General features: G+C 48.2%; 48 protein-coding genes, 5 pseudogenes and 1 other annotated feature (1 of these 54 running past the window's edge). Of the genes and pseudogenes, 39 read left to right on the top strand and 14 right to left on the bottom strand.

Annotated elements, in window-relative coordinates; translation table 11 throughout:
- A partial coding sequence (locus tag KDM89_RS06830) for a transposase (RefSeq protein WP_212687208.1) occupies positions 1-256 on the bottom strand: 256 nt, incomplete at its 3' end.
- A gap of 77 nt (positions 257-333) precedes the next feature.
- Here KDM89_RS06830 and KDM89_RS06835 point away from each other — a divergent pair.
- From KDM89_RS06835 to KDM89_RS06945, 23 genes and pseudogenes are all read left to right on the top strand, one after another.
- Positions 334-1011 (top strand): annotated as a pseudogene (locus KDM89_RS06835) (IS5 family transposase); the annotation flags it as partial.
- A 670-nt stretch (positions 1012-1681) separates the two neighbouring features.
- Entirely contained in the window at positions 1682-2800 is a 1119-nt protein-coding gene (locus KDM89_RS06840; protein ID WP_212687209.1) for an HlyD family secretion protein, read from the top strand.
- A gap of 100 nt (positions 2801-2900) precedes the next feature.
- Complete coding sequence (locus KDM89_RS06845; protein WP_212687210.1) at positions 2901-3161, top strand: hypothetical protein; 261 nt, start codon at positions 2901-2903, stop codon at positions 3159-3161.
- Positions 3162-3353: 192 nt separating this feature from the next.
- Positions 3354-4541 carry a radical SAM protein gene (locus KDM89_RS06850; protein ID WP_212687211.1) on the top strand — a complete coding sequence of 396 codons (1188 nt, stop codon included), beginning with the start codon at positions 3354-3356 and terminating at the stop codon, positions 4539-4541.
- Positions 4538-6220, top strand: a complete 1683-nt coding sequence (locus tag KDM89_RS06855) for a gluzincin family metallopeptidase (RefSeq protein WP_212687212.1) — start codon at positions 4538-4540, stop codon at positions 6218-6220. Before KDM89_RS06850 ends, KDM89_RS06855 begins: the two co-directional genes overlap by 4 nt.
- Before the next feature lie 54 nt (positions 6221-6274).
- Positions 6275-8344, top strand: coding sequence for a peptidase domain-containing ABC transporter (locus KDM89_RS06860; RefSeq protein WP_212687213.1), 2070 nt, complete (start codon positions 6275-6277; stop codon positions 8342-8344).
- A gap of 1064 nt (positions 8345-9408) precedes the next feature.
- Positions 9409-9918 (top strand): integrase core domain-containing protein, encoded by a 510-nt coding sequence (locus KDM89_RS06865; RefSeq protein WP_212687214.1) that lies wholly within the window; start codon positions 9409-9411, stop codon positions 9916-9918.
- Positions 9919-10193: 275 nt separating this feature from the next.
- On the top strand, positions 10194-12344 hold the full coding sequence (locus tag KDM89_RS06870) for a multicopper oxidase family protein (RefSeq protein WP_212687215.1): 2151 nt from the start codon (positions 10194-10196) through the stop codon (positions 12342-12344).
- 252 nt (positions 12345-12596) lie between these two features.
- Entirely contained in the window at positions 12597-14573 is a 1977-nt protein-coding gene (locus KDM89_RS06875) for a tyrosinase family protein (protein WP_212687216.1), read from the top strand.
- A 12-nt stretch (positions 14574-14585) separates the two neighbouring features.
- On the top strand, positions 14586-15356 hold the full coding sequence (locus KDM89_RS06880; protein WP_212687217.1) for a copper chaperone: 771 nt from the start codon (positions 14586-14588) through the stop codon (positions 15354-15356).
- Between the two features lie 529 nt (positions 15357-15885).
- Complete coding sequence (locus KDM89_RS06885; protein ID WP_212687218.1) at positions 15886-16203, top strand: hypothetical protein; 318 nt, start codon at positions 15886-15888, stop codon at positions 16201-16203.
- Positions 16200-16685 (top strand): hypothetical protein, encoded by a 486-nt coding sequence (locus KDM89_RS06890; RefSeq protein ID WP_212687219.1) that lies wholly within the window; start codon positions 16200-16202, stop codon positions 16683-16685. The genes KDM89_RS06885 and KDM89_RS06890 overlap by 4 nt, the downstream gene beginning before the upstream one ends.
- Before the next feature lie 540 nt (positions 16686-17225).
- A complete protein-coding gene (locus KDM89_RS06895) occupies positions 17226-19535 on the top strand; it encodes an AAA family ATPase (RefSeq protein ID WP_212687220.1) in 2310 nt (769 codons plus the stop codon).
- Positions 19532-21502, top strand: a complete 1971-nt coding sequence (locus KDM89_RS06900; RefSeq protein ID WP_212687221.1) for a UvrD-helicase domain-containing protein — start codon at positions 19532-19534, stop codon at positions 21500-21502. The genes KDM89_RS06895 and KDM89_RS06900 overlap by 4 nt, the downstream gene beginning before the upstream one ends.
- A 403-nt stretch (positions 21503-21905) precedes the next feature.
- Positions 21906-22100: a hypothetical protein gene (locus KDM89_RS06905; protein WP_212687222.1), complete on the top strand. Its 195-nt coding sequence runs from the start codon at positions 21906-21908 to the stop codon at positions 22098-22100.
- Positions 22101-22102: 2 nt separating this feature from the next.
- Entirely contained in the window at positions 22103-22555 is a 453-nt protein-coding gene (locus tag KDM89_RS06910) for a type II toxin-antitoxin system YafO family toxin (protein WP_212687223.1), read from the top strand.
- A gap of 114 nt (positions 22556-22669) precedes the next feature.
- Positions 22670-22972 (top strand): annotated as a pseudogene (locus KDM89_RS06915) (integrase core domain-containing protein); the annotation flags it as partial.
- Positions 22973-23333: 361 nt separating this feature from the next.
- Complete coding sequence (locus KDM89_RS06920; protein WP_212687225.1) at positions 23334-24593, top strand: IS4 family transposase; 1260 nt, start codon at positions 23334-23336, stop codon at positions 24591-24593.
- Positions 24594-24713: 120 nt separating this feature from the next.
- On the top strand, positions 24714-25775 hold the full coding sequence (locus KDM89_RS06925; protein ID WP_212687226.1) for a CBASS cGAMP-activated phospholipase: 1062 nt from the start codon (positions 24714-24716) through the stop codon (positions 25773-25775).
- 3 nt (positions 25776-25778) lie between these two features.
- Positions 25779-27080 carry a CBASS cGAMP synthase gene (locus KDM89_RS06930; RefSeq protein WP_329604628.1) on the top strand — a complete coding sequence of 434 codons (1302 nt, stop codon included), beginning with the start codon at positions 25779-25781 and terminating at the stop codon, positions 27078-27080.
- Positions 27081-27098: 18 nt separating this feature from the next.
- A complete protein-coding gene (locus KDM89_RS06935) occupies positions 27099-28868 on the top strand; it encodes an E2/UBC family protein (RefSeq protein WP_212687227.1) in 1770 nt (589 codons plus the stop codon).
- Positions 28861-29322 carry a CBASS system CD-NTase/cGAS isopeptidase Cap3 gene (cap3, locus tag KDM89_RS06940; protein ID WP_212687228.1) on the top strand — a complete coding sequence of 154 codons (462 nt, stop codon included), beginning with the start codon at positions 28861-28863 and terminating at the stop codon, positions 29320-29322. Before KDM89_RS06935 ends, cap3 begins: the two co-directional genes overlap by 8 nt.
- Before the next feature lie 147 nt (positions 29323-29469).
- Positions 29470-29649 carry a hypothetical protein gene (locus KDM89_RS06945; RefSeq protein ID WP_212687229.1) on the top strand — a complete coding sequence of 60 codons (180 nt, stop codon included), beginning with the start codon at positions 29470-29472 and terminating at the stop codon, positions 29647-29649.
- A 24-nt stretch (positions 29650-29673) separates the two neighbouring features.
- On the opposite strand, the gene KDM89_RS06950 is transcribed toward KDM89_RS06945, so the two are convergent.
- The gene (locus KDM89_RS06950; protein ID WP_212687230.1) at positions 29674-29886 is read right to left on the bottom strand and encodes a hypothetical protein; all 213 of its coding nucleotides are present in this window, start codon (positions 29884-29886) and stop codon (positions 29674-29676) included.
- Between the two features lie 176 nt (positions 29887-30062).
- On the opposite strand from KDM89_RS06950, the pseudogene KDM89_RS06955 reads away from it, so the two are divergent.
- Positions 30063-30200 (top strand): annotated as a pseudogene (locus KDM89_RS06955) (transposase); the annotation flags it as partial.
- A gap of 159 nt (positions 30201-30359) precedes the next feature.
- Here the strand turns inward: KDM89_RS06955 and KDM89_RS06960 are convergent.
- The 3 genes from KDM89_RS06960 to KDM89_RS22955 all read right to left on the bottom strand — a co-directional run bounded on the left by KDM89_RS06960 (position 30360) and on the right by KDM89_RS22955 (position 33803).
- Positions 30360-31601, bottom strand: coding sequence for a hypothetical protein (locus KDM89_RS06960; RefSeq protein ID WP_212687231.1), 1242 nt, complete (start codon positions 31599-31601; stop codon positions 30360-30362).
- Positions 31602-32127: 526 nt separating this feature from the next.
- Positions 32128-33336 carry a tyrosine-type recombinase/integrase gene (locus KDM89_RS06965; RefSeq protein ID WP_212687232.1) on the bottom strand — a complete coding sequence of 403 codons (1209 nt, stop codon included), beginning with the start codon at positions 33334-33336 and terminating at the stop codon, positions 32128-32130.
- 299 nt (positions 33337-33635) lie between these two features.
- The gene (locus KDM89_RS22955) at positions 33636-33803 is read right to left on the bottom strand and encodes a prepilin-type N-terminal cleavage/methylation domain-containing protein (protein ID WP_212687233.1); all 168 of its coding nucleotides are present in this window, start codon (positions 33801-33803) and stop codon (positions 33636-33638) included.
- 222 nt (positions 33804-34025) lie between these two features.
- Here KDM89_RS22955 and KDM89_RS06975 point away from each other — a divergent pair, with 222 nt between their 5' ends.
- Positions 34026-34562 (top strand): HEAT repeat domain-containing protein, encoded by a 537-nt coding sequence (locus tag KDM89_RS06975; RefSeq protein WP_212687234.1) that lies wholly within the window; start codon positions 34026-34028, stop codon positions 34560-34562.
- Between the two features lie 89 nt (positions 34563-34651).
- Here KDM89_RS06975 and KDM89_RS22845 read toward each other — a convergent pair whose 3' ends face one another.
- Positions 34652-36076: a M16 family metallopeptidase gene (locus KDM89_RS22845; RefSeq protein ID WP_212687235.1), complete on the bottom strand. Its 1425-nt coding sequence runs from the start codon at positions 36074-36076 to the stop codon at positions 34652-34654.
- A 273-nt stretch (positions 36077-36349) separates the two neighbouring features.
- On the opposite strand from KDM89_RS22845, the pseudogene KDM89_RS06985 reads away from it, so the two are divergent.
- Positions 36350-36490 (top strand): annotated as a pseudogene (locus KDM89_RS06985) (IS3 family transposase); the annotation flags it as partial.
- A gap of 486 nt (positions 36491-36976) precedes the next feature.
- Here the strand turns inward: KDM89_RS06985 and KDM89_RS06990 are convergent.
- Complete coding sequence (locus KDM89_RS06990; protein WP_212687236.1) at positions 36977-37711, bottom strand: AAA family ATPase; 735 nt, start codon at positions 37709-37711, stop codon at positions 36977-36979.
- A gap of 112 nt (positions 37712-37823) precedes the next feature.
- Between KDM89_RS06990 and KDM89_RS22425 the strand changes: the two are divergent.
- The 3 genes and pseudogenes from KDM89_RS22425 to KDM89_RS07000 form a co-directional block, all read left to right on the top strand.
- Positions 37824-38172 (top strand): annotated as a pseudogene (locus tag KDM89_RS22425) (IS3 family transposase); the annotation flags it as partial.
- Positions 38098-38215, top strand: a sequence feature (AL1L pseudoknot). It overlaps the preceding pseudogene by 75 nt.
- Before the next feature lie 168 nt (positions 38216-38383).
- Positions 38384-39409, top strand: a complete 1026-nt coding sequence (gene adhP / locus KDM89_RS06995; RefSeq protein ID WP_212687237.1) for an alcohol dehydrogenase AdhP — start codon at positions 38384-38386, stop codon at positions 39407-39409.
- 170 nt (positions 39410-39579) lie between these two features.
- A complete protein-coding gene (locus KDM89_RS07000; RefSeq protein WP_212687238.1) occupies positions 39580-39918 on the top strand; it encodes a hypothetical protein in 339 nt (112 codons plus the stop codon).
- A gap of 114 nt (positions 39919-40032) precedes the next feature.
- On the opposite strand, the gene KDM89_RS07005 is transcribed toward KDM89_RS07000, so the two are convergent.
- The 4 genes from KDM89_RS07005 to KDM89_RS07020 form a co-directional block, all read right to left on the bottom strand.
- Complete coding sequence (locus KDM89_RS07005) at positions 40033-41538, bottom strand: DASS family sodium-coupled anion symporter (RefSeq protein ID WP_212687239.1); 1506 nt, start codon at positions 41536-41538, stop codon at positions 40033-40035.
- 442 nt (positions 41539-41980) lie between these two features.
- On the bottom strand, positions 41981-42670 hold the full coding sequence (locus KDM89_RS07010) for a 4'-phosphopantetheinyl transferase family protein (protein WP_212687240.1): 690 nt from the start codon (positions 42668-42670) through the stop codon (positions 41981-41983).
- Entirely contained in the window at positions 42667-44730 is a 2064-nt protein-coding gene (locus tag KDM89_RS07015; protein WP_212687241.1) for a hybrid sensor histidine kinase/response regulator, read from the bottom strand. The genes KDM89_RS07010 and KDM89_RS07015 overlap by 4 nt, the downstream gene beginning before the upstream one ends.
- Before the next feature lie 12 nt (positions 44731-44742).
- On the bottom strand, positions 44743-45594 hold the full coding sequence (locus KDM89_RS07020) for a phosphate/phosphite/phosphonate ABC transporter substrate-binding protein (RefSeq protein WP_212687242.1): 852 nt from the start codon (positions 45592-45594) through the stop codon (positions 44743-44745).
- A gap of 252 nt (positions 45595-45846) precedes the next feature.
- On the opposite strand from KDM89_RS07020, the gene KDM89_RS07025 reads away from it, so the two are divergent.
- The 5 genes from KDM89_RS07025 (at position 45847) to crcB (ending at position 48896) form a co-directional block, all read left to right on the top strand.
- A complete protein-coding gene (locus KDM89_RS07025; RefSeq protein ID WP_212687243.1) occupies positions 45847-46332 on the top strand; it encodes an outer membrane lipoprotein in 486 nt (161 codons plus the stop codon).
- A 226-nt stretch (positions 46333-46558) separates the two neighbouring features.
- A complete protein-coding gene (locus KDM89_RS07030; protein ID WP_230427724.1) occupies positions 46559-47773 on the top strand; it encodes a molybdopterin molybdotransferase MoeA in 1215 nt (404 codons plus the stop codon).
- A 1-nt stretch (position 47774) separates the two neighbouring features.
- On the top strand, positions 47775-48038 hold the full coding sequence (moaD, locus tag KDM89_RS07035) for a molybdopterin converting factor subunit 1 (RefSeq protein WP_212687244.1): 264 nt from the start codon (positions 47775-47777) through the stop codon (positions 48036-48038).
- Between the two features lies 1 nt (position 48039).
- On the top strand, positions 48040-48519 hold the full coding sequence (gene moaE / locus KDM89_RS07040; protein WP_212687245.1) for a molybdopterin synthase catalytic subunit MoaE: 480 nt from the start codon (positions 48040-48042) through the stop codon (positions 48517-48519).
- Positions 48516-48896, top strand: a complete 381-nt coding sequence (crcB, locus tag KDM89_RS07045) for a fluoride efflux transporter CrcB (RefSeq protein WP_189355281.1) — start codon at positions 48516-48518, stop codon at positions 48894-48896. The genes moaE and crcB overlap by 4 nt, the downstream gene beginning before the upstream one ends.
- Positions 48897-48899: 3 nt before the next feature.
- On the opposite strand, the gene KDM89_RS07050 is transcribed toward crcB, so the two are convergent.
- A complete protein-coding gene (locus KDM89_RS07050; protein ID WP_212687246.1) occupies positions 48900-49646 on the bottom strand; it encodes a hypothetical protein in 747 nt (248 codons plus the stop codon).
- Positions 49647-49756: 110 nt separating this feature from the next.
- On the opposite strand from KDM89_RS07050, the gene KDM89_RS07055 reads away from it, so the two are divergent.
- From KDM89_RS07055 to pip, 5 genes are all read left to right on the top strand, one after another.
- Positions 49757-51025, top strand: a complete 1269-nt coding sequence (locus KDM89_RS07055) for a DEAD/DEAH box helicase (protein ID WP_212687247.1) — start codon at positions 49757-49759, stop codon at positions 51023-51025.
- Between the two features lie 243 nt (positions 51026-51268).
- Entirely contained in the window at positions 51269-51676 is a 408-nt protein-coding gene (locus KDM89_RS07060) for a BlaI/MecI/CopY family transcriptional regulator (RefSeq protein ID WP_212687248.1), read from the top strand.
- Between the two features lie 8 nt (positions 51677-51684).
- On the top strand, positions 51685-53529 hold the full coding sequence (locus KDM89_RS07065; protein WP_212687249.1) for a M56 family metallopeptidase: 1845 nt from the start codon (positions 51685-51687) through the stop codon (positions 53527-53529).
- Positions 53530-53731: 202 nt separating this feature from the next.
- On the top strand, positions 53732-55888 hold the full coding sequence (locus tag KDM89_RS07070; RefSeq protein WP_212687250.1) for a TonB-dependent receptor plug domain-containing protein: 2157 nt from the start codon (positions 53732-53734) through the stop codon (positions 55886-55888).
- Between the two features lie 163 nt (positions 55889-56051).
- Entirely contained in the window at positions 56052-57011 is a 960-nt protein-coding gene (gene pip, locus KDM89_RS07075; protein ID WP_212687251.1) for a prolyl aminopeptidase, read from the top strand.
- Between the two features lie 77 nt (positions 57012-57088).
- On the opposite strand, the gene KDM89_RS07080 is transcribed toward pip, so the two are convergent.
- Together KDM89_RS07080 and KDM89_RS07085 are read right to left on the bottom strand one after the other, a co-directional pair.
- Positions 57089-57451 (bottom strand): DUF2834 domain-containing protein, encoded by a 363-nt coding sequence (locus KDM89_RS07080; protein ID WP_212687252.1) that lies wholly within the window; start codon positions 57449-57451, stop codon positions 57089-57091.
- 39 nt (positions 57452-57490) lie between these two features.
- Positions 57491-57671: the end of a cold-shock protein gene (locus KDM89_RS07085; RefSeq protein WP_212687253.1), read on the bottom strand. The gene runs 1706 nt beyond the window's last position; 181 of the gene's 1887 nt are visible here — the last part of the coding sequence; the start codon falls outside the window, past its right edge — the gene reads right to left on this strand; it ends in the stop codon at positions 57491-57493.

Consider the following 57671-nt stretch of genomic DNA (forward strand, 5'->3'; position numbering starts at 1 on the left):
AACCGATCACCTCTTTAAATGCATGATTCTCCAGTGACAGGTCAGCAACCATCATTTTGAGTTTGCGATTTTCCTCTTCGAGGTCTTTCAGGCGCTTGATATCTGCTGCCTCCATACCACCATATTTTGATTTCCACTGGTAGTACGTAGCTTCGGAAACGCTGTGCTCACGGCAAACATCTTTCACTAAACGGCCCGCTTCGACAGACTTCAGAATTCCAATGATTTGTGTTTCGGTAAATCGGCTCTTACGCATTTGTGCTCTCCTTTGGCATCTCAGTTTGCCTCAAGAACTCTGGTTATGCATGGTTCGATTTTACGGGAGGGTTACATTTGGACTGGGGCGTCCCAGATTACAGCGCGCTATCCAGGCGGCAGCAGACGCTGCAGGTCAAAATTCCCTACCAGAAAAGCTCAGGTGCGCTGCATCTGCTGGTGGATAGCACAGGCATCAAGATGTTGGGCGAAGGTGAGTGGGAAACCAAGAAGCGCGGCGCAGAATATCGCCGGCAATGGCGCAAAGTGCATCTGGGCATCGATGCGCAAACCCTGCAGATTCGCGCTATTGAGGTGACTGACAACCGTCAGGGCGAAGCGCAAATGCTGCCTTCGCTATTGGCGCAGATCCCGGCCGATGAGCCGATAAGCTGCGTGAGCGGGGATGGGGCTTTCGATACCCAAGTCTGTCATGAAGGGATTGCCGCGCGGGGCGCAAGTGGATGCATTCCGACTCGCAAGAATGCGAGATCGTGGAAAGGAAGTTCGCTGGGTGTTCTGGCCCGGAACGAGATTCTACGGGCAACCAAACGACTAGGCCGGGCGATTTGGAAGCGCTGGAGTGGCTATCATCGCCGCAGTTTGGTGGGAACCAAGATGTATTGTTTCAAACGGTTGGGTGAAAGGGTGACGGCTCGGTGCTTCGATGGTCAAGTGGCAGAGCTGCAAGTGTGTGCTGCCATCTTGAATCGCTTCGGCATGCTGGGGCGTCCATGCACGGTGGCGGTGGCGTAAATCGGTCTGGGGGAAGGGGCGTCTCGACCTGTTCAGGATTTGTGCAACAGCGCCATTTAGAGTCCATGATTAAAAAAATGTCTGCAAACGGATGTTTGTAATAAATACATTGAAAATTTCAGCGTAGGAAATTTCGATAATTATTTCTATTGATTATAAAATAAATTTATCAAAATATAGAAAAATAATCTTCTTGTAAAGGGGGGGTGTTGTTTTTTTTGGTATTTTTATTTTTTGTTTTTATTGAATCCAATTATAGAAACATTTATAGTATTTTTCATACATCAAAAAATAGGCCAACCAAAACTCTGAAAAGAAGAATGTACACATCAAAATTGGTGAGAATATTAAGATGCGACGAATGTTGACTCAATATCTGCCACATTTGAGCTCATCGCAGTTCGGCGCGATTGCTCTGGAGTGCAAATGTTGCAAATGTTATTCAAAGTCGCGTATATGGTAACTGCAGTTTTTTCGATTTAACTCTCTGTGCAAAAGAATATCTCTCATGCTTTTTAGACGCGAGGCCGTTGAGTACAAGCAGGCTAATTGGATAAAGCCTGCAAAGATTACTGAAGGCGCGATACCTCCTAGTATCCCCATACTTGCTGTAATTGTTACATTATCACTATTGACGTTCTGTCTGACAGCGCGTATCCCACGGAAAATTTTGATCAATGGACACCTAGAGCCCAGGTCGGGTCTGGTAACTATTTCCAGTGGTGTGCAAGGTTCTATTTTGTCCGTTGGTGCAACCGATGGTCAAATGGTTGCAAAAGGACAGCCAATCTTCGAGATCGGTACCGATAAGTATATTGGTGGCGATTCTACTGCACGGCGTGTACAAATCTCCATTGACGAGCAAAAGCTCACATTAAAACGAGAGATCAGTTTACGTGAACAACAAAGTAAGCAGCGAGGAGTGGCCTTAACTGCGCGCGTCAACGGACTAATGCTTCAACGTGCTAATTCGGCGCAGGATCTCGCCTTATCGCGCGAACGCTTGCTGGTAACCGAGGCTGAGTGGCAGCGTAGTATTGAACTAGGGCGCAACGGACTGGTACCAAAATCTCAGGTCCAACAAAAGGAATTAGAAAACCTAGAGGCGAAATCACGTGTAGCAAATTCGGAGCGCGTCCTAGCAATGATTGACCTCGATATTCAATCCGCCCGTTCAGAGCTTGAAGGTTTGAAAGCGCAACTTGGTCCCGACATCGAAAATCTGAAACGCTCTCTTGCTGCCAACGCTCAAGCTAGCGTGGAGGCTGCAATTCGTAGCGGTTTAACAATCACAGCCCCTGTGGCTGGCATGTTAACTCTGCTACATCGTAATGTTGGCGAGGCTGCGCAAGTCAATCAGATTTTGGCCACTATCACCCCGGCCGTGGATGTTAGTGAATCCGGACAGATTAATCTCGTTGCGACTTTATTTGCTCCAAGCCGTAGCATTGGTTTTATTCGACCGAAACAGTCGGTAGTAATTAAATATCAAGCATTTCCATATGAAAAGTATGGTGTTGACTTCGGTGTGGTGGAAAACGTCAGTCCGGTAGCTGTAGCGTTACAGGATCTTCCTGTGATGTATCAGCGCCAAGCTGCACAACGCGGAGCCGATGTAGAGAATTATTACAAAATCGTTGTGACACTTTCCGGCAAAGCTACAAATCGATACCGAAAAGAATTGAATTTGAAAGCTGGCATGATTTTTGAGGCTGAGATTCGGCAGGATGAGCGTTATGTCTGGGAGTGGATTTTTGATCCGTTTTTACGTGCACGAACCATTTTTTGAAATTTGATAGATGTCGTCGAAGCACAAGCTTGGCGTCTTTTATTGAATAGCGCGATGTGCCCGGCGTGACTCAGGGTGCGTTAAAAAGGAGCTTTTAAAAATGAATGAAAAAGATCAACTAGATGTTGCTCTGGGTGACGTGATCTTGTCATCTAGTAATGGCAGCGAGGTGGTTAAGCGTTTGTTGACACCTGCAGAATGGGACGATGTTGTCGGTGGTGATGGTTATGCTCAAGGTGGCAATTATACTCAAACCAGTGGTAACTACAGCCAGTCAGGTAGTGGCAGCCATTCGCAAACCGGGGGAGGGAACTATACTATGGCTAGCCCAATTACTCCCCCTCCTAAAGGTATTGGCTAATTTAGTTAGTTGTCCCGCGATGTAAAGTCTTTACAGACAAGGCTTTTCATTGTGGGTACTGAAAGGATATCCGCAGCTTTCCAAATACTAGGGACTGCTAATTACTCTTCAGTTGGCAGAAATTTCACAGCACTTTTGAGTCTATCAGCGGTTTCCTAGTGTTATTGATTTATCTCATAATATATAGATAATATGCCTTTCGACACATTGCAGGTCATTCTCAAAGTATCAGAACGTTGTAATTTGGCCTGTACCTATTGCTACTACTTCTATGCTGGTGATGATACCTACGCAAAAAGACCGCCTGTTATGAAAGAATCTACAGCGGAGGAAGTAGCCGATTTTTTGAATCAAGGAGTACGTGATTTAGGAATATCACGTGTACTCATTGCGTTTCACGGTGGCGAGCCATTGTTACTGAAACCAGAACGTTTTCGATTCTTCTGTGATATTTTCCGGCGCAAATTAAATCACGTCCAACTTGGTTTTCAAGTGCAAACCAATGCTGTGCTTATCAACGACGAATGGATCGCAACGTTCCAGGAATATGAGGTTAACGTAGGTATAAGTATTGATGGTGGTGAGCAAGAAAATGATAAATTTCGAATCGCTAATAATGGTAAGGGTTCATACAATGAGGTGGTGGCCGGGTTGCGCAAAGTTCAGGCAGCAACTCAGGGTGTGAGGGCTCTTTCGGCACCAAGCACTATTTCTGTTATTAATGCCGCTTTCGATTACCGTAAAATTTTCAAGCACCTGCATGAAGATTTAGGTGTCGAGCAAATCTCTTTTTTGTTTCCAGATGTGCAGCACGATACAGGTTTGCCTTTTAACACCCCAGCTGAAAGGTATGGAGAAATACTCTGTCAGATATTTGATGCCTGGATAGAAACCGGAGCTCAGGCCAAAGTGCGTCAAATTGATCGATTATTAAGTTTTTTTCAACAAATTAACGAGGTTAGTATTCCGTCAAATTCAAGTGGGCAAGGTCTAGGCACTCAAATTATTGTTGTTCAAAGTGATGGAGAATTGTCACTTGATGACTCTTACATGGTTGCATTGGAATGGCGTCAATCTCAAAAAACACCGCATGTAGCACAAACAAGTCTTGAAACTTATTTAGCACAACCGGTATTTGCTGATATTGATGCCTATCGCGCCAAACTGCCAAGTACCTGCAAATCTTGCTGCTGGAGTCGTGTTTGCCGTGGCGGAGATCTTGAGAATCGTTATTCAAAATTGAATGGCTTTGACAATCCCAGTGTATTTTGTGATGGTTTGAAAAAGTTCTACACTCATGTGACAAAATATCTGATTGCAAATGGATATTCACGCTTCGAGATTGAAAGACGTTTATTGGGCAAAGGGACGGCAGTATGAAGAGTGTAAATGAATCAGGTAGCAGTTTGTGGGTAAGGATTAGATGTGTATCAATGCTTATATTGCTTTATACTTTCGCATCAACAGCACTCGCGCAATCAGCTCTTGTGACGCTAGCTTTCAATGCTGACCATTCGAGTGTCGAGGCCAGCTTCGAATTATCACATGCGGTCGAAGTTTTGCGCTTTGCAGGAAATGGTGAAATTCGATTGAGATCTTGGGTTCCACAGGGCGGTGTGCGTTTGAATGCTGATGGTACTGCATTGCTGCTACCGAAACCACAAAAGCGTTTTTCTGTACGACTGAACGCGTTTGAATACGATGGTTTGCTTGATCGAGTTTACACTCCGGTTATACTCTTTGGAGACGGGCGTGGTGCGCAGGTTTATTCGGAATATTTGCTTCCAAAAGGTGGGGGGGCAGTAAATCTCGCTAATGCAGGTGTGGTGTTGGGACGTGCCGTAAGCAAGGGTATGATAGTCTGGCGTGCTAATGATCCATCCACCTACATAGTTATAGGTCAAGTTAATACGAAAGCCGAAGCTGCATACGTCATCACAATAGATAATGCACTACCGAGTTGGATCGCTAAATCTTTGGATAAGCGAGTAGGTTCCCTCATGGACTTGTACTCGCGAAAGTTTGGTATTAGTCCCAAGCATAAACCGTGGATTGTAGTTTCATATGATCCTGTTGCGGCAACTGGTGAATTCGGTTTTCGCGGTGACACTAATCCTGGAATGGTCCGCCTGAACTTGATGGGACAAAGTTGGAAGCATGAAGATGTAGACCAGGCCTATCAATTAGATAATTTTGTCGCGCATGAGCTATTCCACCTGTGGAATGCTGAACTTTGGCATTTAAAGAACAATGAGCCTGTCTGGCTCTTGGAGGGCGGAGCGGAGGCTGCTTCGCATGATGCCTTGCGCACTTTAGGGCTTGCTGATACTGAACGCTATAGATATCAGCGTGCGAACACCCTGATTGGCTGCACCACAGCAAATGGTGAAACACTATCAAGCAAACTTGTTAGTGGCGGACGTACGCATTACAACTGTGGAGCTTCTATTTTCTATCTTGCTGCAGCAATGAGTGAAGACAGCTCCCTTCCCATTACCCCCCTGGACTTATGGGCTGATTTATTTGCGGCCACCAAGACATCACGCAGTTACACAGTTGCAGATTTGCTTCGAGTCGCGATGCAACGTGCGTCTCATTCATCCGTTTCTACACAACAATCTTACCTTAATGACCTGATCGAATCGAAGCTCCCATGGCGTGAAGTGCTGGCGCGGGGGCAGCAAATCTTTCATATACATCAAATTACGGCGGGGGAGCATCTACCCGCCATTGTTGCTAAAATTATACTGGATAAGTTGGTTATTGACAGGGTCGCCTACGATTGTGATGGGGCGACAAGCGTCGCCTACGATAATCAAATCTACCAAGTAGATGCTCTGGATTCATGTCACAGAATCCGGCGACCAGTGATCCTAACGCACCTGGGCGGATATTCGATGCGTGAAAACGGACTAATGGCCGTAGCTTACGCGCGCAATCAATGTTCAAAAGGTCTTGATCTGCATTTTGGTGGCAAGGAAGATGTATCACTAGATATTCCATGTTCGCAAATGCCTCCGATGCCATCCAGCCTGTTTGTCCCCGATTTCGATCATTAAATAAGTAGATAATTTTGCAATTATTTCGAAGCATGTAAGTAACGAGTTTTGTCTATGAAGATTGTTTTTCAGTCTGAAGCAGCCGAATGCGGTCTGGCCTGTCTTACCATGATCGCTAACTGGCATGGTAATGATCTTAATATTGTACAGCTACGCAATATGGTTGGCGCGAGTCCACGCGGTATGAGCCTCAGGCGCCTAGTGGGTGCCGCTGATTCAATTGGTCTAATTGCTACACCGATGCGTATGGGACTTGATACATTGAAAACCATTAAAGTGCCCTGTGTACTACATTGGAATTTCGATCATTTTGTTGTGATGCGATCCTTTGCAAGAGGTTATTTTGAAATTTACGATCCAGCAGTAGGTGTCAGGCGGATGTTGCCTAAAGAAGTGTCGCATCACTTCACAGGGGTTGTTGTTGAATTTTCCAAAGTCGCCGCTTTTGCGCCGGAGACGCCCCGTGTGCAACCAAGCATCACACAATACTTTGCCCAAACAAGTGGTCTCTTGCGTTCATTGATGGGTATTGGAGTTATCGCATTAGCGCTTGAGGTGTGCAGTTTGTTTGGGCCTTTGTACCTGCAATTTGTTATTGATAATGTCGTGTCCTCTGCTGACTTCGATTTACTGACTATTTTAGCAATCGGCTTCGGCTTAATTTTATCTGTACAGGCTCTGTTGGCTTATCTTCGGTCATGGACGATTTTAATTTTGACACAGGATCTAGCCATACAGTGGGCAACGAATATCTTCTCTCATCTAATCAAATTGCCGATGGAATTTTTCGAACGCCGTCGCTTGGGTGACATTGTCTCCCGTTTTGGTTCAATAGGCACTATACAACAAGCACTCACTGTAAGTGCTTTGGAAGCTGTACTTGATGGCTTAATGGCGTTAGCTTCATTGGCAGTGATGTTGAGCTATTCGCCAATGTTATCGGCCATTTCAATTACTGCCCTCCTTGTGCAAGGAGGGGCGAGATTCGTGGTCTACAATAAGCTAGAGCGATTGTCAAAGGAGCGTCTTGTTATTTCCGCAAAGGAAAGTACCTACTTTCTTGAAACTATTCGGGCCATGCTGCCGTTGAAACTCTTTAATAATGAGATGCAGCGGCGACAAAATTGGCAGAGCCTAATTAGAGGTGTGCAGCAGTTAGATCTACGCAAAGGTAAGATTGACGTAGCACTTGGTTCGGTGGTTTGGTATGTTGGTGCATTGGAAAATATTGTTGTCGTTTGGGCTGGTGCACGATTAGCTCTTTCCGGAGATCCCCTGCATTTCTTAACGATCGGAATGCTCATCGTTTTTCTCACCTATAAAATGCAATTTTTGCAGCGAACAAATAATATTCTAAAATTTTTTGTCGACTTCAAAATGATCCGCATGCACTCTGAGCGCTTGGCAGATATTGTGCTAACTACTCCCGAACCAACATTCGAGAAAACTGATCTCTCCCATTTGCCTGCAATGATCGAATTACGTAACGTAAGTTTTCGTTATGATAGTAGTGAGGCGTGGGTGCTACGCAATGTGAACTGCTGTATTCAAATGGGTGAAAGTGTAGCGATAACTGGCCCTAGCGGTGGGGGTAAAACAACATTGATTAAAATTTTGTTGGGCTTGTTGACGCCGACAGAGGGCGAGGTGTTGTATGGAGGAGTCAGGATTGAGACATTGGGTATAAAAAATGTCCGCAGCATGATTGGCACGGTGATGCAAGATGACGCACTTCTTACTGGAACCATCCAAGAAAATATCACATTCTTTGATAATGATATTCCTGCCGAATTCGTACAAAATTGCGCTCGCCTAGCTTATATACACGATACTATTCAAAAGATGCCAATGGGATATCATACGCTTATCGGTGACCTGGGTTCGGGACTCTCTGGTGGTCAAAAGCAGCGTCTGCTGCTAGCTCGCGCGTTATGCAAGCGTCCTAAAGTGTTGGTGCTTGATGAGGCAACAAGCCATCTAGATGCTCAAAATGAAGCTGGTGTCAACGGGGTACTTGCTGATCTTGGACTGACACGGATTGTGGTCGCTCATCGTCCTAGCACTATTGCATATAGTAGCAGAGTGTTGAATGTCGCGGATGGTGTTGTTTTTGAAAATGCATAATAGTTTAGACGGTCTGCTTCGTAAAATCACTGCTACCAGCATGAATTCTTAGTTTTTTTGATTGCAGTTGTTGTTTTTTTTGGCGACATGCTGCCATATCGCGGACCTTTCTAATAGCTTGACCATTACCTTTGACGACGATCAACGCATTTGACATAACCAGTCCCGCACTTGGCATTCTCGAAACAAGGCTGCATAATTTTGCTTCCTTATCGCTCCTGTTCAATTTGGATATTCTTGGGAAAGAGTCCTTGAAGTAGTAATCGGAATAGGTATTCAGTGTTAGCTACGCCAAGGTAAACGACATGTACGTAGCCAATTATTCGTATGAGCGAAATCAGCTAGCTGCCAAGGAAGGTGACGGCATTCGCGGCTGCGCAGTTCGGTGACTTTGTCTGGTGTGTTGATTCCCTGGTCGAAAGAGCTCTGCGCTAGGCGAAAATGCTCCTCTAAACTGCTCCCCCCAAAATAGGCACTGTGAAGATGTAGAGTCTGCCTATTTTGCCAGCACGGAATCAGCGAAGCCACCTACTACAACTGGAAGCCAAATTCGGCTCACGACTGTGTCTACGATGTACGGTGACTCAAAGTCACGGAGGCCGAGAATACGCAACTCGAGCACTTGCTGGCGGAATCAATGCTCGATAACGCAGCTTTAAAATTCATCGCCAGCCAAAAAGTGGTAAGCCCACAAGCCAGGCGTGTTGCCGTTTTGCATCTGATGACAGCACATGAGCTAGGTACTCCCCCGTGCTTTTGGACTGATCGGGATATCGAGATCCAACTACCGTTATCAAGGCTAGCCACAGGACGATACTTCGTTCAAAGCACGGCTGCACGAATTGGCTAGCCAGAGACGGCGCTGGGGCCACTGGCCGCTGCACATCCTGTCTCGGCGGGATGGCAGGGCGATTAATCACAAGCGGACTTACCGCCTTTATCGGGAAGCCGAGGTGATGATTTGCCGAAGGAAACGCAAACGTTTTGCCGGTATCGAACGCATTTTCAAAGCATCGGCAATGGCATCGAATCAAAGCTGGTAGATAAATTTCGTCTCGGACGGTATGGTAAGTGTACGACGAATCCGCTGCCTGAATATTGTCGATGATTTTACGAAACAATGCCTAGCCACCGAAGTGGATCATTCTTTGCCCGGGCGAAGGGGCGTTCATGTATTGGAAAGGCTGGCAGAAAAATGTGGACTGCCGGCATCGATCAGGGTTGATAACAGTCCGAAGTTTGCAAGTAAAGCACTGGATGCATGGGCCTGTGAATGTGGGTTTAAACTCTATTTAATCGAACCAGGCAAGCAGCAGAACGCTTACATGGAGTGCTTTGACGGAAAATTCAGGGACAAATATCTGAATGAACATTGGTTTGTTTCGCTGCGCTACGCTAGGGAAGCAATAGAAGAATGGCGTCGAGACTATATTGAGCAACGACCACACGGCACAATTGGCTATTTGACGCTGAATCAGTTTGCATACAGTTTTAAATCGCGGACTCTAGTTTGGTTTCGTACTAACTTTTTTTGGGGGCGGCAGGTCACCTCGAAAAAAACGAACGAAATATAAAAACTATGATAAAGTTATTTTATTAAAATGTAAATTTATTTATTTACATAATTAGCAATGCTTGGATAAAATCGTCTCGGCAGGGCTAAAACACTTCGGCCCTATTGGAAATATCGCAAATAAGCGATGCCAATCTGCCAGCAGGCAGCATTTTTGTGAAAACCTTGGCTAACCGGTGGCAATGCAGACGGTACCCATAGTACGACAAAGAACCATAACGTCGCAGAGGTACGTTTTGTACGCCGTCAATCATTGTCATTAACGAAGGGTAACTGATGATGTCACACCAAACTCCATCCACGCATCGCCACTCTATCCTTTGGCTCGCAGCGGTGAGCTTGTGCACCTCGATCGCTTTTGCCGATGAGGCGATAAACGCTAACGCTCTGGCTAAGCTTAACCAACGTATATTACAAGTTCCGCCATTATTGACTCCAAACGACTTTCCTATCAATCACACTCCTAGTCCAAGAGACCAGTTTGAAAAATCATACGACCTGTTTATTCGCTATACCGACGGCAGTATTTATAACCCGATAACAGGGACTGCGGATAAAGTCAGACTGCGCGCATATCAGCAAAAAAAAGATCGATCATGGGATACTAATATACTCGGCGCCGCTCGCTTTCAGGCTCCCACAGTGATGATGGTGCCTGGACAAACCGTACGATTTAAGTTGCATAACCAATTACCTGAGCAGGTTGAGAAACTCTCTGCACACACGGATCAGACCGAAATTCAATGCCCACCTACGGAATTGAATGCGCCTGGCAGCCCTGGCTGCTTCAATATCACCAATCTGCATTCGCATGGCTTGTGGATTTCACCCAGTGGGAATAGCGATAACGTATTGCTGTCCATTGAGCCAAATGTCAATTTTGAATACGAATACAACGTTCCGGTAGATCACCCGGCAGGAACGTTTTGGTACCATCCCCATGTGCATGGCACGACTGCGATGCAAGTGGCGAGTGGTATGACGGGTGCATTGATCGTAAAGGGCGAGCGTTACCCTAATCTGGCAAAAAATGGCGATCTGGATACCTTACTCAAGGAATTCGAACCTAAAAAGGGGGGAAGTAGCGCTGAAGTTATGCTGTTGCAGCAGGTGCCTTATGCCTGTTTCAAAAGTACGCCGGGTAATCCCTATTCCAGCTATCAAAGTGTTTACGATAAAGATGGTAATGAAATTGGTCCTTGGTCTTGTGCTGAGGGTGAAGTTGGCGTTGTGGAGAATTTTAATCAAGTAGAAAAACCTGGCAGTTGGCGTGCGTCAGGGCGTTACACCATGATCAATGGTCAGGTACACCCTAAAATTGTGATGGCCCACAACACGGTCCATCGCTGGCGTTTGATTGATGCTGGCTTTCAGGATACGGTGAAATTGCGTATCAAACAGGTCACTAAGCCTGAGGAAGTTTCTGACCTATTGAGTGGCAAAAAGTCGATAGAAGAAGTATGTAGTGGTAGCGACGTGTGGCAATTTGAGGTCGCTAGCGATGGCTTGACGCACGCAAAGGCGATTTCGAAAACCACGAATTTTCTACAACCAGGATATCGCAGCGACATTCTTTTTGCGCTTCCCAACGCAGGTCAATATTGCGTTTACGATGACAAGGCACCAGCCTCGCTTAACAGTGACCAAGCCAAAAATGCGCGTTTGCTCGCGATAATTGATGGTGGTACATCAGGAAAATCTTCTGCGAAAACTATACGTGCAAGTGATGAGGCTAGCCAAACGCAATTCATGACTCAGCAACTGTTAGTCGCAGCGAATAAACAGCCAGCCATTCTGCGCGAACAAATCAAAGCGGATCTAAAGAACGGCTTGCAGCTCAACAAATTTGTTCCGCATAAAAGCTTTACGCCTGAAACACTTGCGAAGCTAAATAGTCAGACTAAAGAATACGTTACCTTTGATATCGCACCGGTCGGCGACAAAACACGTTTTATGGTCGAAGGGAAATTTAATCCCAATCTGCAACCTAGTCTTGAATACACCTATAAACCAGACCGTACGGACCATACGCTGATTTTAGGAACTGAGCAGATTTGGACACTCAGATCCAAAGTAGGCAGCCATCCATTCCATATTCACGTTAATCCTTTTCAAATTATTGGAATCAAATGGGTAGGTCAGGGGCCTGAAGATAAAACCTCGGATGCTTATCAGCAGTATCAGAATCTGATTGGTACGTGGAAAGATACTTTATTAGTTTCACCGGATTACGAGATCGAGGTGGCAACCCGCTATCAACGTTACATCGGTGAATACGTTTTACATTGTCATATCCTCGAACATGAAGATCAGGGCATGATGCAGAACGTTAAGGTGGTTGTGCCGAATAGTAAAGGTGGCGCTTCTTCTGGCGCACATGGTGGGCATAGCATCCCTGTTAAACACAGTGAGCACTCTGGGCACTGAATGACATTACATCTAATCAGTAAGAAAAGCTCAACTCTGCTTCTTACTGATTTTTAAGTCCAATAAAGTCACCCGGTTACTTCATTCAATTGATCCATTTCGAGCAGGTACGGATTTTGCTGTTGAATGTTTCAACTGGCCTAGTCCCGCCAGCTTAGGTTGAGAGCCCGCTCTCAACCTGGAAATGGACTGTAGCGCCGCGTCAAGTCGTTTCTCCGTTTACTTCAATTGACATGTAAGGATAAAACGCATATGAGTACTTCAGAGCAAGCTCAATCCACACTTCCCAGCCAAGCCATGAATTTTTCGGTGGCTAATCCCACGCCTTCTGCAAATCTCTCTTTAAGCAAATATCAAGGGGCGGGCTTTCGTTCGCAATACAGTACCTGGTCGCTATTGGAAAATGGCGGCCTCATGCAATTCAATCTGCAACTGAGTAGTCCGGTACGTGTCGCCTGGGATATGACTGTTTGCGCCGCCTTGGTTGATGGCAAAGCAAACAATCCTATTTCCATCAGCGTCAATGGCTTTTCTTTTATTCCGGAATACGTCGATCAAAATCCTAATTTCCACACGGTCAACTGGAGCATTCCACCATCGCTATTAAAATCAGGCGCGAATGAGATCACTGTCACTTTGCTAGGTTCGGCAAGCAGTCAGTTTTTCATTCAATCAGTTAACGTTGCAGCTACGAGCCTGACGCGTAACAATGCCTGGAATAACGGCGGTACCTTTCAAAATCCAGATTTACTCTGGTACGCCAAAGGCGTGCGCGCAATGATGGCAAGGCAATTGTCTGACCCGACCAGCTGGTGGTTTTTCGGGGCAATTCATGGTCAATATATAGTCAATGGCGATGATCCTGGCACGCCTGTGCCTAGTGGCTTCCCAAATTGGGCGGATATTCCACCGGTGCCCGCAGTACCGACGAGTCCTTTACCGAGCACCACGCAAATCGCTCAGTTTTGGGACCAGTGTCAACATGCCGGTTGGTTCTTCCCACCCTGGCATCGTGGCTACCTGTATGCCTTGGAAAATATTTTAAGCATACTGATACAACAGCAAGGTGGTCCTGCCAATTGGGCCTTGCCATACTGGAACTACCTCGATACAGACACGAATCAACTCAATATGCCGCCGGCTTTTGCCCAAACACATTTGCCGGATAACACCGCCAATCCGTTGTATGTCACTGCGCGTTATGGCATACAAGGGAATAGCCAAATCTATATTGACCCCAAGGTAGTTAATCAGAAATGCCAGCAAAACACGGCTTATACCAACGAATATGGCGGTGGTAATACCGAAGGTTTTGCACATTTTGGCAGCTCTACCGGTAACCTCGAACAAAATCCACACAATATGGTTCACAACGAGGTAGGTGGACAAGTCAGCGATACACTCTGGGGCTTGATGGCGGACCCGGGTTTGGCGGGTCTCGATCCGATTTTCTATCTGCACCATGCAAATATCGACCGTCTCTGGGCGAGTTGGAATCTGGCGGGAAATGCCAATCCGACCGATGCTGATTGGTTAGACGGACCCAATGACAGCGATCCCCGAGGTAATCGCCGTCCCTTCTATATGCCTAATCCGAATGGCTCAGCCTGGCTATACTACCCATCGATGGTGAATACCATTAGCCAGCTTGATTACTCCTATCAAAATCTCGGCGCACAAGCACATGTCCCAGTCGGTAATTTGATGCATGCGCGCTTGCGTGCTTTGGCTCAAAGCCAAACTTTGACAGTTCCGACGCTTATGGAAAACAAAAACACTCCAGAGTTATTTGGTGCATCTAACCAAAACATAAGCCTGGGTGCGGCTGCTACTCAGGTTAAGGTTAAATTAGATAGCGCTCCACAACAACTGTTAGCAAAAAGCCTATCTACAGCCAGCGCCAGCCAATTACCTGACGATGTTTACCTTGTGCTGGAGGGTATCAAAGGGCAGATGGATGCGGCAATTTACAAGGTGCTCGTCAATAATCTTGATGCTGGCCACTTCTCACTTTTTGGAATACGCAAAGCAAGTGCTCCAACCAGTCATCATGCTGGCGCTGGTTTGACGGTGAAATTGAATATCTCCGAAATTGCGGATCAATTGCATTTATCGGGAAATCTAACCGACAATTTGGATATTCAGATTGAACCGCAAGGGAAGATATATGCTGATGGTAGCACTTGCACCATAGACCGAATTAGTATCTACCGACTGTCTAACAACTAACGGGTAACCGCGATGAGACCATCAGCAAAACTGGCACGTAAGATTAATTTTTTGCTGATGAGTCTCAGCTTGTTGGCATGGGTTCTCATATTTTTCAAATCCGGCGACAAGCTTGAAATAGACGTTTGCCGCACCATCGCACCGAAAGGTTTCGATCTAAATTTTATCAACGTAGACAGCATCATGAAGTTGGGAGGGCAGTGGTGGGCATGGAGTTTAATGGTGCTAGCAATGATGAGTCCAAAGTTGATTTTACCGTTACAACAACTGGCAGCACTTAGCTTGAAAAGATTGCGCTTTAGTAACTGCATTTTGTTTGTGCTTGGTTATCTGAGTAGCTGGAGCCTTGCTAGCCTGCCGTTGTTACTCCTTAGCCCAATGATTCAGCGTCAAGAACTTAGTGGTTACTTGTCAGCGTCATTAGTTTTGATAGTTGCGTTAATTTGGCAATGCTCGCCTTACAAGCAATATTGTTTAAATCAGGGGCATCAACATAAAATTATCAGGGCCTTTGGCTATCAATCCGGTATTGATTCATATAATTATGGTTTGCAACACGGCATATATTGCGTTGGTTCTGGGTGGTTGCTTATGCTTTTTCCTATGATGGTAACCGCTGCTCATTTACCAGCAATGGCAGCCGTTACTTTCATCATGTTCAGTGAACATTTACAAAATCCCCGTCCTGTAAAGTGGCGTTTTGACTTACGTTTGCAGCTTTTGACTTATCTGTATTATTTAGTGATGAGATCACTTAGCGTGAAACTCGGAAGGAATATTTGAATCTTAGGGACTGTTGGCAATTAAATTACTTGCATGAATGTGAAGATATCGTTAATAAATGATGTGTAAATCTGCATCAACTTTGAGGAAGTTTGTATTATCTATTGCTGAGCGAAAGTAGTCCTGATCATTCCATACTTGATCGCAGTGCATTCGCAGTTTGCAAACGTGAAGTTACGCATGTAATATTATTTTAAAATTACTATTTTTAATAAAACGTAATTCTCAGTATTGTTCGTTGTCACTGAGCAATGATTTGAAAGGGTGCTCGCAGTTAGTGTGCAGATATATAAATTACTTGACGTGTACGAAGTAGATGTCATGCTGATGTGTTTTGCAGAACGCATATTTCATATTGCGATCGCCGTAGTTCATCCCGTAAAAATTATCCTAATTTGATGATCTGAATTTATTTTCCTGGAAAATAAAATAATTTAGTAGCATTTAATGCTCGAAAGATATATATTTCCATTTTTAAAAATAGAAAAAATTCCATTGGTGCTTTGGTAATTTTATTTGAGAGGCAGTATTGAAACTCTACGTACTTGATAAAAAAGGTAACGGTAAAATATTTATTCGTTCTGTTGCTCGGAGCCGCCCGGCGCTTGCGCAAAAACTAGGGGGCAATATGTTTATGTCCAATGGAGTAACTTATGACGTGAACGACGTTTTTGCAGAAAAAGGCTCTGACAATACAGCACTTGGAATGTTAGTTGGTGGTGTAATTGGGGCATTAGGTGGAGGTCCCGGTGTCGCAGCTGGTGGCTTTATTGGGGCGCTTCTTGGAAAGGAGCAGGATAAAAAGGAGGATGCTGAAGTTGCAGAGTTCAATGGGAGCACCGCATGAGCCGGGGTAAATTTAATGTGCCGCGGTTAGCCGTGATCTTAGTATTGCTGATTCTTGGCGTTGTTTTGGTAAATTTCAAAGACGAAGCTAAGAATTTTGTTCGCATTTTTCTTGAGTCAAATTGGCCTGCAGTCGTTATTTGGCTTCTTGCTATCGTTGGTGTTGGCGCCAGTAAGTTCTTCAGTAAACTTGAAAAAAGTAAATCCAACGGGTTCATTTATCAAAGCTTTGGGGGGTATGCTGATTCAGTGTTCACCATTGCAACCTATGGATTTTCCGGTAGCACGTCACTTGCACTCTTAAAAGGCCTATACTTGCAGCTATTCTTTGGGGGCGCTTTTTTTACTGGATTTGGTGACTTCGACCTAGCCTCTATCTTTGTTATATCATCATTTTTGTTATTCTATTCTGTCATTAGTACTACGACGCAAATCCTAGAAGTTGTGTTCCAAGCTGAAGCTGCAGAGGTGACCTCGATATAGCGATTGGATTTAAGGAGCATAATCGATTTGGAGTAGAGTGGCTTCGCCCCCAACTAGCCTTTGCTGGACCTGTCGCCCTACGGGCTCAGGCTTGTCCGTCAAAACTCGTCGGCCTCCCGCCTGCAACACTAACGCTCGGTGCCTCGATTACAAGCGCCGCTTGGAAGTTTGCACTGATTTGTGTAAGTTTGAAGCCGCCTATTACCTTTGAGGCGAGGCTGTCTTTTCGTGACACGGTAACGCTTTTGCTGCGTGCGTTCTCTCGTCGCAAATGAAGATTGGGTGTGAAATGTTCACGCGGTTTCTCATTAAGATGCCAGCCTAAACCGAGCTAACTTGGCATAGCTATTACCTCGAATATCACAGCTAAGAGTGATGTCATAACTACGTCAGAATAAGTGCGAGAAATCGAGAATCGAAGACCTTACAGCTCTCGTTTGGGCAGTATTTTCCTGTTGTTAAAGTAGTACATGATTGATTTTAAGCTAGGTGCTCGACGCCTAATGGTACCTTGTTACTTGCGATCTGAAAGGTTTATCAATGTCAAACTCGGTTTCCGCCACCTCGTCTCCCGGAGACATTACACTTCGGTTCATTGAGCTGTGCCAGTTCCGACGATTGGGTAAGGTTCAGCTGGATGTCGATAAGAAAACCACCATTCTGGTCGGAGCGAACAACAGTGGGAAGACTGCGATACTCGCTGCTCTCCGTCACTTTCTTGCGGAAGGTTCGCCTTTTGGCGCCTTTGACATCAGCCTGTCGCAATGGCCAAAATTGAGGGCTATTGGCAAGGAGTGGGAAGCTCTGACAGAGGATCCTCTAACCGTCGCTGGAGACGAAGAGAAATGGAAGCAAGCGCTTCAAGTTCTTCTTTCTACCATGCCTACTTTGGACCTTTGGTTCGATGCGGAAGCAGGCATGTACCACTACGTCGCCCCCTTCCTGTCCAAGTTCAGTTGGACAGGAGGCCCTGTGGGCGTTCGCCTGCGCTTGGAGCCAGCATCTACCCTTGAAGAACTAAAGCAACTGGCCTGGCGATATCGAACGGCACGAGAACCAGTGAAGGATATGGGAGCGGACTCGCTGGCGTGGCCTATAGACCTTCTGGATTTTTGGCTCCGCGAGCCTTCGAAGCTCGGTCAAGTTCGAGCATACAAGCTGAATGCAGAAAACAACCCTATAACCTCATCCAAGACCTACGCCACCCACGCCCTTGCTGCAGATGCCACCCCCATTGAACGGAAGCACCTGTCCAGCGTAATTCGGGTGGATTTCGTGGCCGCTCAGCGTGGCCTAGGTAGTGAGGAAGCTGAGTCGCGTTCTGCATCGGGTCCTCATCGAGTTGGTATGTTCTCCAATCAACTCCTCAAGTTCGCACGTCAGCACTTGAACGTTGCCAGCACAGGGCATAGTCAACGAGCGGACCTATTTAAGGCCGTAGCGGAGGCGCAGAGAGACCTAGATAAGAAAATTCATGAAGCTATTGCCGATTCGGTTGAGGCGGTGAAAGTCCTCGGATACCCGGGCCTTAACGATCCACAGGAAATTCGATTCCGTACACGTATCCAGACTGCTGACTTGTTAGACCATGGGACTGCAGTTCAGTACAGTATGCAGAAGGAATCGCTTGAAGAACTTCTCCCTGAACACTCCATTGGACTTGGTTATCAGAACCTCCAGTCACTCAGCTATCAGTTAGTCTCCTTTAAGGCCGCCCGACTAAGGCCTGAGAAGGGCGCACCTGCGCCGGTTCACCTGGTGATGATTGAGGAGCCTGAGGCACATCTTCATGTCCAGGTGCAGCGCATTTTCCCAGACAAGGCGCACAAGCTTATCAGCCCGACAGAAGCAGACGCTTCTGCGCTCAAGAGCCAACTACTTATCAGCACCCATTCAAGCCATCTCGCGCATGCTGAGGACTTTGACCGCCTTCGCTACGTCCGGCGTATTGCAAAGAGTGTGGCGAACCCGATGCCTACGACTGAAGTGGTCAATCTTGGACAAGTTTTCGGTGATGACAAGAAGACGCGCCAGTTTGCGGAGCGATACTTCCGCGTTCAGCACACCGACTTGTTGTTCGCCAATGCAGCCATTTTTGTCGAGGGCGTAGCCGAACGTATGCTCATTCCTCTCTTCATGGAACGAGATTTCAAAGAGTTGAGCAGTAGGTATGTATCCTTTCTTGATATCGGAGGAAGTCATGCTCATCGACTTAAGCCGCTAGTTGAAAGGCTTCGGATTCCGGCTGTTATCATCACTGATATCGATCCTTGCGAAGAGCAGGAAGGCAAACCTAAAAAAAATGGGGACCCAACCAAGAAGCTCGTTGCGGTTGCCAACATCGGTCAAGCAGACCTTCGGTGTGGTAACCCTACGCTTCGCGGCTGGCATCCGAAGCTCAAGATGCTTGACGACTTTAAGAAGCCGACCGACGCCCACTTGGTATGGAACGAGATTGAAGGATGTTTCGTGCGATTCGCTTGGCAGTTGCCAGTTGTTGAAGCCGATGGTAACTGGCCGAGCTCCTTTGAGGATTCGCTGGTTCTCACGAACATACCGTGGTTCAAAGGGCTTATGGAAGAGACGGTGGCGGAGGACGACGAGGACATCGAACTACCAACCGGTGCACTTGGCGCAGTAGCGAAAGCTGCAGCCGGTGCTAATAACATTGCTGAGATGGTTACCGCGCTGCATAAAGTAATGCACGGTTCGCTCAAAAAGGGGGAGCTTGCTGCAAGTGTTTTTGAAAAACTATCCGCTAACGAGCCAATTGTCTGCCCGAAGTACATTGCAGATGCCTTAGCCTGGTTACAAGAACAGCTCGAACCCAACAAGGAAGTGGTGGCATGAGCGCGGCCCTTATTTTTGAGGAGAATGAGCGCGATGCTGGAGTCGTCGAGGAAATCTGCGGATATCTTACCGACGAGCCTCCGCGCAGTTACTTCCTCTTTGCCGGGGCAGGCTCTGGAAAGACACGTACCCTGGTCGAGGTGTTACGTCGGATGACGGGTATTGTTGACCATGAAAAAGGTGGCCAGTTCGCGCGGCGACTGCGAATGTACGGCCGCTCAGTACGTGTAGTCACCTACACGAAAAACGCTGTCGCGGTCATCAACGGCCGCCTCGGGGACAACGATTTAGTTGGCGTTTCCACGATTCACGCGTTTTGCTGGGAGCTTATTAGCGGCTTCAACGACGACATCCGTGCTGCGCTTGTCGCCGTTAAGGAGGCTCAACTCGAAAGGGAAACTGCAGAAGCGACGGCTAAGCCGAGGGGAATCACCGCCGCGAAGCAGCGGGACTTGGATGAAATCAAAGCCGACATTGAGGCATTCAAACTGACCGACGTATTTATCTATCACCCTGATCGAGACACTTATGGTGCCGGTGCGCTCGCCCACAAGCATGTGCTGGACGCGACAGCTTGGCTGTTATTGAATCGACCAACGCTGCAAACCATTCTGAAGGATCGCAATCCCATCATTCTTATAGATGAGTCGCAAGACACGATGAAGGGCATGCTGGATGCCTTGATGAGTTTAGCGGAGCCCAGGGGGAGCGGTCTCACACTCGGGCTGCTTGGCGATCATCGGCAGCGTATTTACACCGATGGTCACTCAGACCTTCCCAGTCTTATTCCGGCTGGATGGGCTATGCCGGAACTGCAAATGAATCATCGCAGTCAACGCCGAATCGTCGAGCTCATCAACAAGATATGGGAATCCAAGCTTGATGGCAGAACACAGCCGGCCAATGGTGTGGCTCAGCATCCGCGAACAGAGAAAGCTGGTGGAGTGGTGCGGCTCTTTGTTGGTGACACTTTTTGCTCTGCAGATCAGAAACTCGCAGGCGAGCGTTGGTGTGCAGAAAAGATGTTGCAGGTGACGGGGGATGCCGCTTGGCGCCAAGGTCGTTATCAGCTTCTCGCCCTGGAGCACAAGCTCGTTGCAACTCGTGGCTCGTTCCTTGAGGTGTACGGCGCCATGGTACTGCTCGATCCGAATTCTGCCGCGCCTACAGGGAGTGGTGAGAACAAAGGACCAACTCCTGTTCAATTGCTTCTGAACGAACTTGCTCAGTTGGAAGCCTGTATCGGTGCCAATGGTGCCGTAGATGAATTCAAGGCCACCGAAGTCTTTCTCCGTTTTGGTCGGCTCGAGAACTTGCCAGAGAATGAGGTTGAGCGCGCGAATCGTGTGGCGGCGATGCTTCAAGCCATTACCGCCTTTGGTGCTGCATGCACGGCACCGGGAGCAACTGTGGAGCAAGTTCTCAAGCCGGTCTTGGAGGCAGAGCTGTTCGAGGTTGACTATCGTCTTTCGGAAGCCTTTGCTGACAAGTCTCCGGCACTTCCGGCTCCCGGACGTGGAGAAGAAGAGTCCAAAAAGGACCGTATGCGGCGGGGATGGTGTGCGCTATTCGCCAGCCCGTGGGGTCAATTGCAGAAGTATCGCACTTACCTCGCAGGTAATTCGGTGCTCGCAACTCACCAGGTGGTCAAGGGCTCGGAGTTCCCTCATGTCATGGTTGTGATGGACGATAAGCTGGCCGGAGGCAACCAGATTTCTTATGACAAGATTTTTGGGGGCGTTCAGCCCAGCAAATCGGACTTGGAGAACTTGGAGAAGGGAAAGGAGACGACCATCGACCGATCCCTGCGCCTCCTGTATGTCACCTGTAGTCGGGCGATGGAATCGCTTTCTCTTGTGCTTTGGTCTTCTGATCCGGCGGCTGCGCTGAGGAGAATTAAGGATAGCGATTGGTTTGCGGACGGTGAATTTATAGTGATAGAGTTGAACGATGCAGACTCGCTCTAACTATTTTAATGCGGTCACATTCAGACGTGGTAGCTGTTCGGAAATTGGTCTGAGCGATGGCGTGCCGTCTGTTCTCAGTGCAATAGATCTGCCCCGGCGAATGCCGGGGCAGAGGATGCTTGTGGTGCTAGGTATCGGCAAAATGTCGTTTATTGGCAATAGAGTAACTCTAAGTTGATGATTTTTAAAAAAAGTTGGTTTTAGGTAGATTTTTTATAGGTTTTTCATAGGTTGTTTTGCTCTGATGAGGAGCCAGACACACAGCAAGCTGTGGTCTGTGGCAGCCAGAAGGACACGACGGAGCGGTCCGAACACTCAGCCCTAGTGGGATCAGTCATGGTTGATTGGTGATGCCGATAGTGGTATAAGGAACGTGAGAAATTCTATTTAATAGGTGATTGCTATGAAAAAAATGGCATATGCTGGAATGAATGGTTTCCTCCTGCAAGGAAAGAAAGTAAAGCCTGAAGTAAAGGGAAGAGCTGTTCCTGTTCTTTCTGAATCAAGAAAGAGGTTGTTTGCTGGAATTGAAACTTCTTCAGAGTTTAGTTCCGCAGCATTCTATGAACGATATTCCAATATCAAAAAGAGATATTGATCTTGGTTGATGTTAAAACAACAAAAATAATTGAAGGCGTCTTTTCAAATGCAGGTTTAGATTTAGAAGAATTCCGTAATCTCTTTGTTGATTGGAAAAGTTTAGGTCCAAAGGGTGAAGATGAAGTTTATGAATTCGGAAAAGATGTTCCATATGAAAAGCCTCATGTAAATGGACAAAAAAATGTGTTAATGCATGTTCATTTGGTTCCAATAGTAGATATTGAGCAAAAAGAAAAATGGGATAAAAATTGGGAAAGATGCTCTAGAAGAACAAGCAATCGTTCATTGGTTTATGTAAATGATGGCAGTAAGAAATTTTTGCTAATTGATATCATTCCTGAACCAGATGCTCATGAAATTCCAAAGATGCTTACACAACTGCATAAAGAAATAATGGAATTTTATGCAGAGATTGCGGATAATTTCATTTACAGTGGAACTATCATTGCCTAAAAGCACCTTCGGGTGCTTTTTTCTTATCTTGCTACCTGATAATTATTATCTAGCAAAGGAATGAATATGGATAAAAATGAGCCATCCATATGGCCACCTTATCAAGTCTTCTATAACGGGCCGGAATTTATATCAGCAAGCCTTGCGGACTGGGCGCAAAAGCATGGGATTCATCTGGAATTTATTGAGCCGGGCAGGCCAATGCAAAATGGTTTCATTGAACGTTTTAACCGCAGTTACCGACAAGGTGTGCTGGATATGTACGTGTTCAGGAGTTTGCAGGAGGTGAAAGAGCGAACGGAACAATGGATGACCGATTACAACGAGCAATGCCCGCATGATTCACTCAACGGGATGACACCTGTTGAATACCGACTGTTCCATCAGCCTCAAAACTCTGGTAATACCTGGCACTGATTAGGGGAGGTTTACAGACGGAGATTGTTTCTACGCCCAGAAGTGGAGCGCTGGCTTGCTGAGCAGGCAAATGCCCATCAACCCGAAAATTAATCTATCTGAATTAACGTCGGAGACCGAGATGTAATTCGAAAACGCCTTAAGAGCGATTATTTAATTTTGTGAGAGCAGAAAAGACAAACCCCCGAACTATCGATCAGTTGACGCTGAACGACTCGGGGGCCTGATGACAATTCTTGGCGGACTGTCACAGACATATTGGCTTTTCTAGATTGGACTGTCAAGCGTTTCTACGCTTGCGCCTTCTCTCGCCCTTTCGAACCGCAATGCGGCGGGCTACGCCTGTCCAGAGAGAAGCCATATGTCTTGTCATATCGAAGTGTTCCGCAATTTTGCGGAACACTTACAGTCCGACTTATTTCGTGAAACTGCACGGCACTCAGAATACCCTACAGCATTTACCCGAAAAGGTGGCAAATTACCTTTGCCTAGCTTGATTGCTGTGATGGTTAGCGGCATGCGCATGAGCGTGCGAGCCGAATTAGATCAATTTTTTGCACACCTCCGACAACAAGCTCAGTTAGTTCATCACGTTTCCGAGCAGGCTTTTGCTCAAGCACGAGCCAAGTTGTCTGGTGCCGCCATTCCTAAACTCAATGATTGGTTTATTCAGCAAGTTGATGCGGCAGGCCTTGTACCTAGATGGCGTGGTTTGAGGTTGGTTGCTGCAGATGCTTCCAATCTGCGCTTCGGCTTACGAGCAAGTCATGTACCCCGAGCGGCCACTACAGAGCAAAACGCGTTTGCATTATTTCTACCCGGCGTAGAAATGACGTTAGCTGCAACACTATATGATGTTAGCGTGGGTGAACGTCAAATGCTGTTTGAACATTTGGAAAAACTGAGTGTTGACGATATTCTTTTGCTTGACCGCGGCTATCAAGCGAGATGGTTGGTCGCTGCGTTAAATCAAGCAGGAGTTCACTTTTGCATGAGAGTAGACCGCGCTGATAAGGGCGGTTTTAACTGCGTACGCGATTTTATACGTTCTGGCAATGATGAGGCAGTCGTTAGGCTGGGCGCACCAAATCAAAAGGATGTTACTGATTACGGTTGCCCTTCAACAGGGCAAGAAGTGCGTCTTGTGCGTATTGTTACATCAGATGGTGCCATTCGTGTATTGATGACTAACTTACTGGATGCACGCGCCTTTCCTTGCGTCGAGTTCGGTGAGCTTTATCATCATCGCTGGCGCATCGAGGAGGCCTTTAAACGATTAAAGCATCGTCTAAGCCTAGAACATGTGTCTGGCTTGTCTCAATTGGCCGTGATGCAGGACTTTGCAGCTAAGATATTGTGCGACAACTTACAGGCTTTAGCATGCCTTGCGGCGATATCAGATGAGCCCTTGCCAGAGGGACGCCGAATTAATCATTCGTACGCTCATACGGTTTTAAAACGCATACTTCCAGTGCTGCTATTGACTTCAAGTGCAAGTCTCATACTGAAGGAGGCATTATTACTCATAACCAGCCATACCTATCGCCATCAGGAGGGGCAGTCTAAACCAAGAAAATCTTCGCACAAACCACATAAGTATATGAGTCATAAGGCATGTTGACGCTGCTGATGATGGAACATAGCGTAGATTCTTGCGAAATAGACCTTACTTCAAGCAAGGTATTGAATTTTCAGTAACCATCCCCAAATTAGCCATATAGAAAGCTAAATTGGGGCTTATATGTCAGAAAAAAATGATTGCATCAAAATATTAAGCCTCAATGGCGGCGGCGCCAGAGGACTTTTTACCATCAATGTACTTGCTGAAATAGAACGCATAATCGAAGAAACAACGGGTCAAAAAGAAGTCAAAGCTGGCGATTACTTTGACCTTATTACTGGTACATCTATCGGCGGCATCTTAGCGTTAGGTTTAGCAGCGGGGAAAAGTGCACGAGAGTTAGAAGCTGTTTTCCGAAAGCAAGCGCCACTGATTTTTCCTGCACAATCATCATGGTTAAAAAAAATACGTGCGGCATTCAGCCCACGATATAGTAGCCAACCGTTACTAAACGCTGTAGTTAGCATGATTGGAGCAGACACAGCCTTTAATGATCTAAATCGTCGCGTTATGATTCCAGCGGTAAATTTATCTACTGGTAAGCCTCAATTTTTTAAGACCCCGCACAACCCACAATTTAATAGGGATGGACGCCTCAAGCTGGTCGATGCTGCAATGGCTACCTCAGCTGCTCCGACCTATTTTGCACCGCATTATTGTGCCGACCTAGATGCATATTTTGCCGATGGTGGTTTAGTCGCCAACAATCCAAGCTTTATTGGGTTACATGAAGTGTTCCGCGATATGGGGTCGGATTTTCCCAATGCTTCAGTAAGTGATGTACAGATATTAAATATTGGCACATTAGGTGAAGAATATACCGTGAGCCCTGCTGCTTTGGGATCGACAAGCAACAATGGATACTTGGGATTGTGGGGCGTTGGCGAGCGCCTAGTTTTAACGACAATGACAGCTAATCAGTTACTTCATAAAGCAATGTTACTGCGTGAACTTAGGTCTGCAGACGCTTTAGAAAACTACGTATATTTGGATGATACGATTCCCAACGAAGCTGCGTCCGATATCACCCTTGATAATGCGAGTGAAAGTAGCCTTCGCAATCTTGCCAGTCGTGGCAAGCAGTTAGCAACTGACAAATTCACTAAAAACCTCAAGCTGCAGAGCTTTTTTGCGCATCCCGCGGCTCCTTTCAAACGTAGTGAATCTGCCCATAGGGAGTAAATCGTGACTTATAATTTTCACAATTATTACACTGACCGTGCGGACGGGCTCATCAGTAAATTGACACTGACTGATGAACGAACCCAGATGCTTAAAGAGTTACGCAGTCGTGTTCGTACTCGAACCAAAGAGGTTTTTGAAGAAGCTAAAAAGCTAGCTAAAAACAAGACTCTTGTAGCTCTTTCTATGGAAAGCTTCAAAGTCGAGCTTGCAACAACTCGGCTTCGCCATTTATCACCAATGGCTCAGGAAGAAATCGCTCTTTTGATTAAGAATATGGATGAGCAAACACGCACAGCGTTTTTAGAGTTAACCCCAAGGTTTTGGACGCAAGGTAGTTTTCAGTATAACACCCTCAATAACCCCTACAACACACCACCTCAAGAGATGGATATTGATGATGGAGCCTATCTGCCTATGGCTATTTTCGAGGATAAGCCGGTAATTGGCCATCGGCTTCTCTTGCTTCTAGTCGATTCATCACTGCAATCACTTGTTGCCGAAAATAAAGGCTGGGAATTTGAAGCTAAACGAACCTGTGCTCGCATCAGAATTCCCGCTAAAAATACGCACATTGATGTTCCAATGTATGCCATTCCTGAAGATCAATTTTTACAGAAACAAGTGGCTTTGGCGTCATTCCATGAAACGGCTTTCGATTCTGTTGACGCGCGCGCTGATGCATGGATGAGCAATCGTGCGGCCTACGAATTGGATTCAAACTCGGTAAACCTTGCTTTACGCGATGGTGAACAAAAATGGTGTAAGAGTGATCCCAAAATTGTTGAGGATTGGTTTAATGAAAGTTGTGGACGTATTGGCCGCCACCTGCGCAAAACATGCCGCTTCATGAAATCTTGGCGCGATGCTCAGTGGGATAGTGGAGGACCTTCATCTATTTCACTCATGGCTGCTACTGTAAATATTCTAGATCGTCTTCCACATGACAGTGGTGATTTTGGTGCAACGATGTTGTTGATTGCGACGCATCTTCCCAGCGAATTCAGCAACGGTATAGAAAGCCCTGACCATACAGATGAAAAACTGCTTTTCCCTCACTTCAGTGAGCATGGAGAACGTGAGCAGCAAATTATGGGTAAACTTCATGAATTAAAGGAGATCTTGGTTGAGGCTGAACGCTCTGCGACGAAAGAGCTCGCACTGAAAGTGATTAATCGTGCATTTGGTCAGCGTGTAACAAAAAGCGATTTGATCGTTAATAAGCAATCAGCTCCTGCGTTTAAGAATGATCCAAGTGTAGGCGATCAATCCAAGCGTATTAGTGCAACGATGTCTAGCGGTTAATCCCACGTGTCAAGTCAAATGCATCAAATCTTGCTGGGTTGCGGCTATCGCTATACCAAAACTCAGCATCTTCCGCAGAAAAATCCATTGCTCATCCATGACAAAGCTACAGGTTTCTATGTTAAGGAATACAGCACAGCAGGCGGAGCATTCAAGATTGCTTTGAGTTTCAGTGGCGATCCTCACATTGAATTACCCGATGCATATGTTTTAAATAGCCCTGAGCAATACCGCGGTTGTTTATTACCGCATATTAATTTTGGATGGTATCTATGCTACGTCGAAGAGATGGAAGCGGATTGGAACCCCAATGATCTAGATGGGACCTATCATCAAGTTGATCAACAAATTCAGCTGACACTCGATAGTTCTGTTTCTTCTGTTGTTGAAGGTACTCCTGATGATGTAGAACTGGAGGGAGAGTTTTCGTCATATTGGTTAGGCGACAAAACGGTATATCTGCTATCGGAGGCTGAAGAAGGACAAAATTTGCAGTGCTTAGTCGCTATTGCCGAACCTAATAAAGCACGTCCTATAAGTAAAGAGAATGAAGAATGGGTCGCCTACCATGCGAGCCATGAATCGGAATGCAAGATATGGCTTAAGCAAAGGAGTTTGATGGACAGCGACAGCGCTCGAATCCTTACTCGCGGTTTTAAAATTAAGCCTTCTCGTTTGGCTGGAGTCTCGTGGCCTCCTGAAGATTTAAAATCGGTGTTTGAATGGTTATCGGAAGTGGATCGCGCGGCTCTGATTCGAATTCTTGAGCATTTTGTTACTAATCCTGTTAAGCGTCATTTGTTACTGCTCGACGTTCTTCATCAAGATATGGTCGCCCTTTACGTAGAGTTTAATCTTAAAGCGACTGCATTGGGCAGCTATTCGGTTAAGAAAAGTCGTCAAAAAGGGACTGGGCGGACTGTTAAGCATAATGCTTTAGCTACTGGCTTATCAGGCAAAACCTCATGCAACAAGTTTGATCGCCTTAGCGTTACCAGAGCTGATCGAAAAACGATCTTGACCCGTAATCGACCAAGGCCAGAAGTTGGTGATTTGAGTGGGAAACGGATTGCGCTTATTGGTTGCGGCACAATCGGTGGCTATTTATCTGGCCTATTACTTCGCGCAGGAGCTGGATGCGGCAAAGGTAATTTTCACCTTTATGATGGCGATACGTTTGGCCCACAAAATTATGGGCGGCATGCACTTACAGTAACCCATTTTGGGCAAAATAAAGCCGTTGCATTGGCTGAAAATCTCAAATCGACCATTCACCTTGCAAGCCAAATAGAAGGAATCCCTCTCTCCTTTCCGATCACGACGGAGCATCTAAGAAGATATGATATTGTTATCGATGCCACAGGCCGTCCCCCTGTCTCAAAGCGCCTTGCCAAGCTAATCAATTCTATGTCTAGCGAGCAAAGGCCTATCGTTGTCCATGGGTTCAACGATGGAAACGGTCGATCCTCGAAGGTGATTGTTGATGATGGCCATTGTTGCTATGGCTGCTTGCAAGCCGACCCTACTTTCTATAATCAAGACGGCGTTGATTTGCGTTTTAAAGACATCGATCACAAATCAGAACGACACATCAGTTGTGGTAGTACTTATACGCCTTATGATGCTGCGGTTAGCGTGATTACTGCCAGTATGATGCAAGAGGCCGTACTGGCTTCTCTAGAGCCTGAAAGGCCTTGGACCTACAGCGAACATATGTTTGACGGTAGCCGATCAAGGTCATCTCGTCACTTATCTCGTCAGCCTAAATGCGGGATTTGTTATGGTTGATTTTGAGCTGACATTTAAAGATAACAATGGCCATCTGCTGGTGATCATGCCCACCGTTGTAACTCGATTGCTAGTGTATCGTCAGTTGCATTGGAATAGTAAAGAAGCGGCAGGAGTACTTATCGGTGAACGACGAGGGCCGCATTTAGTTGTTCAGGATATTTCTGAACCTGGTAATGGAGATATTCGTAGTCGTTATTCAGTCGACAGGCGTGGTTCTCACCACCAGACCGTTGTTGATGAGGCCTTTATTCGATCTTCAGGAACGTTGCAATACTTGGGTGAATGGCACACTCATCCGGAGGATAAACCTTCTCCTTCGGCGAAAGATTTAAGCAGTTGGCGACGGCATCTTGTTGATTCGGAACAAATGCTTTTGGTCATCGTTGGGCGAGAAGAAATGTGGGCTGCAAAAAAGATTGCAGATACGATTATTCCACTTAACAAAATTTAGAATAAATCTTTGATTTAAGTAAAACCTGAATGTCTAATGCTTTATTTTAAATAAGTCAAAGCAAGCACGTGCTGTCTTTATATTTGTTAGCTTGGGTGGATTGATCTTGTAGGTGGGATTGTAGGAAATATATTCCCAAGCCTAATATTGAACAAGCCAGAAGAAACAGATGTGCCGCATCACATCTTCAGAGCCTACTATTTAAATGATGGAATTTATCAAGTGCTGGGTGAAAGACATAATGTTCAACCAATACTTGATGAAGTCATGAGGGTTCATGAACTGTTGGAAGGGTTTGATGAAAGTGGTGGAACGTTTAGGCAATAAAAAAGCACCTTACAGTGCTTCTTCTTAATAAGATACAGGAAGTGTTAAGGTATCTTTATAGTTATTCGATTTATCATATTGATTTTCCGGGATTGATACCATCACATATCTTGATGTAATTTCAAACTGCACAACAGTTTTTATACTGGAAGTGTAATTAATTGCATCTGTATTTCCTGAAGTAACTCCAGTCATTGTTTTTGATGGATTTCCAAAAATTGTAAGTGTTGGAGTCAAACGGTAATCATTCCGAAAATTAACAGACGCTAAAAGTAGAATTTTCTCGTACTATCAGCGTAGGAGATTCTTCATGAAAATATCAAAATTCAGTGATAGTGTAGTGGCTTACTGAATTTGTCCACCTGATTAGAGGTGTTATGCTGCACCTCGTAAGCAATTGGGTGACATGATGAATAACATTTAGTCCTGAATTCCGTCTTGAGTGTGCGCAGCTTGTACTGAATCAAGGCTATTCCGTTGCCAAAGCCGCTCAAGCAATGAATGTGGGCAAATCGACCATGGATAAATGGGTTCGGCTATTACGTAAAGAGCTTGCAGACGTAACGATCTGCTCCCCAGATTAGTGCGATCAAGATGTAGAATCTACCTATAGGAGGCCGTATGAAAAAGCGATTGACTGAACTCCGGGGAAAATGTACGTCTTTGCTTGCTCATCAAACACCTCTCGATGACGAGTATTCTCGCCTAAATCAGTGTTCGGATGCATTACAGGCAGTTTTCAACAGTTCCTTAAAAATACCTTGAAATTCTATTCGCATACGGACTATCAGCGGCTTAGGGAAATTGTTCTCATCAGATCTTCCATATGCCTGAAAAAACACTGCGGTTTCATTTGAGACCATCATTTTTTCGAATTCGCAGGCATTATTTTTGGTTGTGGTCAACTCTAAGTCGGTTAGTTTGCCGGATTCAAAATGTAATGTAGGTATTATGTTTTTTGAATCAATGTTGGGTCGCCAGTTGATTGCAATTATAAGTGGAATGTTTCCATCTTTGTCTTTGCCTGCTTCAATGCGAGCTTCCCAGTTGGAGTAAAGTGTGTAATTTTGATAGCGATTGGGAGCTAATGTAATCGAACAAGTAATGTTACTTTCTTTGGATGCGCAATAGTTTACTGCAATAGGTATAGGGTACTTCTTTGCGTTTGATATTGAAGAATTATTTTCATTTAAAACTCTCGAGCTAGATTCGATCAGAGCTTGTGTTGAAAAATAATTCCCTAAATACACGGCTGAATAGAGTGAGACCATGTAAATAAGTAAAGATGATTTTATTCTTTTTAATTCAAATTCCGAATTTATACCGAATTCTATTTTTATTTTTTTAAATGAAAAGTTTAGATAGTATAGAGCACCAAGTGAAATTGCGAATAAGTCAATAAGTGTTGAGATGGCTACTATCAATGTTGAGGGGAATTCGCTCTGGATCGGCAATTTAATTATTAAATTGGAAGTTATTGCCCCTATTGCTGTGGACATCGTTGCAAAAATAATTGCCATCGAAGTAAGTAGCAAGGTGATAATGCAAGTTTCGACAAAATTCAATTTAAATTCATTGATTATTTTTTTTGTAAGTAATAATCCAGTAAATACTTCAAATGCTATATATGCTAAAATAATTATGAATGGAGTTGCTATGGTTGAAATGGGATTTTTTGTGAATGCACTACTTATTTGGTAGTAATTGTACGTGTAAGGGAAGGATGTTAGCCACAAATTTAGAATTATCCCAGCAATAATTGCTAAAATGCATAGTGTGCCTAATCCAGAAAAAATGCCATTTCTTTTTTTTGAGTCGTTAAGTGACGAGAAAAGACTTTCTTTGCTTGATGCGAAATCATAGATTAGTTTAATGTTGCTTATTGGGAATTTTAACAAGTTTTTCATAATATGAAAAATAATTTCAAATAATTTATTTTCATGTTTTTGCATATTTGCGCCTACTTTTTAATTATTTTATTTAATTAATTTTTTTTATGAGTTTTTTCTATTTTTCTTTGATTTTGTGGTTCTGATAATAAGAATAGGTATTATGTTTTTTTTGATTTTCAGATTTAATGGAACAAAGTTTTTGTATTTTTCGGCGATTTTTTGATGGAGCGGTTTGATAATAAAAGTTGATTAAATTAATTCTATGCTCTTCAGAAAACGCAGATTATCTTTAAAGATGGATGTGTCCGAAGAATCTAGAGGTGAATTGGTGTTCGAGTGCTTTTGTGTAAATTAAGCTTTCAGTCTAAGTGAGATAATTCGATCTTTTGTCTAATAAGATTAATGAATTATCTTAATGAATTTAATCAAAAGAAACTTAATTGGCGCTTCCCTAAGGATGAAATTCCGGTTTGTTTAAGCTATTTTTCTGTAAAAATTGTCGCTTGTAGCGCCTCGAATTGAGTAGACAATCCAAGACGCTCCACTAAAAAATTAAGCGCTACCAAATCCAGTTGGTCTATTTTTGCTACTTAGAATCGACACTGTTTACAATGAATGTAGACCATGCCTCCATCAACGGCCGACGCTGTTCAAGTAAATCCGTTCGATGATAGGCAGCCTCGACTTTATTTTGTATAACATGAGCCAACGCTCGCTCAGCTAAATCACGCGGGTAACCGTGTTCACTACACCAGTCTCTGAAACTTGACCGGAATCCATGGGCAGTTGCGAATCGCCCTTCGGTATCGCTGGGCGCTTCACATCGGCGAAGGAAACTGGTTAACGTCATATCTGATAATTCGATTTGGTCACGAGGTGATGGAAAAACGAGTTCGTCGTGGCGCCCCTCCTGCTGTCGCAAGATTTCCAATGCGCGAGTTGATAACGGTATGCGGTGTTGTAGCTGGGCTTTCATGCGTGTCGACGGAATGGTCCAGATGGCATTTACCCAGTCGACTTCAGTCCATTTCATTCCCCGGACCTCTCCCGAGCGTGCAGCAGTCAAAATCAAGAACTCAAGCATGGGACGTGTAACGTCGTACCTTGCAGAAGCGATTAATTTTTCCTGGACAAATGCCGGGATATCGATCCATGGCATAGCGGGTTGATGTTGTGTCCGAACCGTTTTGGAGGGCTGTTGTGGCAGTAAGTGTTCGACAACGTCAACTGGATTAGAGGTGCAAAAACCATGGGCCCACCCCCAGGCCATAACCGCATGGAGCCTTTGCTTCAAGCGACTAGCTGTTTCAGCTTTCGTAACCCAAACTGGACGTAATGTATCAGCGATGTGGCGGGGTTGGATCTGATCTAATGGCATTTTCCCGAGTTTTGGAAAAGCATAGGTTGTGACTGTGTTGATCCACTGTTGTCCATGTTTTGCATTTTTCCATCCCGGAAGTAATTCTGAATGCAGCGTGATCGCGGCTTCTTTGAACGTTGGAATGACTAATTTTTGAGATTCAGCCACCTTTTCTTCGAGCGGATCAATTCCCTGCGCCAGCTTCTCTCGCATCGTTGACGCGACTTTGCCAACTTGGGCGATACCAACTTCCGGGTAGCTACCTAAGCCCGCATTCCTTCTTTTGCCAGTCACTGGACTGACGTATCGTAAAACCCATTTTCCACAACCTTTTGTCTTCGTAGGAAGTAACGAAAGCCCTGTAATGCCACCGTGTGATAGGGCAGGTGAGTCGGGCTTGATGTTGCGTGCTTTTGCATCAGTCAGTATTGCCATTGTCAGCCTCAGCTATAAGAAATTACCACAAACCAGTATGCCATTCAGTATGCCATTTGTAGTGAGAACGGGTTGGAAAATGTTGGTTTCGATTGGATATTAATCCGATATAAGTGTATGATTTTATTGGAGTAAATTTGATTTTGCTGGAACTTGTTGGACTGTCTTATGGACGCCCCCCTCTCCGCCAGAACATAAAAAGCCCTTGATTTCTCGAGGGCTTTTTTGTTTTTCTATCGGGTCAGTATGCCACGCAGTATGTTATTAATGGCACGTGCAAAGATCATTTACTTTGCCTTTCAGAGGCCAAGCTTTTCAGTAAGTAAAATTTTGATTATGTTAAAAATAGAATTTTTGCGTGTGTGAGTCTGAACAGACGTTTGACTGACGCGACTAACAAAGGCAGCAACGGCCAGTACAGCCAATAACTCAATTAAAGTAAAACCTATTATTCTACGAAGTAACATCGGTCATGTTATTTTCTCTTGCATAGTGTCACCAGTATATATGCCACACCGTGTTAACCTTGCCGAGGGTCAGTGGAGTATATGTCATAGACGTCATCTCCTTCTTTAGATGTGAGTGGCTTGAAAAAATGCCAGCAGATACTCTCCCGCGAGAGGGAAAGCAACCCAGAGAGCTTGCGGTCGGAGGATCGCGTCATGGTAAGGGCGGGAAAAACCAATAATATGATTACTTCTGGAATTGACAAAGACGGGGAATCCTTGCGTTTATTGGTCGCGCAAGCGCTCCGCTCTTATCCTACTGAAAGCATTCATCCTTTCTTGGAAGACAAGAACGTGCTTGTGCGAAGCGCCGCTGCAAGGGAGGTGCAGATTCGTGGAGAGTTCGTATCGTTTCAATATGCAATTGGTCTTCTTCAAGACAAACGAGCATATGTCCGGGAAATTGGCGTTTTTATACTAGGGCAGCATGGCACGCCGACTTATCCTTATAAGGCAGAGTCGATAGCCTTAATTTCTGAACGACTAACGTCAGATAAATCCAGTGCTGTTAGAGCTGCTGCGGCGGCGAGCCTCGGCCATCTAAGAGCATATGAGGCAATTGAGTTCTTAATCGAAGCCGCGTCCGACACTTCGGCTGATGTGCGTGGATGTGTTGCATTTGCACTAAATGGTATGAAACGTCGGATCAGGGCTCGAGAAGTACTCAGAACACTTAGAAAGGATGAAAATGGTGAAGTTCGTTTTTGGGCTGATGAATAAAGGTCTTAACCTACAAACTTAGTCAAATATGAGGATTAAGTGCGCCACCTGATGGTTCAATTCGGCGGCGCTTTATTTTCAAGCCTTGCCTAACCGTTCCTTTTTGGTTTCGGCGTAGTCAAAGACTGGCTGTCAAGCGGATCAAGGAAAATGCCGAGAGTTCGGTTTTCTGGTCTAAACCAGCGTTGCAAACTTTGACGATATGTCACAACATTCATATTCTCAATTTCGTCACGTAAGCGGTAATAGCTTTGCCAGTCCCCACTGACAACATGCTGTGCGATGCTCTCCACAAAGAGTTTTGGCGATTTTTCATTTTTGTTCAAATCATCCAATAACTCTGCTTTTTGGGCGTCGATCATCTTATCCGTCACTTGCAAAGCCAGATTTTTTTCTTGCTGTTTCAGAAATTTTCTCAGTTCCGCGAGTTGCTGTTCTGTACTCAAGCGTATTCTCAACATGAAAGCGCTGCCGTGTACAAATGGGAAAGTGTACGCTTCGACGGATTCTGCTTTTTTTGTATCCAGCAAGGACTTTTGCCAAATGCTGGTATCCGTCGTCGGAGAAATGAATGTACCTGCCATCAATACCGCAGCGTATTCCGGTGAATTTAATTGTGGCACGCGGTATCCGACCCACACCACGGGTTTGGCATCGTGTTTACGGATGATAAATTCCCGTTCACCATACTGTGGCAATTTTTGATATTCGAATCTTTTTGACTCTTGCTGCGGTAGTGGAACGCTGGAAAATTTTTCTGTTATCAGTGCTAAGGTACTTGGTAAGTCAAAATTCCCGGCAATCAACAGTGTGGCGCGGTCCGGGCGATAGTGCTCAGACCAGTATTGTTTTAGATCTTGCAGAGTGATGCGTCGTAAGTCTTGTTTTTCGCCGACTGGATTAACGCCATAGGCTTCGTTTCTGAAGAGATCTTTCAGCATCAGGCCATATTCCGTGTAAGTTTTATTTTGATGTGCGGCCGTGAGTTCTTCGTCGACTTCATCGACAGATTGCGTCAGGTAAGACACATGATCTTTGAACTGGCTCATGCGTTCTCTTTCCATTTCAATGAAAGGAGCCAGATCTGTTGCATTTGTCAGAACTGAGCGATAGTAGGTAAAGTCGCTGGCCGTAATCCCTATACCTCTGAATTTCAAATCAGAGTAATTGTTCTTGTGCGTTTCCTGGCTTCTGTGCACGAGATAGTGTTCCAGGACATGATTTAACTCTATCAGCCGCAATTGCTCATTTTTTCTGCCATGGCGGTAAATCATGTTCACAGCCAGTTCAGTGCTGTTTGTATCCGGTTTCAGCAGAATCTGTAATTGATTGTTGAGCCTGTATTCCCGTACGCCGTGAAATTCGCCGACATAGCTGGGTATCTCTTGCTGAGTAACTGAGCCCCATGCACATTGACTACCGAGTAGCCAGAATAAGAAAACGACAAAAGATAAATAACGCATATTTCCCCTGTTTAAATATTCATTGAGTTTTGCAGGATTGATAAAACTCACCGTATTCCGGATGCGCACTTTCGGTCAAACGTTCAAGGATGGGTATTTATAAAAGTGACGGCGCCGTTTATTGGAATTGTGTTTTTGAAAACTAGTCAGTATAACCATACTTGTGCAGTATTAATACTTTTAAGTAATTAAAGTTGCACTTGTTGAAACTACGAAGCATGTAACTATTGATTCAATTATTAGACCTCCATCAATACCCCGCCGCACTTAATCCGCATACTAAGTCCCATATGACCGCCAGGTCATTTATTCACTTGTTTTGCGGAGGAAGTTCAAATGGCGACGCTGGAATGGGTGTCGTGGTTCAATCATCATCGTTTAATGGAGTCGATAGGTCACATACCACCGGCGGAAGCAGAAATGAATTATTGTCAACAAGTTTCTGGTCAGGCCATACCGGCCTGACTCACACAAAAGGGCCTCTCAAAAAACCGGAACGGTTCAATTTGCTATGCGTTTTTCCGAAGATTTGAATTATCGCGAATATATAAAATGTATAGCTGCGGATAATTATTCAGCAGCAAGAGTCGCGTTGGAGACTTGTTTAAGTACAGATTCGATCTTGTCGTTTCAAAAGGCCTTTCTTCTTCAACAAATAGGTATTACCTATTTTTTGAAAATCAAATCGATCAGGCTTTGCATTGCTATGAGTTGTCTGAGCAAGTCGATTTTGATTCATTGATGCCACGATATTTATTTGCAAAATTTTTTGCAAATAAACTCATGAATTACGAACGGGCGATTGCCAAATGCGATGAAGTTATTTTTTAGCAACGTCATCGCCGTTCAAAAAAACGGAAAGTGATCTAGGTAGCGACTATTACGTAGCAAAAGCCGAAGAACTTAAGCAATTCTGTCATGCGCAGCAAATGGGAAAGTAATGTTCTGTAATTACTCGTCCAATAAAGTTTTTAAACGGTGTGGGTAATGATTTAGAAAATTGCGTGTAATTGCAAAATGCTCCGTATCTTCATATTGAATCTCACTGAGGCCGGAGCTATCAAATAAAACGATCTTTGCGTGTGGGTACGCTAGTAAAATTGGGGAATGCGTCGCAATAATGAATTGTGATTCCTCTTTAACAAGTTGGTGAATTGCTGAGAGTGCTGCAAGCTGTCGACTGGGTGAAAGAGCGGCTTCCGGTTCGTCAAGTAGGTAGAGTCCGTTTCCACGAAACTTGGCAGTAAGAAGCGCCATGAATGCTTCACCATGAGAGCATTGGTGTAACGATCTACCGCCATAGCTGCTAATCACGCCAAAATCACGCAATTCGTCAACGTATGTGGCAACGTTGTAGAAGCTTTCGGCGCGAAGGAAATAATGATCTTTTGGAGTGCGAAAACTTTTTGCCGTTTTTATATAACGATGTAATTGAGATACTGTTTCTGCAGTTTGGAACAAAGTATTTTTTGTGCCACCTTCCGGGCTAAATCCAACGGAAAGTGCGATTGCCTCAAGCAAGGTTGATTTGCCTGAACCGTTTTCTCCAACAAAAAAAGTAACGTCTGAATGAAACTTTAGTACATCAAGATTTTTTATTGCAGAGATATCGAACGGATATTCTTCAGTGCTTGGTAAAATATCATGGCGAAGTGATACCTCTCGAAGGTATGGTTTAGTTTGCATTGTTGTATGTGCTTCCAATGATCATAATGGCAGTCTAAGCATATGATCTCCGACCGGCAAGGTAAACCGTACCGGAAAATTGGTAGGCTCCAATACTTGAGAGAATGGAGCTATGAACGAATCAAAATATTCCCCTGAAGTGATAGAACGTTCCGTTCGCATGGTCATGGAGGCCTGAGTGAGTACGGCTCGCAATGGGCAGCGATTGAATCTATTGCCGGTAAAATTGGCTGTACTGTAGAAACCTTACCTCTCTGGGGGTGTCAGTATGAAACCGATACAGGGCTTGGGAACAGTGTGACGACTGAAGAACAGGAGCGCATTCGTACACTGGAGCGCGAAGTCAAAGAACTGCGCAAAACAAACGAATTTCTGAGGCTTGCGAGTGCTTTTTTCGCACAGACGGGGCTCGACTGCCACCGCAAATAGTTAGCATCTTCATTGATCAGCATCGGGCAACCTAAGGGGGAGAGCCGATTTGTAAAGCATTGATTTGCCGCCCTTTGTTTTGTTTCGTATTTTTGAGTGTCAGCCTATTTGTAGACGACTCCCCGGCCACTGCGCTGATCACCGCTTTAGACCTCCATCAATACCCAGCATCACTTTATCCGCATACTAAGTTCCATATGACCGTCAGGTCATTTATTCACTTGTTTTGCGGAGGAAGTTCAAATGGCGACGATGATGAAAGCTGCAGTAGTACGTGAATTTGGTAAGCCACTGTCGATTGAAGAAGTGCCGGTGCCGACGCCGGGGCCGGGGCAGATTCTGGTGAAATATGAAGCGAGCGGGGTTTGTCATACGGATTTGCATGCGGCGAATGGTGACTGGCCGGTGAAGCCGACGCCGCCGTTTATTCCGGGGCATGAAGGTGTTGGTTATGTGGCGGCGCTGGGTGCGGGTGTGAAGCGTCTGAAAGAGGGCGATCGTGTTGGTGTGCCGTGGCTGCATACGGCTTGTGGTTGCTGTACGCCTTGCCGCACTGGCTGGGAAACACTGTGTGGCGAGCAGCAGAATACCGGTTATTCGGTGAATGGCAGCTTCGCGCAGTATGGTCTGGCGGATCCGAATTTTGTGGGCTTGCTGCCGGATGGTCTGGAATTCGGCCCTGCAGCGCCGGTGTTATGCGCCGGTGTGACAGTCTATAAAGGCCTGAAAGAAACCGAAGTGCGCCCGGGTGAATGGGTGGTGATTTCCGGTATCGGCGGTCTGGGGCATATGGCGGTGCAGTACGCGAAAGCGATGGGCATGCACGTGATTGCCGCTGACATCCATGAAGACAAGCTGGCGCTGGCGAAAAAGCTCGGTGCAGATATGGTGGTGGATGGTCGCAGCATCAATGCCGTTGCGGATGTGCAGCGTATTACCGGTGGTGCGCATGGTGCGCTGGTGACGGCGGTGTCGCCAAAGGCGATGGAGCAGGCTTTTGGTTTCCTGCGTGCCAAAGGCACGATGGCGCTGGTTGGTTTGCCGCCGGGCGATATTTCTTTGCCGGTATTTAACACGGTGTTAAAACGCATTACCGTGCGTGGTTCGATTGTCGGTACCCGTCAGGATCTGGAAGAATCGCTGGTGTTTGCTGCTGAAGGCAAAGTGGCGGCGCATTTTACCTGGGATAAGCTGGACAATATCAATGCGATTTTTGAACGCATGGAACAAGGTAAGATTGACGGACGTATCGTGCTGGATTTACGCTGAGTTGCTGTGCAATTCCATTGCCGGGGCATAGCCTGAACCGGCAATGAATTGTTCAGTGTCAGCGAAATCCAGTATCAACAAATGTTTTTGAGATCAATACAACGCCCTGCGGGGCGTTTCGCATTCATACTGTAATTTGCAGGTATCCGTTTCTGCGGTGAGAGGACTTTATGAACGATAAGCCGGGTGGTGAGCGCCAGACGCACGAAAAGTGGGAAGGAAATCTGGAGAGGGTGGATCTGGAGATCGTCCGGCTGGCGATTATTTGTCAGGTGCGTTTGTTTGATGACGGCGTGCTGGCGCGGATTCTGGATAACGATAACCGTGTCTGTCATCAGGATGCGGCGCATGCATTTGAAAGCCTGCGCGGTTTGCTGTTTCTGCATTTTCAGATGCAGAAAGAACTTGCTGAAGCCTTTGGCGAAACAGACAGCGAGCAAATTCATCAGCGGGTGTGGGAGTATCTGCGTCATCGCATCGGCGATCAGCTAGGGCGGCATTCGTTCTGAGTTTTGCTTTCATCCCGCAAACTTGATTTGTAAAATCTGAGCAATAAAAAAGGGCGGCTAAGCCGCCCTGAATGATGTTTATGGTCGATTTACCGTGGCGATAACTGGTGAAACTTACCAGTATCCAAGTACCTTCCACCATACGCTGCCGACGGTGGCAAATACCAGCAGTTCGACCACGCACATGATCATTCCCACCCGCCACCAGTTCCCCATCGTCACATAACCGCTGCCGAAGATAATCGGTGAAGTGCCGGTTGCATAGTGCGTCAGCGTCATCATAATGGCGGAGCCAGCGGTCATGATCAGCATAAACGGGATCATGTATTCAGCAGGCAGTAATTGCGCGCCGACAGTCAGAAACGCTAACAGCATCGCGCTGATATGCGCTGTGGTGCTGGCGAAGAAATAATGCGAGAACACAAATACCAGCAGCAAGACGGCGGCAGCCGGAAACCATCCCATACCGCTGGCGATAATGGCATCGCGCATGCCATCCGAAAACCATTTCACCACACCGGTTTTGTTTAACTGCTCTGCCAGCATGACCAGCGCACCGAACCAGATCAGTGTATCCCATGCGCTTTTTTCTTCCAGCGCGTCGTCCCATGTGATCGTGCCGGTGATAATCAGCGCAAATAATCCGACAAAAGCCACGACGGTTGCATCCAGCGAAAACGCTGGCCCGAACAGCATGGCGGGGATATTGGCCCATAAAATCAGTAACAGGGCAAACGTGCCGAGGATGACTTTTTCACCGGCGGCTAAATGCCCCATTTTGCTCAGTTCCGTACGCGCAAACTGCACTGCATTCGGCGTTGCTTTCAATTCCGGCGGGGATAGGAAGTAAATTACCAGCGGCATCAGAAAAATGCAGGCCAGCCCCGGCAACAGCATGCACAGCGCCCAGGTTGTCCACGTCAGTTGCAGGGCATGGCCGGTGGCTTTTTCTACGCAACTGACCACCAGCGGATTCGGTGCGGTTGCGGTTAAGAACATGGCGGAGGTAATCGGATTGGCGTGATAGTTCACCAGCGATAAATACGTGCCGACTTTGTTTTGTGTGCCTTGCGCCGGATCGGAATCAAAAGCATTGGCAATGGATTTCATAATCGGATGCACGATGCCGCCGCCGCGCGCTGTATTGCTGGGTGTGAACGGTGCCAGCACCAGTTCGCAAATTGCCAGTCCGTAACCAATGCCGATGGTGCGCTTGCCGAGTAAGGCAATAAACATCAGGCCGATGCGTTTTCCCAGACCGGTTTTTTTCAGGCCGCGTGAAATGATAATGGCGACCACAATCAGCCAGATCAGCGGATTGGCGAAGCTGGCCAGCGCATCGGTAATCGCGCCCTTGGATGAGTTAGACGTTACCTGCGACAGCGATACGATCACGATTGCCATCAGCGACATCACGCCAATCGGCATGACTTTCAGAATGATGGCGACGATGGTGGTCAGGAAAATCGCGACCAGATGCCAGGCTTTCGGGTCCAGCCCCTGCGGGCAGGGTGTCAGCAACAGCAGGATCAGTACCAGCGTTGTGATCAGTGCGGGGACAAGCCGGAATGGCACGGCGTCGTTAAAGTACAGCAAGGTTGCTTTGATTTTGGCAAGCATATTTTTCTCCCTCAGAGTGTTGAGGCCTTTTGTCAATGTGTGAATTTGTGAATCAAGAAGCCAGAGGAAGTTTGACGTTACTGCAGGTCAACATTGCACGGTATGTTGCAGCGCAAAAACATGCGTATTTCTGCACAGGATAAAAGTGCGTTCGGTGCTTCAGGCGATGGCAGGAGAGCGCATTTGTATGCGATTGGGGTTCCGGCACGGAAGCGGAAAAGCCTTCAGACCTTATTGGGAAAATTCGCTGTTTGCGTGGCTTCCTGCCTGCTTTCAGCGTCAATCTCGACGGGTTCGTAAGGCTGATCAGCGGTTGCTATGATGCAGATATCCGCATGGGTAACTTTCGGAGACCCGGACTTTCTGCCGACGACCGCCGGATCGCTATGCAGAACACCGCATTTTGGCTGTTTTTGGGTAAAAAATGGCTTGCTGAGGATGTTCAGACTGCACCTGATACAGGCAGTCCGATCCATTCTGCATGCTCAGTGCTGGCGCAGCGGATCAGCATCAGCCTGTCGTGACTGATCATCAGCGTCTGGCGGGACAGCCACAGGGTTTGTTTGCTGACGGAAACTGCACAGTGTTCCGGCAACGGCACGGGCAGTAACAGCGTGCAGGGATCGGTATCAAACCCTGTTGCCAGCGCTTTGACAATCGCTTCCTTCGCGCTCCACAACTGCTGAACATGCATTGAGCGGTGATCTGCAGGCAAATTGTTCAGGCTGTTGATTTCCTGCGGGTGGCAAAACGAGGCCAGCATGTCAGCCGAAAATGCAGCGCTGTTTTCGTATGATTCCAGATCCGCACCGATTGCGATGTCAGCGTCCGTCACAGCAATCAGATAATGCTGTTCGGTATGGCTGACGGTGATCTTCCAGTGAGTATTCTGTTGCAGGCAAAACGGCTGCCCTTGCACAGTGGTGCTGATGCGTATGCTGTCCGCCGTGGTTTGCAAACAATCGGCGAGTAAGCGTTTCAGGGCGATGCGGGTGCAGGCGAAGCGCAGTTTATCGTTCAGATGCTGGTACTGCAGACAACGCTGGCGTTCTGCATCATCCAGCAGGGCGAATCCGGTTTCAAAATCCTGCTGACGAAAAACGCCGGTGCGGAAAAAAATCCTCGCTGTCATTGTGGCATTTCGTGTGATGGTGCTGTGATGCGGCTGCCGGCAATCTCTTGCAATAACTGGTTTAAGGCATTGCGGTTGATTGGTTTGGTCATATAACCATCCAGCCCTGCAGCCAGCGCTTCCTCCTGTTCACTGGCCAGCGCGGAAGCAGACAGCGCGTGAATCGGTACACGTGGTCGTTTTTCCTGAATTTCCAGCGCACGGATCAATCGCGTTGCATCCAGTCCGCCCATCACCGGCATTTGTAAATCCATCAGAATCAGGTCGAACGTGTGCTCGCGGAAACAATCGACCGCTTCCTGACCATGTTGGGCGAGGGTGGTGTCATGTCCCTGTTTTTTAATCAGACTAAGGATCAGCGTCTGGTTTACCGGATTATCTTCCACCACCAGAATCCGCAGCGGCTGCGCATTTGCGTTTGGTAACAGTGCCGGTGCTGCCGGTGTTTTTTGAGGTACGCCAGCGCTGGCAAGGTGCAAAGGCAGGTGCAGAGTAAAGCGGCTGCCCTGACCGGGCTGGCTGTGCAGTGTGATTTTTCCGCCCATCAGTTGCGCGAGTCGCTGACTGATACTCAGGCCGAGGCCAGTGCCGCCGAATTTGCGCGTGGTGGAAACATCCTGCTGGGCGAAAGCATCAAAAATTCTTTCCTGATGTTCCGGTGGAATTCCGATGCCGCTGTCTTCCACTGTGATTTTTAAAGGAAGATCGTCGCCGTCGGCAATGTCGCAGATCAGATTGACCGAACCGGACTGGGTGAACTTAATCGCATTACTGATCAGGTTATTCACGATTTGCTGAATCCGCACCGGATCACCCTGAATATACGATGGCAGCGGCCCGTTAAAATGCAACGCCAGCATCAGGTTTTTTCTGCTGGCGGCATTCTGATGTGCAGGAATCAGGTCTTTCAGCAATTGCGGCAAATGGATGGTCAGATGTTCGATATCAATCTTATTTGCTTCGATTTTGCTGAAGTCCAGAATGTCATTGATGATGACCAGCAGGTTCTCAGCCGAACGCTGCGCAACATTCAGATATTCCTGTTGCTCGGCGCTGAGTTTTGTATCCAGACACAGCTCAAGCATGCCTATCATGCCATTCATCGGCGTGCGGATTTCATGGCTCATGTTCGCCAGAAAATCGCTCTTGGCGCGATTCGCCGCTTCCGCCTGTTCTTTCGCTTGCGTCAGCGCCAGACGCGCCTGTTCACCTTCCTGCACCAGCGTGCTGATATGGCTGATGATGTCGCTGATCGCGGTTTCCTGCGGCGCTTCGCGCGCGGCGGGTGGCAGCATGCTGACCAGAATCTGGCGCAGCGAAGTCAGGGTGTTTTCCCGCTCCTGCAATTCATTCCGTAATTGCGATGCGGTGCTTTGCAGAGTAATCAGCGTTTGCCGTAATTCAGCAGGCGCCTGATTGATCAGCGCCAGATTGTCGGGATCATCCTCGCCATGCTCACGCAGTGTTCTGACGTTGACTTCCTGCAAGGTGCCAAGCCAGCGTCGCAACGGATACCAGATCAGCAACAGGCCACCGGCAAAACTGATAAACATCATGTACAGCGCAGCCCGTGCAACCTGCCACATATCCTGCGCAATCTGGATATTGTCAAAGCGCAGCCGCAGCACGCCGTAATCGCGACCGCCGACGTTCAGAACACGGTTGTCGTCATACAGTTTTTCTGCGATCTGATTTACGATCCAGTCCGGCGCGGATTCGTTTTTCGCCCGGGTTTTCTGGTGACTGGAAATTGCCCCTGCATCAATAGGAATAAATTGCGCAGCCAGAAAACTGGGGCTGACCACCATTTTGTTCAGGGTGCGTTGTATGGTGTCGTAATCACCGATAACAGCGCTGTCAGAAACGATATGCGCCGATACTTCCAGTAAGGATGCCGCCGATTCCTGAGCGTCGCGGATCACTTGTGTAAAGCGGGTTTCGTAATACATCACAAGACCGGAACCCATGATCAGAAACCAGGTGAAGGTGTACAGCGCAAACACACGTGCGACCAGTGATTGCGGTAATAAACGCTGCAGACGGAACCATCCTGATTTCATGCAGTGCTCCGGTTATTTCAGGCTGGCTGGCGCAGACTGGTAAAAACGCTTGTAGCTGGCGTAGTCGCGGTCGTCTGCAGGAATGAAATAAGCGTCTTTATCCATGCCGGTTTTTGCGGCGGCTTCATGCAGAATTTCACGCCCTTTAGGATCGTTTTTCATATTGAAGAATGCAGTAGCAACGGCTTTCATCGTGGCATCACTGACCTTGCTGGACGCCATCAGCGCCAGATCATGATAAGGCTCGGATGTCCATAAAACGCGGAAAGACTTTTTCTCGCGGTTCGCATAGGCATCAATCAGTTGCGAATTGCCGCCAACTGCTACCACTTTTCCTGCGATCATTTGCGCGATGGCGCCGTTCATATTCCCGCCGAACAACACATTGACGCTGATATTCTGATTCAGCAAATGGGCGTAAGGGACTTTGTAGGCGATAAAGGCTTCCGGGCCGGGAAACGCGACCGACTGATCTTTCAATTGTTGCAGGCTGGTGATCTGTGAGTCCGAAGGCACAACGATTTGCCCCTGAATTGCCGGTGTGTTGCGGCGTCCGAATACACGCCAGCCCAGCTTTTCGCGTTCCGGTGAAAACAAGTGATTGCTGAACACGAATTCAACTTCTTTAGCCAGTACATAGCTGGTGGTGTCGGCGCTGGTGCGGCCAATTTTCAGACTCAGCTTCACACCGCTTTTTTCTGAAACGTACTGAATAATCGGATTCCAGTAGGCAGCCGTCAGGTTAATGTCGTACTGATTCACTGGCGAAAACCGGTACACCGTTTCCTCAGCGCTGGCCGTCAGAGGCAGCTGACAGAAAAATCCCAGACTGAGTAAGGCGAGCGGTTTGAAAAATTGGCGCATGATGTTCTCCGAAACGTATTAAAGCCCGGTGCTATCGGGACACAGACTGGCTCTGTCGAGTCAGCGGTAGGACACTGCTGACTGCATTATGGCCGAAATCAGCGAAGTTGCTATTCTGAAACAGCTTCTGCCATGAAATTTTGCAATGTGTTGTTTGGAAGAAAAGCCAGCCATCAGAAAATTCAATCGCAGGTCAACAAAAAACGGCGTTATCCGTTTCTGTGACATCTGACCGCATTTAACGGAGTTGCTATGAAGCCAATTTATCTCGTGTTTCCTTTGGTAGCCATGCTTGCAGGTTGCGCCAGCACGCATTACCACAACAGCCAGCCGGGCTATCGTGATTATCCGCAAAACTACCGTAACGGCTATCCGCAGCAATACAACTCGACTTACACTGAAACCGTCACGATTGTGGATTTGCGTCCGATGAATGTGCAGGGACGCACTTCCGGTGGAGGTGCAGCCGTTGGTGCACTGGTGGGTGGCGTGCTTGGTCATCAGGTTGGTAATGGCACCGGACGTGATCTGGCAACAGTAGGCGGCGCTATCGCTGGTGCGATTGCAGGCAACGAAATGGAAAGAAATCGCACGCCGGATCAGGTGAAGTACGAATTCACCTTCCAGTTTCCGAACGGTGAGCGCAGGGTGATGGTGTTAGACCAGCGTGGCTACTACCGTGTCGGCGACCGTGTGCGGGTCACAATTCAGAACGGGCAAATCGTCGCGATTAACTAACAGCCAGCCAGTCCGGCTGTCGTTGATGCTGAAATTCTGAAACCGGCGGTCGTCAGACCAGCCGGTTTTTGTTTTTCCGGCGTACAAAAACCTGTATCAGATCAAGAGCAGACCAAGATTCAGACCTGAAATAAGCCGCAGATACGCATGCCTGCTGCATGTCAGCGGATGAAGCCGTTACAATGCTGGCAGTCATTTATTTCTGAAGAGCCGATTTGTGAGCGGAATGAAACCTAAAGCCCCGATGTTGAGTGTGCAGGAAGCACTGGACTATTTGATGCAAGCTGTCCGCCCGGTTGCGGAAAGCGAAACATTGCCGACGGAACAATGCTGGAACCGCGTGCTGGCCAGCGATCAGTTATCGCAATTAGATGTGCCACCGGCGGATAACACACAGATGGATGGTTACGCGGTGCGTGCGGCGGATTGCACTTCCGGCGATGCGCTGCTGCCGGTCAGTCAGCGTATTCCTGCCGGTGTGGTCGGTGCGCCTTTACAGGCTGGCACGGCAGCGCGGATTTTTACCGGTGCGATGATACCGGCCGGTGCTGACGCCGTGGTCATGCAGGAACAAACGGAAGTGCAGGGCGACAGTGTGCGCATTCTGCATCAACCCGCAGCCGGTGAATGGGTGCGCCGTCGTGGTGAAGATGTGCAAGCCGGTTCTGTGATTTTGCCAGCCGGAACCCGCCTTGGCGCTGCGCATCTGGGTCTCGCCGCCTCGGTCGGACTGGCAACACTGCCAGTGCTGCGCCGTTTGCGCGTCGCCGTGTTTTTTACCGGCGATGAACTGACCATGCCGGGTCAGCCTTTAAAACCCGGTGCGATTTACAACTCTAACCGTTTCATGCTGCGTGGTTTGCTGGAACAGCACGGCTGCGATATCACTGATCTGGGCATAGTGCCGGACAAGCTCGAAGCAACACGCGCTGCTTTGCGTGAGGCGGCAAAGGGGAATGATCTGATTATCACCTCCGGCGGTGTGTCGGTCGGCGAAGAAGATCATGTGCGTCCCGCGGTGCAGGCGGAAGGGCATTTACATCTGTGGCAAATTGCGATGAAGCCGGGCAAGCCGCTGGCGTTCGGGCAAGTCGGGCAAAGTTTTTTTGTCGGCTTACCGGGCAATCCGGTCTCCAGTTTTGTGACTTTCCTGCTGTTCGTGCGTCCTTTCCTGCTGGCGCTGCAAGGCATGCCTCAACAAGCGCCGCGCAGCATTACCATGCGTGCAGATTTTGACTGGCCGAAAGCGGATCGCCGTCACGAATTTATCCGCGTGCGTTGCAATGCCAGCGGTGGTTTAGAGCGTTTTGTGAATCAGGGTTCCGGCGTGCTGACATCTGCCGTCTGGGGCGATGGTCTGGTCAGCATTCCACCCGGACAAACCATACAGAAAGGTGAGATGGTGAATTATCTGCCGTTTGAATTTTTAGGAGCAGTCTGAGATGGCAACCACGATTGAATTACGTTTTTTTGCCAGCGTGCGTGAAAAGCTGGGCATCAGCGAAGAGAAAATCGCCGTACCTGACAACGTCAGAACGGTTGGTGATGTGCGTGCATGGCTGTGCAGCCGTGGCGAACCGTGGTCAGAAGTTTTAGCAGAAGGCCGCGCTTTGCGCATGGCGCTGGACCATGAAATGTGCGAGCCGGAAGCGGAAATTCATGCCGGATGTGAAGTCGCGTTTTTTCCGCCGGTGACCGGAGGCTGATATGAAAATTCAGGTGCAAACTGCTGACTTTGATTTGCAGTCCGAACTGAATGCGATGCGCGCCGGACGTCCCGACACCGGCGCAATCGTCAGTTTTATCGGACTGGTGCGCGATGTCAACGATGGCAAAAGCGTGGCAGGCATGGAGCTGGAGCATTATCCGGGCATGACTGAAAAAGCCCTGCAGCAAATCGCTGAGCAGGCGCAGCAGCGCTGGGAACTGATTGACCTGACCGTGATACACCGCGTCGGCCCTTTACTGCCTACTGATCAGATTGTGCTGGTGGCTGTTGCCAGCCGTCATCGCGGCAATGCCTTTGCAGCCTGTGAATTCATTATGGATTATCTGAAAACCGAAGCGCCGTTCTGGAAGAAAGAGCAGACAACGGAAGGCGAGCGCTGGGTCGATGCGCGTGAAACCGATCAGGTGGCGCTGGAAAAATGGATCGCGGCGGGTGTGCCGCAGGATTGTGCGATATGAATCCGGCCGGATTTGTTGCAGTCGGGGTCGGTGCCGCACTCGGTGCATGGCTGCGCTGGTGGTTATCGCTGAGTTTTAACGGCATTCTGGCAACGTTGCCGCTGGGGACACTGGCGGCAAATCTGGGCGGCGGTCTGATGATCGGTATGGCGGTTGCGTTTTTCAATGAAGCGACAGCCATCGCGCCGGAATGGCGCTTATTCATCGTGACCGGCTTCCTCGGTGGCCTGACGACGTTTTCCACCTTTTCTGCCGAAGCCATGGCGTTATTGCAGAAGGGCGAACCCGGCTGGGCTTTAGCGCACAGTGCTGTACATTTAATGGGTTCCGTTGCCTGCTGCTTCGCCGGTTATCAGTTGTGGAAGTGGCTGCACTGAAAATCAGGCAATATGTTTGATCATTCTGATCGAACAACCATAGTGATACTGCATTTGCTCTTTGGTGTAGCGATGTTCCGGTGCTTCCGGGCATGACCAGCGTGCGATGCAGTTCACTTCACACAGTGAATTTTCCTGCTGGCGGTAATGCAGACATTTTTGCAGGTCATAGCTGTCCACCGTTAAGGCCGCGGCGGGGCAGATACGGATACAGATTTTTTCCTCGCAACGCTGACATGGCGGCGCGCTCTGATGCAGGGCTGTGACTGGTAAATCCGTATTGGCTAAGATCACCGCTCGATAGGCGAACCATGAACCGAAGCTGGCGTTAATGCCTACCATAAACGGGGAAGCGTGATGCCATCCGGCCAGTTGCCCGAGTTCCTGCAAGTTCAACAGGTAGGCTCCCGGATACAGCAGGGTATATTCCGTCTGCGGATGTTCGGTCTGCATGAAGGCATTCACTTTACTCACCGTAAAATCATCCACCGGATGTTGGTCATCCTGCCTTGTCAGCTGCTGTGTCTGCTGTTCAGTTTGTGTTGAATTCTGTGCTGTTAAGGCAGCCCAGAAATCTTTGCCGCCATGTCCGATTAAAATCAGTTGCCGGTAATGCAGATAGTCAGGATTCGCATCGTGCAGGCTGTTACGCATCGCTTCCGGTAAATCAGCAAGCCGGAATACCGCATGGCAATTCAAACCCGCCTGATTCAGGATGGAAGATGTCAGGGTTTGATAAGGATTCATCATGGTTTGCAAAGAAAAGTGGCAGGCTGGCATGCATTGTAACAAGTCACCGCATAATTCCCTTAAAATCACGGTTACGCAGTTTTACCTCTTTAATTCCTCTAAAGTACTCAATGTCATTTTCTCAACTCGGTCTTTCCACTCCTTTGCAAAACGCGGCGCAGCAGCAAGGTTTTACCCAGCCTACGCCGGTTCAAAGCGAAGTCATTCCTTCTATCCTGTCCGGGAAAGATGTATTGGCGAGTGCGCAAACCGGTTCGGGAAAAACGGCAGCCTATTGTTTGCCGGTGCTGGAATGCCATCTGCAGCGCAAAGCGACAACGCCGAAAACCGTGCATACGCTGATTCTCGTGCCAACCCGTGAGCTGGCGGTGCAGGTCGGCGATACGCTGCGTACGCTGAGTAAAAGTTTTACGTACTATCCGAAACTGGCGGTGTTATTCGGCGGGATTTCGATTAACCCGCAAATGCTGCATTTACGCGGTGGCGCCGATATTGTGGTGGCCACGCCCGGACGTTTGCTGGATCTGGTGCAGCAAAATGCGCTGCGTCTGGATCAGGTGGAGCGGCTGGTGCTGGATGAAGCAGACCGTATGCTGGCGCTGGGTTTTGCGGAAGAGCTGAATGCGGTGCTGAAATTATTGCCAGCGCAACGTCAGCATTGTTTTTTCTCAGCGACGTTTTCAGACAGTATCCGTGAGCTGGCGCACAGCCTGTTGCATGATCCGGTGAAGGTCAACATTCCGACTACAGAAGAGGGCAAGCCCGATATTCTGCAGCGCGCGATTCTGGTCGATGCAAAGCAGCGTACCCAGTTGCTGAAACATTTATTCAAATCCGAGAAATGGTCGCGTGTACTGGTATTTGTGGCGACCAAATACAGTGCGGATCTGATTGCAACCAAATTACGCCGTCTGCACATCAGCGCCGAAGCCTTACACGGCGAGCAAACGCAGGGCAAGCGTATGCAGGTGCTTAGTGATTTTAAAGATGCCCGCGTCAAAATTGTGATTGCGACGGATGTGGCCGCACGCGGTATCGATATCAGTCAGTTGCCGGTGGTAGTGAATTTTGATTTGCCGCGTTCCAGCGAAGATTACATCCATCGTATAGGCCGTACCGGACGCGCCGGTGAAGCTGGTATGGCAGTCAGCTTTATCTGTGCCGATGCTGCCAATGAAGCGCATTTCCGGCTGATTGAAAAACGTCACGGCGTCAGAATTGAACGCGAACAAGTGCCGGGTTTTGAAATTACACCGGAAACGCTGGAGCAGGTTGTCCATGCCAAAGTCAGCGACCCTAACGGCGGTGTCAAAGGCAAACGTCCGAGTAAAAAAGATAAGCTGCGCGCGCTGGCAGCCCAGGCCGAAAAAAATACCTGAACCATTTCAGCACTGACCGGACGAAGACGCCTGCAACGGGCGTCTTTTGCTTATCCTGCTTTTCCTTTCTGTACTGATCACAGAAAACCGCTATCCCGCACGGTGCTAAAAGTGGTTTTCGACTCACCCCAAAACCTGTTCAGAATATAGTCAGAATATCCTTCAGAAATTTGTAGACAAACTTTTCTAGAAAAGTTATTCTGCAACCATTGTGCTATTCCGATATTCCGTGAAGGACAGGTAATGACCCAGACCGATAAAGATCTCAGCCCCGATTCCGCCCAGCCAGTGAAGCCAACGGCAGCGGAACTGAGTTTTCTGCAAGCCCTGTTTCAGACGGGCCCTGCAACTGCCAAGCAATTACACGAATTCATGCTGCGCGACCGCGCTGATCTGACCTATGCGAATGTGCTGCGTCAGTTACAGATCATGCATGGTAAAGGCATGCTGAGCCGCGATGAAAGCCAGCGTTCCCATGTGTATGCGCCGGTGGTGGCGCAGGATTCGCTGCAGACCAGTCTGCTGAAAGACATGATCCAGAAAGTCTTTGCCGGTTCTGCCAAATCCATGGTACTGGCTGCCTTGCGCGGGCATGTCAGCCATTCTGAACGCGAAGAAATCGCCAAATTCCTCAAAGACGATCAGTCATGAAAACCGGAATGATGATCTGGACAGAAACACTGGGCTGGATGTTGCTGCATGCGGTCTGGCAAGTGGCACTGATTGCCGGTCTGGCAGCTGTCTTGCTGGCCGGTATGCGTAACCGCCATCCGCGCAGCCGTTATGCGCTGGCGCTGATCGCTTTACTGGCCTGCTGGCTGGTGCCGGTGGCAACGGTGCTCAGTGGCTGGGGTGTGCCGCAAGTGCTGAGTATGGATGCCTGGGCGGCGATAGGGAGTCCGGTGTCAGCGGTGGCAGAACCGGGCTGGATGCGAAGTTTAAGAGCATGGATGCCGGCGCTGGTATGCGGCTGGCTGGCAGGTGTGCTGCTGATGGGTAGCCGCGTCGTGATTGGTTTGTGGTGGCTGCGTCGTCTGGTCAGACAATCTTCCGCGTTGCAGGGTGAGTTGTCGTCGTATGTGCGCAGCCAGCTGCACAAACTGGGTGAGCGCCGTGCAGTGCGCGTGCTGGCACATCCGCAAGTGACGGCGATGCTGACGACCGGTTTGCTGAAGCCGGTGATTCTGGTGCCGTCGTCTTTACTGACCGGCATGGACCCGCAGATGCTGCAGGCCTTGCTGGCGCATGAAGCCGCGCATATTTCGCGCTGGGATTATTTGTTTCTGCTGCTGCAGCAAGGCATACAAACCTGTCTGTTTTTTCATCCGGGTGTCTGGTGGTTGTGCCGTCAGATTGATAAAGAGCGAGAACTGATTGCCGACGACATTGCACGTCAGCTGACCGGCGATGGTCGCCAGCTGGCGCTCGCACTGCAGCAACTGGATCAGTGGCAACTGGCGGCGCAGCAGCATGGTCTGGCAGCCCACGGTGGCGATTTGCTGAGCCGTATCCGCCGTCTGGTGCGTCCTGAACAGCAACACTTGCGCTGGCGTACGCTGGCACCAGCCTTTGTCTCCGTGATGCTGGCGCTGGCTGGTGGCGGTTTATGGCAACCGGCAGTCGCGGAACGCGGCGGCTCTCCGGCGCCGTTGCAACGCGAATCAGCTGCTGTGCGCACTGCCGACGCTGCACCGGCAAAAAACACGATCTATGTCGATACCCATTCCAGCCATGCGCTGGTGATGGATGAAGCCAGTGGTCAGGTATTACTGGAAAAAGCGGCGGATACGGTGGTGCCGATGGCCTCCATTTCCAAACTGATGACCGCCATGCTGGTGCTGGATAGCGGATCTGCACAGGATCAGATGCTGACTGCAGACGCCACCGATCTACGCGATCCGAATGTGTTGCCGATGAAACTGAAAGCCGGTATGTCACTGAGCCGCGCCGACTGGCTGGCGCTGATGCTGATACCGTCCAGCAATCAGGCAGCGAATGTGCTGGCCAGACATTTTCCCGGCGGTGAAAAAGCGTTTTATGCCGCCGCACAGCGCAAGATGCAGGCACTGGGAATGCGCAGCATGCAGTTTGTCAGCCCGTCCGGCGTGGATGAGGCGAATGCAGCCAGCGCACGTGACATTGCGCTGTTACTGAAGGCAGCGGCTTCGTATCCGGATATTCGTCGTCTGACCACGACGCCGGAGCTGGTGCTGAATCTGCAAGGCAAACCGCAGACTTTCTGGCACTCGAATCAGCTGGTGGGTGACCGCGACTGGCAACTGACCGTCACCAAAACCGGTTACTCACGCAAAGCAGGACGTTGCCTGAGTATGATGACCAGCCTGAATGGTCGCCGTGTGCTGATTGTGCTGATGCACGCCGACAGCGCGGAACAGCGCACAGACGATGCGCGTCAGATTCTGCAGCAATTGCAAAAATCTCCGGTGTTGCCACAAGGCGCAACAATGGCAACCCAAACACTGACCACCATGCCGGTCTCATAAGCTGCAGAGCAGCCGGATCACCAGGCCGGCTGCTCGCAGCTACGTCGTTTTCAACCTCACTGCAATGTCACGGGACGGTACAGCCAGCGCTGTACCGGTGGTATCGCTCACATTTTTTCAGGTTTGATGTCCGCTAGTCTGCGGGCAGGGCGAGCTGCATCCTGTTTTACTGAATGACTGATTTACCGAAAGGATTTTTGCCATGTCTGATGTTCATCCGGTACGCCGCCTGCAAGCCGTTTTTCGTCTGCGCCATCTGGTTTGCCTGCTGGCGGGCGGTACGGGCCTGTTTTTGCCTCAAATGCGGGTTTCTGCACAGGAAATTCAGGTTGTCCGCGTCAACTCTGGCGCTCCGGAGGGGCGGTCTGACGAATTCAGCAACAAGCAAAGCTTCCAGCGGGCGCAACTGATGCAATTCGGTGCGACTGATGCCAGCGAGTTATTGCGCCAGTTACCCGGCGTGCAAATCGTTCAGCAAGGCAGTAAAGCGAGCGAGGTTCGTTTGCGCGGGATGGGCAATGGCTATGTGCAGATACTGGTCGACGGGCAACTGATGCCGCGCGGATTTTCGGTAGACAGTATTCCGGCCAGCCAGATTGAACGCATTGAGATTGAACGTACACCCGGTGCCGGACAAAGCCAGCAAGCGGCGGCCGGTAGCATTAATCTGATTCTGAAGCCGCGTTTTCGGGCAGGACAAACGGAAACTGAACTGACGCAAGCCTTCCGTCAGGGCCGCTGGAGTCCGGTATTCGCCGTGCGCCAGTCCGGTCAGCATGGTGACGTATCCGGTTTATGGAATCTGCAGACGGAACAGCAAACCGACGATGGCTTGCTGCAGGCAGACCGGCGCAGTAACGATGTACAGCATACTATGCAGCAAACGCTGACGGAAACCAGTCAGCAACGTAAGACCGCGCTGAGCAGCCAGCAACGTCTGCAATGGCGCATGCCTTCCGGTGATCAGCTTGGCTGGCAAAGCTGGCTACAGTGGCTGCGCCCGCAACAGGATAAGCAGCGGCAGGAAAACGTGCTGGCTGGTGACGCGGTGCCGTTTCCATTCAACCAGAGTCAGTTTGCCGCGCTGAACCGCAGCTGGCGGCAGGAAGTGCAATGGGATAAGGCGGAAGCGGACTGGGGCAAGCTGAACATGATTGCAGGCTGGAATCAGGTATTGCGCCGTACCCGTTACGACTTTTCCGGCAGTGATCAGCAAAACAGGCTGACTGAAAAACGGCTGGTGACAGGCAGCGTGCATGACAATGAATTCCGGCTGGCACTGAACTGGCAACAACTGAACGCCGATGAGCAGGGCTGGAAAGGCGGCATCAGCTGGCAACCGGCCTCGCGTACCGAAACCCGCGATGAAACCGATCAGCCGTTGAACGGCGGCATGCCTGAAAGCGATCAGCGCCGCTTTATTGCTGACAGCAGTCGCAGCACCCTGTGGCTGGAACGTAACTGGTTCCAGCAAACCGGCTGGCATCAGCAAGCCGGATTGCGGATGGAATACTGGCAGAACCGTTTGCGCAGCAATGGTCTGGCCGATGTCACACAAGGCCGCTGGCTGATCAGTCCGGTCTGGCAGCAAGTCTGGAAGGCCAGCGAGGGTAGGGAATGGCGTCTGGGTATCAGCCAGAGCTGGAAATTGCCGACCGCTTTTCAGCTGATTCCGCGCCGTTATCGTGTGGACGATCACAATTCACCGTTTAACCCCGATCAGTCCGGCAATCCGGCGCTGAAACCGGAAGCCATCACCGGTATCGAGTTCAGTCACCAGCGCACACTGGATAAAGACACCGCACTGGAACTCGGCATGTTTGCCCGTCGTATGCGTGACCGCATCGGTTACGATCTGACGCAAACCAATGGCATCTGGAACAGTAGTCCGGTCAATCAGGGCAATGCACGCTGGCTGGGTGTCGAGGCGGAACTGAAACGCGATGGCAAGCTCGGTGAGCTGCGTTACCAGATACGCTGGCACGCTTATGCGAACTGGTCGCGCCTGCATGCTAACGGTGTGCAGAGCCGCTTACCGGAACAAATTCCGTATGGCAGCCAGTGGCAGCTGGACTTGCAACAAGGCGCATGGAAGACCGGCCTGAGTCTGCAATGGCAGGGAAAAGAAACGTATAACGAAACCGGCGTTTTGCAGGCGGAAAATCATCATCCTTTGCAGCTGGACTGGTATCTGCACTGGCAGCACGGCAATCAGCAATTCAAACTCAGTGTGACCGATATGCTGGCGCGCAGTCAGAATAGTGATGACCGTTTTCAATGGCAAAACCAGACGCTGGAAGAAAACATGCGTGTCAGCAAAGCCCGCACCCTGAAGCTGGTCTGGCAATCCAAACTCTGACGCAGAAGTAAGGCAGAAGTGGTGTTGTACCGAATCGTCCGGCAGGTTTGCTGCCGGATCACCGAATTTTATCGATTTGTATTTTGCAAAGCAGCGGAACGCCGCACAGTAAGGGGTTCGCCGCCTATAATTCCCGCATTCCAGAATTCAAAGAGAAAACTTCATGAGCGACGATATTCTGTTTCCGGCCACCGATCCGCACCGCCACGGCATGCTGCCAGTCGATGAACTGCATACGATTTACTGGGAAGAATGCGGCAACCCGGATGGCATTCCGGTGCTGTTCCTGCACGGTGGTCCGGGTGCCGGCACTTCTCCGACACACCGCCGCTTTTTTCATCCCGATCACTACCGCATCGTGCTGTTTGATCAGCGCGGCGCGGGGAAATCACTGCCGCTCGGTGAATATCGCCAGAACACCACGCAATTGCTGATCAGCGATATCGAACAATTGCGTACCATGCTGGGCATCGATCAGTGGCTGGTGTTCGGCGGCTCCTGGGGTTCCACGCTGGCGCTGGCTTACGGCGAAACGCATCCGGAACGCTGCCTCGGCTTTGTCCTGCGCGGCATTTTCATGTGTACCCGTAAAGAAGTCGACTGGTTCGTCAATGGTATGCGCTGGTTTTATCCGGAAATTCATCAGCGTTTTGCCGAAGGCGTACCGGAAGACGAGCGCGGCGATTTGCTGCAAGCCTATGTGAAACGCCTGTTCTGCGATGATCCGGCGATTTACACCGAAGCCGCACGCAACTGGAGCCGCTACGAGGGTTCCTGTCTGTTCCTCGAACCACAGGCAGATGCGATTGCCAGTTTTGAATCCGATGCGGTCAGTCTCGGTATTGGTCGTCTCGAAGCGCATTACATGCTGAATGGCGCGTTTATGGAAGACGATGCGCTGATCACGAATATCGCACGTATCCGCCATTTACCCGCTGTGATTGTGCAAGGCCGTTACGACGTGATCTGCCCGCCGGTTTCTGCATGGCGCTTACATAACGCATGGCCGGAAGCCGCCTACCATGTGATTCAGAATGCCGGACACGCCGCAATGGAACCGGGGATTGCCAAGGCGCTGGTACAGGCGACGGAAGATTTCCGCTTGCAGCGCAAGTTCAGTTAATGTCTGCGTTTCAGTAACTCTGAAAACAAAACGGGCCTGCAATATTGCGGCCCGTTTTGTTTATGTACATTCAGGGTTCAGACCGGTGTCGTCATTCCGGCTAAGTTGGTTCCTGAACACGCCTTTTCTTTTCGCTGTTCGCGTACGCCCAGATACAAAGGCAAGGCAATCGCTAAACCAATACAAAAGCAGATGACGATGTACAGCCAGCGCAACGGAATAGCTTTTTCTTTTGCATCAGTCAGCATCCAGATACTGAAAACGATGGCTGACCAGTAAACGTCCAGCGTGATAGCCGTGGTTAACGGTGTCAGCATGGCTGCGCCGAAAAAAGCCGCAGGCTCAACGCTGCCGCCTTGTATCAGATACTGTGCGTTGAAAATCCAGGTGATGATCAGACCGGCAAGAGCGAACAGATAATACAAGGTGGAACGTTTCATGGTTTTCTCCGTATGAGTAAAAAGCACAGATTCAGGATGTCAGGATTGCTCGTTCAATGCGCGGATCTTGCGTGCTTCCGAACCGCGTTGCGTGCTGATGATTTCAAAACGCACTTCGGCACCGGCCTGTAAATCCTGAGTTTCCAGATGCTGAACGCGGAAATACATATCCGGGCCACCTTGCTGCTGAATAAAGCCAAAGCCGCGATCCTGCTGAATT

Origin of the sequence: Cognatundibacterium luofuense (assembly GCF_018139685.1) — a bacterium.
Classification (GTDB): Bacteria; Pseudomonadota; Gammaproteobacteria; order Burkholderiales; family Burkholderiaceae_D; genus Undibacterium; species Undibacterium luofuense.

What these genes read in the sequence shown, in the direction of transcription:
- KDM89_RS06845 (WP_212687210.1), top strand. Translation starts at nt 2,901, where the DNA reads ATGAATGAAAAAGATCAACTAGATGTTGCTCTGGGTGACGTGATCTTG.
- KDM89_RS06850 (WP_212687211.1), top strand. Translation starts at nt 3,354, where the DNA reads ATGCCTTTCGACACATTGCAGGTCATTCTCAAAGTATCAGAACGTTGT.
- KDM89_RS06855 (WP_212687212.1), top strand. Translation starts at nt 4,538, where the DNA reads ATGAAGAGTGTAAATGAATCAGGTAGCAGTTTGTGGGTAAGGATTAGA.
- KDM89_RS06860 (WP_212687213.1), top strand. Translation starts at nt 6,275, where the DNA reads ATGAAGATTGTTTTTCAGTCTGAAGCAGCCGAATGCGGTCTGGCCTGT.
- KDM89_RS06865 (WP_212687214.1), top strand. Translation starts at nt 9,409, where the DNA reads ATGGTAAGTGTACGACGAATCCGCTGCCTGAATATTGTCGATGATTTT.
- KDM89_RS06870 (WP_212687215.1), top strand. Translation starts at nt 10,194, where the DNA reads ATGATGTCACACCAAACTCCATCCACGCATCGCCACTCTATCCTTTGG.
- KDM89_RS06875 (WP_212687216.1), top strand. Translation starts at nt 12,597, where the DNA reads ATGAGTACTTCAGAGCAAGCTCAATCCACACTTCCCAGCCAAGCCATG.
- KDM89_RS06880 (WP_212687217.1), top strand. Translation starts at nt 14,586, where the DNA reads ATGAGACCATCAGCAAAACTGGCACGTAAGATTAATTTTTTGCTGATG.
- KDM89_RS06890 (WP_212687219.1), top strand. Translation starts at nt 16,200, where the DNA reads ATGAGCCGGGGTAAATTTAATGTGCCGCGGTTAGCCGTGATCTTAGTA.
- KDM89_RS06895 (WP_212687220.1), top strand. Translation starts at nt 17,226, where the DNA reads ATGTCAAACTCGGTTTCCGCCACCTCGTCTCCCGGAGACATTACACTT.
- KDM89_RS06900 (WP_212687221.1), top strand. Translation starts at nt 19,532, where the DNA reads ATGAGCGCGGCCCTTATTTTTGAGGAGAATGAGCGCGATGCTGGAGTC.
- KDM89_RS06905 (WP_212687222.1), top strand. Translation starts at nt 21,906, where the DNA reads ATGAAAAAAATGGCATATGCTGGAATGAATGGTTTCCTCCTGCAAGGA.
- KDM89_RS06920 (WP_212687225.1), top strand. Translation starts at nt 23,334, where the DNA reads ATGTCTTGTCATATCGAAGTGTTCCGCAATTTTGCGGAACACTTACAG.
- KDM89_RS06925 (WP_212687226.1), top strand. Translation starts at nt 24,714, where the DNA reads ATGTCAGAAAAAAATGATTGCATCAAAATATTAAGCCTCAATGGCGGC.
- KDM89_RS06935 (WP_212687227.1), top strand. Translation starts at nt 27,099, where the DNA reads ATGCATCAAATCTTGCTGGGTTGCGGCTATCGCTATACCAAAACTCAG.
- cap3 (WP_212687228.1), top strand. Translation starts at nt 28,861, where the DNA reads ATGGTTGATTTTGAGCTGACATTTAAAGATAACAATGGCCATCTGCTG.
- KDM89_RS06960 (WP_212687231.1), bottom strand. Translation starts at nt 31,601, where the DNA reads ATGCAAAAACATGAAAATAAATTATTTGAAATTATTTTTCATATTATG.
- KDM89_RS06965 (WP_212687232.1), bottom strand. Translation starts at nt 33,336, where the DNA reads ATGGCAATACTGACTGATGCAAAAGCACGCAACATCAAGCCCGACTCA.
- KDM89_RS22955 (WP_212687233.1), bottom strand. Translation starts at nt 33,803, where the DNA reads ATGTTACTTCGTAGAATAATAGGTTTTACTTTAATTGAGTTATTGGCT.
- KDM89_RS06975 (WP_212687234.1), top strand. Translation starts at nt 34,026, where the DNA reads ATGATTACTTCTGGAATTGACAAAGACGGGGAATCCTTGCGTTTATTG.
- KDM89_RS06990 (WP_212687236.1), bottom strand. Translation starts at nt 37,711, where the DNA reads ATGCAAACTAAACCATACCTTCGAGAGGTATCACTTCGCCATGATATT.
- adhP (WP_212687237.1), top strand. Translation starts at nt 38,384, where the DNA reads ATGGCGACGATGATGAAAGCTGCAGTAGTACGTGAATTTGGTAAGCCA.
- KDM89_RS07000 (WP_212687238.1), top strand. Translation starts at nt 39,580, where the DNA reads ATGAACGATAAGCCGGGTGGTGAGCGCCAGACGCACGAAAAGTGGGAA.
- KDM89_RS07005 (WP_212687239.1), bottom strand. Translation starts at nt 41,538, where the DNA reads ATGCTTGCCAAAATCAAAGCAACCTTGCTGTACTTTAACGACGCCGTG.
- KDM89_RS07010 (WP_212687240.1), bottom strand. Translation starts at nt 42,670, where the DNA reads ATGACAGCGAGGATTTTTTTCCGCACCGGCGTTTTTCGTCAGCAGGAT.
- KDM89_RS07015 (WP_212687241.1), bottom strand. Translation starts at nt 44,730, where the DNA reads ATGAAATCAGGATGGTTCCGTCTGCAGCGTTTATTACCGCAATCACTG.
- KDM89_RS07020 (WP_212687242.1), bottom strand. Translation starts at nt 45,594, where the DNA reads ATGCGCCAATTTTTCAAACCGCTCGCCTTACTCAGTCTGGGATTTTTC.
- KDM89_RS07025 (WP_212687243.1), top strand. Translation starts at nt 45,847, where the DNA reads ATGAAGCCAATTTATCTCGTGTTTCCTTTGGTAGCCATGCTTGCAGGT.
- KDM89_RS07030 (WP_230427724.1), top strand. Translation starts at nt 46,559, where the DNA reads ATGAAACCTAAAGCCCCGATGTTGAGTGTGCAGGAAGCACTGGACTAT.
- moaD (WP_212687244.1), top strand. Translation starts at nt 47,775, where the DNA reads ATGGCAACCACGATTGAATTACGTTTTTTTGCCAGCGTGCGTGAAAAG.
- moaE (WP_212687245.1), top strand. Translation starts at nt 48,040, where the DNA reads ATGAAAATTCAGGTGCAAACTGCTGACTTTGATTTGCAGTCCGAACTG.
- crcB (WP_189355281.1), top strand. Translation starts at nt 48,516, where the DNA reads ATGAATCCGGCCGGATTTGTTGCAGTCGGGGTCGGTGCCGCACTCGGT.
- KDM89_RS07050 (WP_212687246.1), bottom strand. Translation starts at nt 49,646, where the DNA reads ATGATGAATCCTTATCAAACCCTGACATCTTCCATCCTGAATCAGGCG.
- KDM89_RS07055 (WP_212687247.1), top strand. Translation starts at nt 49,757, where the DNA reads ATGTCATTTTCTCAACTCGGTCTTTCCACTCCTTTGCAAAACGCGGCG.
- KDM89_RS07060 (WP_212687248.1), top strand. Translation starts at nt 51,269, where the DNA reads ATGACCCAGACCGATAAAGATCTCAGCCCCGATTCCGCCCAGCCAGTG.
- KDM89_RS07065 (WP_212687249.1), top strand. Translation starts at nt 51,685, where the DNA reads ATGATGATCTGGACAGAAACACTGGGCTGGATGTTGCTGCATGCGGTC.
- KDM89_RS07070 (WP_212687250.1), top strand. Translation starts at nt 53,732, where the DNA reads ATGTCTGATGTTCATCCGGTACGCCGCCTGCAAGCCGTTTTTCGTCTG.
- pip (WP_212687251.1), top strand. Translation starts at nt 56,052, where the DNA reads ATGAGCGACGATATTCTGTTTCCGGCCACCGATCCGCACCGCCACGGC.
- KDM89_RS07080 (WP_212687252.1), bottom strand. Translation starts at nt 57,451, where the DNA reads ATGAAACGTTCCACCTTGTATTATCTGTTCGCTCTTGCCGGTCTGATC.